The 52575-nt window shown below is 61.4% G+C and carries 47 protein-coding genes and 1 pseudogene; 21 read left to right on the plus strand and 27 right to left on the minus strand.

Annotated elements, in window-relative coordinates:
* The 3 genes from AC1D35_RS19290 to AC1D35_RS19300 all read left to right on the plus strand — a co-directional run.
* Positions 1-360 (plus strand): ABC transporter permease subunit (locus AC1D35_RS19290; RefSeq protein WP_477939564.1); only part of this gene is annotated, 360 nt, incomplete at its 5' end.
* Positions 361-370: 10 nt separating this feature from the next.
* Positions 371-1558 (plus strand): ABC transporter permease, encoded by a 1188-nt coding sequence (locus AC1D35_RS19295; protein ID WP_113299003.1) that lies wholly within the window; start codon positions 371-373, stop codon positions 1556-1558.
* 9 nt (positions 1559-1567) lie between these two features.
* Positions 1568-3307 (plus strand): ABC transporter ATP-binding protein, encoded by a 1740-nt coding sequence (locus AC1D35_RS19300; RefSeq protein WP_477939567.1) that lies wholly within the window; start codon positions 1568-1570, stop codon positions 3305-3307.
* A gap of 13 nt (positions 3308-3320) precedes the next feature.
* On the opposite strand, the gene AC1D35_RS19305 is transcribed toward AC1D35_RS19300, so the two are convergent.
* Genes AC1D35_RS19305 through AC1D35_RS19315 form a run of 3 tightly spaced genes read right to left on the minus strand, consistent with a single transcriptional unit; the run spans position 3321 to position 6316 of the window.
* Positions 3321-4349, minus strand: coding sequence for a LacI family DNA-binding transcriptional regulator (locus AC1D35_RS19305; protein WP_477853772.1), 1029 nt, complete (start codon positions 4347-4349; stop codon positions 3321-3323).
* 38 nt (positions 4350-4387) lie between these two features.
* The gene (locus AC1D35_RS19310) at positions 4388-5266 is read right to left on the minus strand and encodes a 2-hydroxy-3-oxopropionate reductase (protein ID WP_477853774.1); all 879 of its coding nucleotides are present in this window, start codon (positions 5264-5266) and stop codon (positions 4388-4390) included.
* 30 nt (positions 5267-5296) lie between these two features.
* Positions 5297-6316, minus strand: a complete 1020-nt coding sequence (locus AC1D35_RS19315; protein ID WP_477853776.1) for a LacI family DNA-binding transcriptional regulator — start codon at positions 6314-6316, stop codon at positions 5297-5299.
* Positions 6317-6722: 406 nt separating this feature from the next.
* Here AC1D35_RS19315 and AC1D35_RS19320 point away from each other — a divergent pair, with 406 nt between their 5' ends.
* The 6 genes from AC1D35_RS19320 (at position 6723) to AC1D35_RS19345 (ending at position 15129) form a co-directional block, all read left to right on the plus strand.
* Positions 6723-7865, plus strand: coding sequence for an ABC transporter permease (locus AC1D35_RS19320; RefSeq protein WP_477853778.1), 1143 nt, complete (start codon positions 6723-6725; stop codon positions 7863-7865).
* A complete protein-coding gene (locus AC1D35_RS19325; RefSeq protein ID WP_113298997.1) occupies positions 7862-8908 on the plus strand; it encodes an ABC transporter ATP-binding protein in 1047 nt (348 codons plus the stop codon). Before AC1D35_RS19320 ends, AC1D35_RS19325 begins: the two co-directional genes overlap by 4 nt.
* Before the next feature lie 2 nt (positions 8909-8910).
* Positions 8911-9972 carry an ABC transporter ATP-binding protein gene (locus tag AC1D35_RS19330; RefSeq protein ID WP_477853780.1) on the plus strand — a complete coding sequence of 354 codons (1062 nt, stop codon included), beginning with the start codon at positions 8911-8913 and terminating at the stop codon, positions 9970-9972.
* A complete protein-coding gene (locus tag AC1D35_RS19335) occupies positions 9962-12046 on the plus strand; it encodes an alpha-amylase family protein (protein ID WP_477939572.1) in 2085 nt (694 codons plus the stop codon). The genes AC1D35_RS19330 and AC1D35_RS19335 overlap by 11 nt, the downstream gene beginning before the upstream one ends.
* Before the next feature lie 64 nt (positions 12047-12110).
* Positions 12111-14069 (plus strand): ABC transporter substrate-binding protein, encoded by a 1959-nt coding sequence (locus tag AC1D35_RS19340; protein ID WP_477853783.1) that lies wholly within the window; start codon positions 12111-12113, stop codon positions 14067-14069.
* Positions 14070-14142: 73 nt separating this feature from the next.
* Entirely contained in the window at positions 14143-15129 is a 987-nt protein-coding gene (locus AC1D35_RS19345) for an ABC transporter permease (protein WP_477853785.1), read from the plus strand.
* A gap of 35 nt (positions 15130-15164) precedes the next feature.
* Here the strand turns inward: AC1D35_RS19345 and AC1D35_RS19350 are convergent, their stop codons facing one another.
* From AC1D35_RS19350 to AC1D35_RS19360, 3 genes are all read right to left on the minus strand, one after another.
* Positions 15165-15827, minus strand: coding sequence for an NADPH-dependent F420 reductase (locus tag AC1D35_RS19350; protein ID WP_477853786.1), 663 nt, complete (start codon positions 15825-15827; stop codon positions 15165-15167).
* Between the two features lie 84 nt (positions 15828-15911).
* Entirely contained in the window at positions 15912-16853 is a 942-nt protein-coding gene (locus tag AC1D35_RS19355; protein WP_477853788.1) for an SDR family oxidoreductase, read from the minus strand.
* A gap of 52 nt (positions 16854-16905) precedes the next feature.
* Positions 16906-17541: an NADPH-dependent F420 reductase gene (locus AC1D35_RS19360; protein ID WP_477853790.1), complete on the minus strand. Its 636-nt coding sequence runs from the start codon at positions 17539-17541 to the stop codon at positions 16906-16908.
* 140 nt (positions 17542-17681) lie between these two features.
* On the opposite strand from AC1D35_RS19360, the gene AC1D35_RS19365 reads away from it, so the two are divergent.
* Positions 17682-18260, plus strand: a complete 579-nt coding sequence (locus AC1D35_RS19365) for a TetR/AcrR family transcriptional regulator (protein ID WP_477939576.1) — start codon at positions 17682-17684, stop codon at positions 18258-18260.
* A gap of 51 nt (positions 18261-18311) precedes the next feature.
* Here the strand turns inward: AC1D35_RS19365 and AC1D35_RS19370 are convergent.
* The 8 genes and pseudogenes from AC1D35_RS19370 to AC1D35_RS19405 all read right to left on the minus strand — a co-directional run.
* Positions 18312-18835, minus strand: a pseudogene (locus AC1D35_RS19370) (transposase family protein); the annotation flags it as partial.
* Positions 18836-18918: 83 nt separating this feature from the next.
* Positions 18919-20802, minus strand: a complete 1884-nt coding sequence (locus tag AC1D35_RS19375; protein ID WP_477853793.1) for a methyl-accepting chemotaxis protein — start codon at positions 20800-20802, stop codon at positions 18919-18921.
* Positions 20803-21253: 451 nt separating this feature from the next.
* Positions 21254-22384 carry an N-methyl-L-tryptophan oxidase gene (solA, locus tag AC1D35_RS19380; RefSeq protein ID WP_477939578.1) on the minus strand — a complete coding sequence of 377 codons (1131 nt, stop codon included), beginning with the start codon at positions 22382-22384 and terminating at the stop codon, positions 21254-21256.
* A 10-nt stretch (positions 22385-22394) separates the two neighbouring features.
* Positions 22395-23888 carry an HAL/PAL/TAL family ammonia-lyase gene (locus AC1D35_RS19385; protein ID WP_477853796.1) on the minus strand — a complete coding sequence of 498 codons (1494 nt, stop codon included), beginning with the start codon at positions 23886-23888 and terminating at the stop codon, positions 22395-22397.
* On the minus strand, positions 23885-24661 hold the full coding sequence (locus tag AC1D35_RS19390) for an ABC transporter ATP-binding protein (RefSeq protein ID WP_477853798.1): 777 nt from the start codon (positions 24659-24661) through the stop codon (positions 23885-23887). Before AC1D35_RS19390 ends, AC1D35_RS19385 begins: the two co-directional genes overlap by 4 nt.
* A 27-nt stretch (positions 24662-24688) precedes the next feature.
* Positions 24689-25393, minus strand: a complete 705-nt coding sequence (locus AC1D35_RS19395) for an ABC transporter permease subunit (protein WP_113509000.1) — start codon at positions 25391-25393, stop codon at positions 24689-24691.
* Between the two features lie 10 nt (positions 25394-25403).
* Positions 25404-26129, minus strand: a complete 726-nt coding sequence (locus AC1D35_RS19400) for an ABC transporter permease (RefSeq protein WP_477853800.1) — start codon at positions 26127-26129, stop codon at positions 25404-25406.
* Positions 26130-26233: 104 nt separating this feature from the next.
* A complete protein-coding gene (locus AC1D35_RS19405; protein WP_113509002.1) occupies positions 26234-27076 on the minus strand; it encodes a transporter substrate-binding domain-containing protein in 843 nt (280 codons plus the stop codon).
* Between the two features lie 191 nt (positions 27077-27267).
* Here AC1D35_RS19405 and hutC (AC1D35_RS19410) point away from each other — a divergent pair, with 191 nt between their 5' ends.
* Positions 27268-28023 (plus strand): histidine utilization repressor, encoded by a 756-nt coding sequence (gene hutC, locus AC1D35_RS19410; protein ID WP_113298982.1) that lies wholly within the window; start codon positions 27268-27270, stop codon positions 28021-28023.
* A gap of 50 nt (positions 28024-28073) precedes the next feature.
* On the opposite strand, the gene AC1D35_RS19415 is transcribed toward hutC (AC1D35_RS19410), so the two are convergent.
* The 5 genes from AC1D35_RS19415 to hutI are packed head-to-tail and all read right to left on the minus strand — an operon-like array spanning position 28074 to position 33960.
* Positions 28074-28658: a HutD/Ves family protein gene (locus tag AC1D35_RS19415; protein WP_477853802.1), complete on the minus strand. Its 585-nt coding sequence runs from the start codon at positions 28656-28658 to the stop codon at positions 28074-28076.
* 3 nt (positions 28659-28661) lie between these two features.
* Complete coding sequence (gene hutU / locus AC1D35_RS19420; protein WP_477939583.1) at positions 28662-30350, minus strand: urocanate hydratase; 1689 nt, start codon at positions 30348-30350, stop codon at positions 28662-28664.
* 16 nt (positions 30351-30366) lie between these two features.
* Complete coding sequence (gene hutG, locus AC1D35_RS19425; RefSeq protein ID WP_477853805.1) at positions 30367-31167, minus strand: N-formylglutamate deformylase; 801 nt, start codon at positions 31165-31167, stop codon at positions 30367-30369.
* A 1-nt stretch (position 31168) separates the two neighbouring features.
* Positions 31169-32704 carry a histidine ammonia-lyase gene (hutH, locus tag AC1D35_RS19430; RefSeq protein ID WP_477939585.1) on the minus strand — a complete coding sequence of 512 codons (1536 nt, stop codon included), beginning with the start codon at positions 32702-32704 and terminating at the stop codon, positions 31169-31171.
* Entirely contained in the window at positions 32701-33960 is a 1260-nt protein-coding gene (gene hutI, locus AC1D35_RS19435) for an imidazolonepropionase (RefSeq protein WP_477853809.1), read from the minus strand. Before hutI ends, hutH begins: the two co-directional genes overlap by 4 nt.
* Positions 33961-34084: 124 nt before the next feature.
* Between hutI and AC1D35_RS19440 the strand changes: the two genes are divergently transcribed.
* A complete protein-coding gene (locus tag AC1D35_RS19440; protein WP_477853811.1) occupies positions 34085-35431 on the plus strand; it encodes a formimidoylglutamate deiminase in 1347 nt (448 codons plus the stop codon).
* A 57-nt stretch (positions 35432-35488) separates the two neighbouring features.
* Entirely contained in the window at positions 35489-36214 is a 726-nt protein-coding gene (hutC, locus tag AC1D35_RS19445) for a histidine utilization repressor (RefSeq protein WP_477853912.1), read from the plus strand.
* A 152-nt stretch (positions 36215-36366) separates the two neighbouring features.
* Here the strand turns inward: hutC (AC1D35_RS19445) and AC1D35_RS19450 are convergent, their stop codons facing one another.
* The 5 genes from AC1D35_RS19450 to AC1D35_RS19470 form a co-directional block, all read right to left on the minus strand.
* Entirely contained in the window at positions 36367-37092 is a 726-nt protein-coding gene (locus AC1D35_RS19450; protein ID WP_477853813.1) for an NAD-dependent epimerase/dehydratase family protein, read from the minus strand.
* Positions 37093-37198: 106 nt separating this feature from the next.
* A complete protein-coding gene (pdxR, locus tag AC1D35_RS19455; RefSeq protein ID WP_477853814.1) occupies positions 37199-38641 on the minus strand; it encodes a MocR-like pyridoxine biosynthesis transcription factor PdxR in 1443 nt (480 codons plus the stop codon).
* A gap of 40 nt (positions 38642-38681) precedes the next feature.
* On the minus strand, positions 38682-39308 hold the full coding sequence (locus tag AC1D35_RS19460; protein WP_477853816.1) for an FMN-dependent NADH-azoreductase: 627 nt from the start codon (positions 39306-39308) through the stop codon (positions 38682-38684).
* The gene (locus AC1D35_RS19465; RefSeq protein ID WP_477853818.1) at positions 39305-39742 is read right to left on the minus strand and encodes a GNAT family N-acetyltransferase; all 438 of its coding nucleotides are present in this window, start codon (positions 39740-39742) and stop codon (positions 39305-39307) included. The genes AC1D35_RS19460 and AC1D35_RS19465 overlap by 4 nt, the downstream gene beginning before the upstream one ends.
* 100 nt (positions 39743-39842) lie before the next feature.
* Positions 39843-40868 carry a LacI family DNA-binding transcriptional regulator gene (locus AC1D35_RS19470; RefSeq protein ID WP_477853820.1) on the minus strand — a complete coding sequence of 342 codons (1026 nt, stop codon included), beginning with the start codon at positions 40866-40868 and terminating at the stop codon, positions 39843-39845.
* A gap of 272 nt (positions 40869-41140) precedes the next feature.
* Between AC1D35_RS19470 and AC1D35_RS19475 the strand changes: the two genes are divergently transcribed.
* The 5 genes from AC1D35_RS19475 (at position 41141) to AC1D35_RS19495 (ending at position 46789) form a co-directional block, all read left to right on the plus strand.
* Positions 41141-42187 (plus strand): ABC transporter substrate-binding protein, encoded by a 1047-nt coding sequence (locus tag AC1D35_RS19475; RefSeq protein ID WP_477939591.1) that lies wholly within the window; start codon positions 41141-41143, stop codon positions 42185-42187.
* Between the two features lie 69 nt (positions 42188-42256).
* Positions 42257-43078 (plus strand): ATP-binding cassette domain-containing protein, encoded by an 822-nt coding sequence (locus AC1D35_RS19480; protein WP_477853822.1) that lies wholly within the window; start codon positions 42257-42259, stop codon positions 43076-43078.
* Complete coding sequence (locus tag AC1D35_RS19485) at positions 43075-44337, plus strand: sugar ABC transporter permease (RefSeq protein WP_477853824.1); 1263 nt, start codon at positions 43075-43077, stop codon at positions 44335-44337. Before AC1D35_RS19480 ends, AC1D35_RS19485 begins: the two co-directional genes overlap by 4 nt.
* A gap of 24 nt (positions 44338-44361) precedes the next feature.
* Complete coding sequence (locus AC1D35_RS19490; protein WP_477939594.1) at positions 44362-45090, plus strand: SDR family oxidoreductase; 729 nt, start codon at positions 44362-44364, stop codon at positions 45088-45090.
* A 64-nt stretch (positions 45091-45154) separates the two neighbouring features.
* A complete protein-coding gene (locus AC1D35_RS19495) occupies positions 45155-46789 on the plus strand; it encodes an FGGY-family carbohydrate kinase (RefSeq protein ID WP_477853826.1) in 1635 nt (544 codons plus the stop codon).
* A gap of 25 nt (positions 46790-46814) precedes the next feature.
* Here the strand turns inward: AC1D35_RS19495 and AC1D35_RS19500 are convergent, their stop codons facing one another.
* Entirely contained in the window at positions 46815-47711 is an 897-nt protein-coding gene (locus AC1D35_RS19500) for a helix-turn-helix domain-containing protein (protein WP_477939596.1), read from the minus strand.
* A 296-nt stretch (positions 47712-48007) separates the two neighbouring features.
* On the opposite strand from AC1D35_RS19500, the gene AC1D35_RS19505 reads away from it, so the two are divergent.
* Complete coding sequence (locus AC1D35_RS19505) at positions 48008-49459, plus strand: aldehyde dehydrogenase (protein WP_113298964.1); 1452 nt, start codon at positions 48008-48010, stop codon at positions 49457-49459.
* Between the two features lie 31 nt (positions 49460-49490).
* On the opposite strand, the gene AC1D35_RS19510 is transcribed toward AC1D35_RS19505, so the two are convergent.
* Both AC1D35_RS19510 and AC1D35_RS19515 read right to left on the minus strand, forming a co-directional pair.
* Complete coding sequence (locus tag AC1D35_RS19510) at positions 49491-49727, minus strand: hypothetical protein (protein WP_477853829.1); 237 nt, start codon at positions 49725-49727, stop codon at positions 49491-49493.
* A 58-nt stretch (positions 49728-49785) separates the two neighbouring features.
* A complete protein-coding gene (locus AC1D35_RS19515; RefSeq protein WP_113298962.1) occupies positions 49786-50028 on the minus strand; it encodes a DUF982 domain-containing protein in 243 nt (80 codons plus the stop codon).
* Positions 50029-50285: 257 nt separating this feature from the next.
* Between AC1D35_RS19515 and arfA the strand changes: the two genes are divergently transcribed.
* Together arfA and AC1D35_RS19525 are read left to right on the plus strand one after the other, a co-directional pair.
* On the plus strand, positions 50286-51806 hold the full coding sequence (gene arfA / locus AC1D35_RS19520; protein WP_477939599.1) for an arabinosylfuranosidase ArfA: 1521 nt from the start codon (positions 50286-50288) through the stop codon (positions 51804-51806).
* A gap of 62 nt (positions 51807-51868) precedes the next feature.
* The coding region (locus AC1D35_RS19525; RefSeq protein ID WP_477939601.1) for an ABC transporter ATP-binding protein at positions 51869-52575 on the plus strand (707 nt) is incomplete at its 3' end.

Here is a 52575-nt window from a genome sequence, read left to right on the forward strand (position 1 = left end):
CTGGTGCGCATCATGCGCGCCAACCTGCTCGACGAGCTTTACAAGCCCTATGTGACGACCGCGAGGGCCAAGGGCCTGTCGGAATGGCGGCTGATCCTGAAATATCCGGTGCGCGCCGCCCTCAACCCCTTTGTCTCGACGCTCGGCTGGACGCTGCCGGAGCTCGTCTCCGGCGCAACCGTCACCGCGATCGTCCTCAACCTGCCAACGACAGGCCCGCTGCTGTTGCGAGCGCTGATTTCGCAAGACGTCTATCTCGCGGGGGCCATGATCCTGATGCTCTCGGTGCTGACGGTCATCGGCACGCTGATCTCGGACCTGCTGCTCGCATGGCTCGATCCTCGCATTCGCTACAAGTGAGGAACGGGTGATGGCACGAACTGACGGAGTAAGGCCTTTGTTCACCTGGAACAGGAACAGGACCGGCAAGACCGCGGCTGCGGATGGCGCAGGCGCGCCAGAAGAAGTGGCCCACATCAAGGACGCCGAGCATGCCGGCGCCTGGCAGCTGGCCTGGTGGAAATTCAGGAAGCACCGGCTTGCAGTTGCAAGCGGCATTATAGTGATCTGCATCTATCTGGTGGCGGCCTTCGCTGAGTTTCTGGCGCCGCAGGGCGCCGGCGACTATTCGGCTCGCTACACCTACGCGCCGCCGCAGCGGCTGCACATGTGGGACAATGGCGGGTTCGGCCTCTACGTCCATGGCTACAAGGTCCGCGTCAATCCCGAGAGTTTCGCGCGCGAATTCGTCATCGACCCGGAGAGCAAGATCCCGGTCGGCCTGTTCGTGCGCGGGGCGCCCTACAAGCTCTGGAACCTCATCCCTTCCAATATTCACCTGATCGGGCCTGTGAAGGCCGGCCAGCCCATGTATCTCTGGGGCGCCGACCGCCTCGGCCGTGACATGCTGAGCCGCGTCATCTACGGCACGCGCGTATCCATGACCGTCGGTCTCGTCGGTGTCTCGCTGAGCCTTGTCTTCGGCATCATTCTCGGCGGCCTGTCAGGCTATTACGGCGGCGGCATCGACACCGCAATCCAGCGTGTCATCGAGTTCCTGCTCGCCATCCCGACCATCCCGCTCTGGATGGGGCTTGCCGCGGCGATCCCGCCGACGCTGCCGCCCCTTCAGGTCTATTTCATGATCACCATCATCCTCTCCCTCGTCGGCTGGACGGGCCTTGCACGCGTCGTGCGCGGACGTTTCCTGGCGATGAAGAATGAGGATTTCGTGACGGCGGCGCGCCTTGATGGCGCACGGGAGATGAGCGTCATCTTCCGCCATATGCTGCCCTCCTTCGCCAGCCACATCATCGCGGCGGTGACGCTGGCGATCCCGGTGATGATCCTCAGCGAAACCGCGCTTTCCTTCCTCGGCGTCGGTCTGCGTCCACCCGTCGTCAGCTGGGGCGTGCTTTTGCAGGAGGCGCAGAACATCCGCACTGTCGCGACCGCGCCCTGGCTGCTGCTGCCTGGCGTCGCCGTCATTGCGACAGTCCTGGCTCTCAATTTTCTCGGCGACGGCCTGCGCGACGCGGCCGACCCCTATTCCGACTAGGAGACAGCGATGAGCGAGCCCGTGGCCATGGACGTTCTCAAGGTGGAGAGGCTCTCGATCGAGTTCCAGCTGCGGACCTCAGTGTTCAAGGCAGTCAAGGATGTCAGCTTTTCGATCAAGCGAGGCAGCACGCTCTGCCTCGTCGGTGAAAGCGGCTCTGGCAAGTCGGTGACGGCGCGCTCGCTGCTGCAGATCGTTGACAAGCCCGGCCGCATCACATCGGGCAGGATCGTTCTGATGCGCGATGCCGAGGTCATCGATATCACCGCGCTCAAGGCGAACGGCCCGCAGATCAGAGCGGTGCGCGGCGGCAAGGTCGGGCTGATCTTCCAGGAGCCGATGGCGGCGCTATCGCCCTTCCACACGATCGGCGACCAGATCGACGAGGTTATGCAGATCCATCTTCACCTCGAAAAATCGGAGGCGCGCAAGCGCACGATCGAGCTGCTGCGCCAGGTCGAGATCAACAACCCGGCGGAGATGGCCAACCGCTATGCGTTCGAATATTCCGGCGGCATGCGCCAGCGCGTCTGTATCGCCATGGCGCTCGCCTGCAATCCCGATGTGCTGATCGCCGACGAGCCGACGACGGCGCTCGACGTGACGACGCAGGCCGAGATCCTCGATCTCATCAAGCGGCTGCAGCAGAGCCGCGGCATGGCGGTGCTGCTCATCACCCATGACATGGGCGTGGTGGCCGAAGTCGCCGACGAAGTGGCTGTGATGCGCAATGGCGAGATCGTCGAGATGGGGCCGGTCGAGGCGATATTCCACGATCCGCAGCACCCCTATACCCGCCATCTGCTGGAGGYGACCCGCAAGCTTGAACATAATTCGCGCCAGCGAAGTAATCTTTCCGACGGTGCCGCGGCCGCAATCGAACCGGTGCTTTCGGTTCGCAACCTCAGCAAATATTATGGATCGAGGCAGGCGGTCGACGGCACTTGGAGCGGCGGCCTGCGCGCCGTCGACGATGTCAGCCTTGATCTCTATCCAGGTGAAAACCTCGGTATCGTCGGCGAGAGCGGCTCCGGCAAGACGACGCTCGGCCGGCTCATCATGCAGATTGCCGAGCCCACAGCGGGCTCCGTCCGCTATCGCGACGCCAACGGCGTGGAGAGCGACGTCCTTGCGATGCGCGGTGCGGCGCTTCGCGCCTACCATGCCCAGGTACGGTTGATCTTCCAGGATCCTTTCGCATCGCTCAACCCTCGCATGACGGTGAAACAGATCGTCGGTGATCCGCTGCGGATCAATGGCATGGCTCGCGGCAAGGCCCGCGACGACCGGGTCTCAGAGCTGTTGCGCATGGTCGGCCTGTCGCCCGACATGATGGACCGTTATCCGCATGCCTTCTCGGGTGGTCAGCGGCAGCGCATCGGCATTGCCAGGGCGCTGGCGCTCGATCCGAGGGTCATCGTGGCGGACGAGGCGACCTCGGCGCTGGACGTCTCGATCCGCTCTCAGATCCTCGATCTGCTGCTCGACATCCAGACGCGTCTCGACCTGAGCTTCATCTTCATTTCCCACGACATATCGGTCATCCGCTATTTCTGCGACCGCGTGGCGGTGATGTACAAGGGCAGGGTCGTGGAGGTCGGGTCGTCGGAAAAGATATGCACAAGTCCCGACGAGCCCTATACCAAAGCGCTGATTTCGGCCRTGCCAAGTCCCGATCCACGCCAGAAGCGCATGATGCATCGCGTCCGCTTCGCACCGGAGGCGGCCATCGCACCCGCCGGCCCCTGATCGGTGTCAGGGATCAGCGCTGAAGCCGCGCCTGCCAGGATCCAGGCCCCGGCGGCCCGGATGTCTGTCGCGCCACGAGGTGCGGCACAAGGCTGATGCGCATGGGAGTCGGATCGGCAACCGGCAGGGTCAGCCCGGCCCGCGAAAGGAGCAGGCGTACCGCCGTCAATCCCATCTGCCGGTGCGGCATGTGCAGCGTGGTGAGCTTGGGCGATATCTGCGAGGCGATCGCATAGTCGGCATGGCCGATGACGCTTGCGTCCTCCGGCACCCGCAGCCCCATCCGGACGAGTTCGGAAACGACGGTGACGGCCACACCATCGCTGCCGCAGAAGAACGCCGTCGGCACGAAGCCCTCATCGACCATGGCAATGAGCAATGACCGGAAGGTCGAGGCCTCATCGTCATATTCGAAAATCATCTCGCGCGCAGTCGCATCGCCGCGGCAGGCGATCGTCCGGGCAAAGCCGTACAGTCGTGCTTCGCGGCCGGGATAGCCGGCACGCCCGTGTACATACACCATTCTGCGATGGCCGAGGCCGATCAGGAAATCCGCGACGAATTCGCCGGCCTCGACATCGGTGGCAGTGACCTGGTCCATGCCGTCGAGCGGTGGAACGCGGTGATTGACGGTGACGGCGGGTCGATGGCTGTCACGCACCGCCTTGTGCATATCGGTGTCGTGTGGGCCGACGAGGATGAAGCCGACCGTCGATCTCTCGACACGAGAAACAATACGGCAGTCCTTCGTCCAGCGCACCGCCATGGAAAGACCCCAGCGGCTTGCTTCCGCCTCTATCCCGTGCTGAACGTCGCCCCAGAGCTCGCGGTTGGCGACGTTGCGATCATGGAAGATAACCTCGATCGACCGCCCGTCGCAGCCTTTCATGCGCGGGATGCGATAGCCGAGCTCTTCGGCGACCTCGATGATGCTGCGCCGCGTCTTTTCGCTGACGCCAGGTTTTCCAGAGAGGGCGCGTGACACTGCGAACTTCGAGATGCCGAGGCGCGTGGCGATCATGTCGAGTGTGACGTTGCTCATCGTGCTGCGGCTTCCCGCCCTTTCCCTGAATGCCGCCGCTAGGCGTACGGGACGCCGGCAAGCGTCTCCAACGTGCGGATCAGTGCCGAATGGTCCTTGTCGCCGTCGCCGAGCGCTACGGCGGCGTTCATCATCTGCTGCACCATGGCGACATTGGGCAGCGCGAGCTCTAGGGCACGGGCGCTTTCGACCGCAAGGGCTATGTCCTTGCGATGCAGCGCGATGCGGAAGCCCGGATCGAAGGTGCTGTTGATCATGCGTTCGCCATGCAGCTCGAGGATCCGAGACGAAGCAAAACCGCCCATCAGCGCCTGGCGGACCTTGGCCGGATCGGCACCAGCCTTCCTGGCGAAGAGCAGCGCCTCCGCAACCGCCTCGATGGTCAGACCGACGATGATCTGGTTGGCAACCTTGGCTGTCTGGCCGTCACCGGCGCCACCCACCAGCGTGATGTTCTTGCCCATCTTTTCAAACAGCGGCAGGGCACGCCTGTAGGCTTCTTCCTCTCCGCCGACCATGATTGTCAGCGCCGCGTTGCGGGCGCCGACCTCGCCGCCGGAAACGGGCGCGTCGAGATAGGAGCAGCCGCGCTCTTTGATCTTCCGGGCGAAATCCTTGGTGGCGATCGGCGAGATCGAGCTCATGTCGATCACCAGCTTGCCCGGGGAAAGCCCTTCGGCAACGCCGCCGGCGCCGAAGAGCACCGTTTCCACGTCGGGCGTATCAGGCAGCATCAAGATCACCACATCGGACTGCGCTGCCGCCTGCGCCGCGCTCGGGGCCTGGCTGGCGCCCCTGTCGACGAGAGGACGAGAGACCTCCTTGACGCGATGGAGCGACAGCGTGTGACCGGCATCGATCAGATGCCCCGCCATCGGCCTGCCCATGACGCCGAGCCCGATAAATCCGATCTTCATGCATGCCTCCCTACGCGTTTCACCTTGTCATCAAAGCTTGGATTTCCAGGAGCCTGCCGGCGCCCGCGCCGTCGACTGGCGCTCGACCAGATGCGGCACGAGGCTGAGGCGCTGCGGCGGCAGGTCGTTCAGCTGGCCGTTGAGGCCAATACGCGACAGCAGCTGGCGCACTGCGGCGATCCCCATCTGCTTGTGCGGCATATGGATCGTCGTGAGGTTCGGCGAGACCTGGGTGGCGATCGGATAGTCCGCATGGCCGACCACGGAAACGTCCTCCGGCACAGAAATGCCCATCCGCATCAATTCCGAGACCACGGTTACAGCAACGCCGTCGCTGCCGCAGAAAACTGCCGTCGGTTCGAAGCCATCATTCGCCATCTTCAGCACCGCCTCGCGAAGGTCGGCGGCCATATAGTCCTCCTTGAAGGCGATCTCCCGAAGCTCGGCACCCTCGAGCTCGGCGATCGCCTCGGAGAAGCCCCTCAGGCGCGCATAGCGGCCGGGATAGCCGAGCTGGCCATGTGCATAGACCATGCGCCGGTGCCCGAGGCCATAGAGGAACTTCGCCACGAAGACGCCGGCCTCGACGTCGGTCGCGGTGATCTGGTCCATCGTGTAGAGTTCCGGCACGATATGGGCGACGACGACGGCCGGCACGGAGCTGTCGCGGGCAGCATCGAACATCTTCTGTTCCTGCGGCCCGACCAGTACGAAGCCGAGCGAGGCGTCCTCCAGCCGCTCGATGATGCGGTGGTCACTGGTCCAGCGCACCGCCATCGAGCAGCCGAAGCGCGTCGCCTCCATTTCGATGCCGTGCTGAACGTCAATCCAGAGCTCGCGGTTGGAGACCGATCGGTCGTGGAAGATGACCTCGATCGATTGTGACGTCACCTTCGTGCGCCGTGCGATGTAGCCGAACTGCTCGGCAACGGACAGGACGTTACGCCGCGTATCCTCGCTCACTCCGGGCTTGCCTGTCAGCGCCCTCGAGACTGCAAATTTTGAAATTCCCAGATGATCAGCGATTTCCTGAAGTGTGACACGGCTCATCGGTGTTTTCTTTTCCAAGATGAAATTGCGGCAACACGGGAAGCGCAACTTTACACTTGTTAGGTTAATGTTGCGGTTCCTGTCAATCAAATCTCATTGTGCGTCGCACCACTTTTGCCCGGATTTCGCGTAAGTCCGGTCGAGCGTGGCAGCATGTGACTGTATTTTTTGCTTTACTCGCCTTTTCGCACACGCAGCAAGCCAGATTCCAGCGGTTTTTTGATCGCTCGAAGCAAACAATCTGCTTGACGCGTAGTTTCTTTGCCGCCAGTTTAGGCTAACAACAAGCAAACAACATTCCCATTTCGGTGTGAAGTTGCGGCTAAGGGAGGAAGCCTGTGGCCTTGTCTGCGTTGCCTAGAAATGAAATCAACGGGTTGGTCGCCCCCACCGGGAGTACACCGGCATGGCGGCGATAGCTGAAGCCTCGACGCCGCCGCAGACCGTTGCCGCGGCGGCGGCCATCGGTCTCGCCAGCCAGCGCCAGCTGATATGGCTTAAGTTCAAGGAGCACAAGCTCGCCTATTGGAGCGGGATCGTCATCCTCCTGATCTATCTCGTCGCCGTCTTTGCGGAATTCCTGGCACCGCGCACGCCCGATTACTATGATTCCGCCTATACGATGCTGGCGCCGCAGGGGATCAAGCTGTTTTCCGTGGACGAGGCCGGCTCCTATCGTTTCGAGCCGCATGTGACGGGATTCAGCTCGAAACGCGACCCGAAGACGCTGCGCAAGGTCTTCGCGGTCGATCCCAATGTCCGCATACCGGTTGGTCTGTTCGTGCGCGGCGAGACCTATAATTTCTGGGGTCTGTTTCCCTCCAGCATTCATCTGATCGGGCCGAAGGATCCGAAGCAGCCCTTCTACCTTCTCGGTTCGGACAGGCTTGGGCGCGACGTGCTCAGCCGTCTCATCTACGGCACGCGCGTGTCGACCTCCGTCGGCCTGATCGGCGTGGCGATCAGCCTCGTGCTGGGCGTCTTTCTCGGCGGCATCTCCGGCTACGTCGGCGGCATGGTCGACAATGCCATCCAGCGCGTCATCGAGTTCATCATGTCGGTGCCGACGATCCCGCTCTGGATGGGCCTCGCCGCCGCAATCCCAGTGACCTGGTCGCCCATCCTCGTCTATTTCATCATCACCATGATCATCTCGCTGATCGGCTGGACCTCGCTCGCTCGCGAGGTGAGAGGACGCTTCATGTCCTGGCGCAACGAAGTCTTCGTTGTCGCCGCCCGGTTGGACGGCACGTCGGAGATGAGGATCATTACCCGCCATCTCGTGCCTGGCTTCATCAGCCATATCATCGCGGCAACCACCCTCGCCATTCCGGCAATGATTATTGCCGAGACGTCGCTTTCCTTCCTTGGCATAGGCCTGCGTCCGCCGGTCGTCAGCTGGGGCGTGTTGTTGCAAGAGGCGCAGAACATCCGTTCGCTCGCCGAGGCGCCATGGCTTCTGGCGCCGGGCGTTCTCGTCATCGTGACCGTACTATCCTTGAACTTCCTCGGAGACGGGCTCCGTGATGCAGCGGATCCATACTCATGAGCACCATGTCCGAAACATCCATCCTCTCCGTTCGCGGGCTGAAGACTCATTTCAACCTTCGTGAGGGATTGATCAAGGCGGTCGACGGCGTCGATCTCGACGTCCGCCGTGGCAGGACGCTCTGCATCGTCGGCGAATCCGGTTCGGGAAAGTCGATGATGGCGCGCTCAGTGCTGCAGATCGTCACGCCACCCGGGCGCGTCGTCGGCGGCAGCATGGTCTTCAGCCGCGATGGCAAGACGAGCGTCGACATCGCCAGGCTCGATCCGGCCAGCAAGGAGATCCGTTCGATCCGCGGCCGCGACATCGCGATGATCTTCCAGGAGCCGATGAACTCGCTGAGCCCTGTGCATACGGTCGGCGATCAGCTGGTGGAAAAGATCCTGTTGCACCACAAGATCGGCACCAAGGCCGCAATCGAGCGAACGGTCGAGGCACTCGATCGGGTGGGCATCCCCGATCCGCGCCGGCGGCTCGGCTCCTATCCCTTCGAGTTGTCGGGGGGCATGCGGCAGCGTGTTATGATTGCCATGGCGCTCGCCTGCCGACCGGCCATGCTGATTGCCGACGAACCGACAACGGCGCTCGACGTCACCACGCAGGCGAACATCCTCGAGCTCATGCGCGCACTGCAGGACGAAACTGGCATGGCCGTCATGTTCATCACCCACGATCTCGGCGTCGTCGCCGAGATCGCCGACGAGGTGGCGGTGATGTATCTCGGCCAGGTCGTCGAGCGCGGCAGCGTCGACGACATCTTCTACGATCCGCAGCATCCTTACACCTTGGCGCTGCTCGCCTCCATTCCCAAGCTCGGTGCCAGGCATGCGGCCGGCAAGCGGCTGAAGGCGATCGAGGGCATGGTGCCGCATCCGCTCGACAGGCCGGCGGGCTGTCCGTTCAACACGCGCTGCCCGGAAGCCATTGCCGGGCTCTGCGACCGGACAGGTCCGGCGCTGAAGGAACTGCGGCCCAATCATTTCGGCGCCTGTCATCTGCGCGATCCGCAGTATCTCAAGACCCAAAATCCGGTGGAGGCATGAGTATGAACATGATGCATGCCGGCCAACCCCGACTGGATCTCTCCGCCGACGAACCGCTGATCCGGGCCGAGAATGTCAAGGTGCATTTTCCTGTTACGTCGGGCTTCTTCAAGCGCACGGTCCGCCACATCAAGGCGGTCGACGGCGTAACGCTCTCGATCAACCCCGGTGAAACCCTGAGCCTCGTCGGGGAATCGGGTTGCGGCAAGACGACCTTCGGACAGGCGCTGGTGCGGGTGCTGGAGCCGACGGATGGCCGGATCCTTTACAAGAAGGGCGGCGAGGCCGTTGACCTCTCTCATCTGACGCCCGCCGAGATGCGGCCCTATCGTTCCGACATCCGGATGATCTTCCAGGATCCCTTCGCTTCGCTCAATGCGCGCCGCCGGGTCATCGACATCATCGCCGAACCGCTGCGCAATTTCGGCGTGACCGACAAGGCGGAGGTGGAGAGCCGGGTCGCCGACCTGATGCGGCGCGTCGGCCTCCGGCCGGAGTATATGGCGCGTTACCCCTATGCCTTTTCGGGCGGCGAGCGCCAGCGCATCGGCATCGCCCGCGCATTGTCGGTCCGCCCGAAGATCGTCGTCGCCGACGAATGCGTCTCGGCCCTCGACGTCTCCATCCAGGCGCAGACGCTCAACCTGCTGCAGGACCTGCAGGAGGAGTTCGACCTGACCTATCTCTTCATCTCGCACGATCTCGGCGTCGTCGAATACATCTCCGACCGTGTGGCTGTGATGTATGCGGGCAGGGTGGTGGAACTGGCGACGACGGACCGGCTTTTCTCGCGTCCGCGCCACCCCTACACGGCGGCCCTATTGGCATCGGTGCCGCGCCCGGATCCGCGCCTTGCGCGCAGCCAGAAGCGCATGCGGCTGAAGGGCGAGGTCGCCGACCCCGCCAACCGTCCGCTCGGCTGCGCTTTCCATCCGCGGTGTCCGTTTGCGACCGACCTCTGCCGGACAGTGGATCCCGCCACGAGGGATGTGAACGGAACGCAGGTTGCCTGCCACCACGCTGAAAGTCTCGATTTAAAGGGAGTAAACGAGAATGCTGCTTGACGCCGTTGAAAATAAGGCCGCCGCCGCGACGCAGCCGGTCTGGTGGAAACGTCCCTACCGCATGGTGCAGACCAATCTGCGCCAGCCCGATGCTCTCTATGACCAGAAGCGGCTGGCGAAGGAAATACGCGAGTTCGGTGCCGACGTATTGCTCTACAATATCGGCGGCATCTTCGCCTTCTACCCGACCAAGCTGCCTCTCCACGCCGTCAACCCCTACATGAAGGGCGATGCTCTTGGCGACGCGATCGAGGCGGCGCATGCGGAGGGCCTCTCGCTGGTCGGCCGCTTCGACATGTCGAAGGCGACCCGCATCGCCTACGAGGCCCATCCCGACTGGTTCGTGCACAACATTAAGGGTGACGCGCTCGAATACAACGGGACCTACCAGGCCTGCGTCAATGGCGGCTGGTATCAGGATTACGCGCTGGAGATCATCTCGGAATCGCTTGGCAAGTATGAGGTCGACGGCGTGTTCTTCAATATGTTCGGCTATACGAACTTCACCTATTCCGGCGACTACTTCGGCATCTGCGTCTGTGACAATTGCCGCCGACGCTTCCGCGCGATGTACAAGAAGGAACTGCCGCTCAAGGAGGATTTCTCTGATCCGGCCTATGCCGATTACCTGAGCTTCAAGGAGAAGACCTCGCTCGACCTGCGCAGCAAGGTCTACAAGCATATCAAGCAGGTCAATCCGAAGGTGGCGATGACCGGCCATCGTGGCGATTCCGACCTGATCCGCATGGAGGTGCAGCGCGCCGTAGACCGCCCGCAGCCCGAATGGCCCTATCAGGCTGGCGAACAAGCCCGCTGGGCCGCCGCCTACGGCCAGGGCAAGACCTTCTCGTCGACCTCGACCAATTTCGTCGACTTCGCCTGGCGCTTCCATTCGGAGAGCGGCGGCTACCACATGCTGCGCTTTGCCCAGCAGCTCGCCAGCGGCGCGACGCTCGACTACTACCTGCTCGGCGTCATGGATCAGGACGACAAGACGCCCTTCGCCGACATTTCGAAACTCTTCCGCTGGCACCGTGACCACGAGGCGCATTATACCGGGCTGCGCTCCGGCGCGCGCATCGGGCTCTACCACTCCCATAGCAACGGCACCTTCCGCAAATGCACAGGCAGCGCGGCCCTCGGCGACACCGCCTTCCGCGGCGCCTATCGCGCCCTCGTCGAGGCACGGCTTGCCTTCGATTTCGTCAGCGATGATCTGGTCAAAGGAGACAACGGCAAGGAGATCCTCGCCGGCTATGACGCCATCGTGCTTGCCAACGTCTCTTGCCTCGGCGACCAGGAGGCGAAGCGTCTCGACGCCTATGTCAAGGGCGGCGGCGTGCTCCTCGTGACCGGCGATACCGGCTTTTACGACGAGCGTGGCAGCGCGCGCGAGACGCCGGCGCTTGAAAGCCTGCCGGTCAAGGACAAGCCTTCTGCGCGCATGCACATGCGGGGATCGTATTTCCGGATAGCCGACGGCGAACTGCCAACGCCACTCACCACCCTGCTGATGCTCGACGGACGTTATTTCGTCTCCCATCCGAAGGACGGGGCCAAGACGCTGCTGACGCTGCTGCCCCCCCAGCGCTTCGGACCTCCCGAACTCTGCTTCCCGGATATTGAGAGCGAATTGCCGGGCGTCATCACCGGCGATTACGGCAAGGGCAAGGTGGTCTACATCCCGTGGAATCCGGAATGGCAATATTTMCGCGACAGCCTGCCCAACCATCGCCTGCTCATTTCGGAACTGCTGGAACGCAATGTCGCGCCGGCCCCGGTGAAGCTAGAAGGCCGTGGTTCGCTGGAAGTGACGATCCAGCATCAGCAGTCGAGCGGCCGCATGCTCGTGCATGTCGTCAATTTCGGCGGCCAGCGCAACAATCTCTATGAGGATGCGCCTGCCGTGCACGGGCTTCGGCTTGGCATCCGCAACGCCGCGGACAAGGCACAGGCGCTCGTCGCCGGTCAGCCGCTGACGGCTGCGGCCGGTCCTGATGGTGAGGGTTACACTTGGTTCGACCTGCCACCGGTAGAAGCATTCGAAGTGCTTTCCGTGGAGGGGAAGCACTGACGCACAAGGGATGGAGAAGCAGGGCGGACGGCAACGACCGTTCTCCCTCGAGGAGGAAGAGATCATGGACCTGAATACCGGAATGAAACTGCTGCGGCGGCTTTCAACTGCTGCCGCTTTGCTGGCGCTGACGGCGGGGACTGCCCTCGCTCAGGACTATAAGGACGCGCCGATGCTGACCCAGGAGGTCGACGCAGGCAAGCTACCACCAGTGGCCGAACGGTTGCCGAAGGAGCCGCTCGTCGTCAAGCCCTTCGAAAGCGTTGGGCAGTATGGAGGAACCTGGCGGCTGACCATGGCATCGGCAAGCGACATTTCCTCGCTGGTGCGCACGATCGGATACGAAAACTTCACGCGCTGGGAGACGTGGCAACCCGGCATGGAGCAGAAGGACATCGTGCCGGGCGTCGTCATGAACGTGGCCAGATCTGTCGACGTCAACGCCGACGGTACGGAATATACCTTCAAGCTGCGCGAAGGCATGAAGTGGTCGGACGGTCAGCCCTACACGGCTGACGACGTGATGTTCTGGTATGAGGACGTCTACTCCAACACCGAGGTCATGCCGACAAAGCCGACATGGTCTGTCCGCGGCGGCAAGCCGCTGGTCGTCGAGAAGATCGACGACTATACGGTGAAGTTCAAATTTGCCGCGCCGAACGGCCTGCTGCTGCAGGCGCTCGCAACACCGGCAAACGATCCCGAGCCGAATGTGCCCACGGCCTATCCGAAGCATTACCTCGAGAAATTCCACACCAAATATAACAAGGATGCCGATGCCGAGGCGAAGGCCTCCGGCGGCCAGAACTGGGTGTCGAATTTCAACGCCAAGGCGGATGCCTGGCGCAATCCCGACCTGCCGCGCCTCAACCCGTGGATCGTGTCTTCCGGCATCGGCCAGGGCAATGGCAGCCAGGTCGTGGCAAAGCGCAACCCCTACTATTTCAAGGTCGATACCGCGGGCAATCAGCTGCCCTACATGGATCAGTCGACGATCGATATCATATCCGATCCGCAGGTGACGCTGCTCAAGGCCGCCAATGGCGACTTCGACATGGTCGACAGCTATATCGGCTTCGTCACCACGCCTGAGAACAAGGGGACCTTCTTCGACAACCAGGAACGTGGCAACTACGACTTCTACGAGGTCCTGCCGAACCGCGCCAACCTGATGATCGTGTCGCTGAACCTGACCGACAAGAACCCGGTCAAGCGCGAGATCTTCGGCAACAAGGCCTTCCGGGAAGCGCTGTCGACGGCGATCAACCGCGATGAGATCATCGAGGTGATCTGGCTCGGCCAGGGCCTGCCCTACCAGACCGTCGAACGACCCGAGTCACCTCTCTTCGATGAGGAGATGGCGACCCAGTTCACCAAGTTCGATCCCGGCCAGGCCAATAAGATGCTCGATGATGCCGGTTTCGCCAAGAAGGACGGTAACGGTACCAGGCTCGGTCCGGATGGCAAGCCGATCCAGTTCACCATCGACGTCTCCGTGCTGCGCCAGCCGTGGATCGATACCGCCGAGCTGATTAAGAAATACTGGCGCAATGTCGGTATCGACCTGCTGATCAACACGACCGACACGACGGCGCTCAACCAGCGTGTCGAATCCAACGATCACGATGCGGCCGTCTGGTCCGCCTCTGGAGGCGCCGATACGCTGTTCGATCCGAAATACTTTCTGCCCTCGTCCTGGGCATCCTTCTACGCGACCACCTGGGGCCAGTGGTACGCCAAGGACAGCAATGCAGAGGAGCCGCCGGAGGCCGTCAAGAAGCAGATGGCGCTCTATGACGAGATCTTCGCCACTGTCGATGCCGGCAAGCGTCTCGATCTGATGAAGCAGGTGATGCAGATCGCTAAGGAACAGTTCTACACGATCGGCATCATGCAGCCGACCACGGACTACGGCATCATCAACAAGCAGCTGCACAACGTGCCGAAAACGCTGCTCGCCAGCACCGAATATACCCATCCCGGTGCCGCCAATCCCGAGCAATTCTACTTCGCGCCGAAATAGCGCGGGAAGATAAGCCTCCGCTCTCCCGAGCGGGGGTCTTGGCCCTGGGCCAGAATCAATTTCGGAGAGTTCCATGGCAGCTTTCATCGCACGCCGCTTTTTGTATATGCTGGTGACCCTGTTTGCGATCTCGGTGATGACCTTCGTCATCATCCAGCTCCCGCCGGGTGATTTCGTCACCTCGATGGTCGCGCAGCTGAACCTGCAGGGCACCACCGTCGATGCCGGCGCCATGGCCGTGATGCGTGAGCGCTACGGTCTCGATGACCCGATGTATGTGCAATACTGGAAATGGATGTCCGGCATCCTGCTGCGCGGCGATTTCGGCTATTCGCTTGAATGGCGCCGCCCGGTCTCCGATCTGCTCTGGAACCGCCTCAGCCTGACTTTTGTGCTGGCGCTGTGCAGCCTGCTGTTCATCTGGGCAGTATCGCTGCCGATCGGTATCTATACAGCAGTGCGCCGCAAGACGGTGGGCGACTATGTCGCCACTTTCTTCGGCGTCATCGGTCTCGCAATACCGAATTTCCTCTTCGCGCTCGTGCTGATGTATGTTGCCTTTCGCTATTTCGGCACTGGCATCGGCGGCTTGTTCTCGCCAGAATACGAAACAGCGCCMTGGAGCCTTGCCAAGGTCGGCGACCTCCTGATGCACCTGATTATTCCGACCATCGTGCTGGGGCTTCACGGCACCGCGGCGCTGATCAGGCTTCTACGCGCCAACCTGCTCGACGAGCTCAACAAGCCTTATGTCGTCACCGCCCGCGCCTACGGCCTTTCGGAACGCAGATTGCTTTTGAAATATCCGGTGCGCATAGCGCTCAACCCCTTCGTCTCCACCGTCGGCTGGGTGTTGCCGACGCTGGTGTCAGGTGCGACGATCACTGCGGTTGTGCTCAACCTGCCGATGACCGGACCGCTATTGCTTCAGGCCCTGATCTCCCAGGACATGTATCTCGCCGGCAGCTTTATCATGATGCTCAGCGCACTCACGGTCATTGGAACGCTTCTTTCGGACCTGTTGCTGGCCTGGCTCGACCCTCGCATCCGCTATACCTGACGCGAGCTCAATCAAGCAATGTACCGCTGGAAATGTCATCGACGGTGTGAACCGGCCGGTGAGGACGTGTCGGTGATTAAGCCGATATCGACGTTCATGGCAAAGTCCCAGGTACCGGCACCGTTTTTGGCCAGACCGATCATCATCAGGCCGAGCGCCTCGAGCGTCTGGGCCATGTGCAGGCCGCCGACATCGAGCGGACGAAGCTCGAGGCTTTCGAGGAAAGTCGAGACGCGCGCTTTTGCGTCCGTGTCGTCCGCGGCGAAGAACGCGTCGAGGCGTCCTCCTCGAGCAAGCACGTGGCCGAAGATGGTGTTGAATGCCTTCACGACGTGCGCGCCAGACATAACGCCCTTGGCGATCTCCTGCGCACCAGAACTGCCGTCAGGCGTGACGAGGCCCGAGAGGTCTGGCGCAATCGGGTTGGTGATGTCAATGATCACCTTGCCGTCGAGGGCATCCCCGTACTCAGCTACCACCGCCGCCGCATGGGCATATGGCACGGCGAGGATGACGATGTCGCCGGCCGGCGCGGCGCCGTACATGCCTGTAATCGCTCCGGCTGCGATTTGGTCGGCCCGCGCCCGCGCCTTGGCGGGGTCGCGGCTTACCACCTCGACGATGTGTCCAGCCGTGGCGATACGGCCGCCGATGGCCGCTGCCATCTTTCCAGAGCCAATGATGCTGATAGTGCTCATGTGCGTTCTCCTGATGAGTTGGGGTATCGTTGGTGTTCTCAAGCTAGGCATTCCCGGTTTGAGAACTTCATGTGCAGCTCGACTTCAGACGGCAGGGAAGTAGTGGCCGTTGTCCAAATCCTCGATCAGGCCGGGCTGAACGCATTTCCAGCCGAGCGTCTGGCGGGTGACGAGATTGGACGCCGGGACATCCAGCGTGACCAGATTCGCGAGGAACCCGAAGTATCCCGGCAGCATCAGGACGTCCGCTGGAATGCTGACGGCGGGCAGGCCAAGACGGGTCCCGAGGGCCTCCGCTATCTCGCGGAACGAGATGCCCTCGTCGCCGATCGCATGCCAGTTCCGGCCAGCAGGCCCCTTCTCCAACGCCAGGCGGAACAGGGAGGCGACGTCGCGGGCGTGCACGGCCGACCACAGGTTCGCGCCGCCACCGGCGTAGCCGACGACGCCCTTCTCCTTCGCGAGAGCGATCAGCAGCGGGAGGAAGCCGGCATTGTCGGTAGTGCTGTGCATGATCGTAGGAATCCGCACGATCGATGAGCGCACGCCCCGCTCCGCGAGGCCGACGACCGTGGTTTCCACGATGTTACGAACCCGCAGAGTACCCTTGTACGCTTCGCCGCCTGGTAGCGCCGGATCCTCCTCGGTGGCCGGCCGGCCCAGATTTTCCCAACCGGGCGAGCCAATGCTCCCCGACACGACCAGCGGCTTTCCGGTTCCGGCCAGTGCCTCGCCGTAGGCGAGCATGATCTGAACTTCTGCAGCGGCCACGGCGTCGATCCCGCCAGAGGGAAGCAGGTCCTGCCTGTGCGCGACGTGGATGACGCCGTCGGATGCTGCGGCGGCTTTCTTGAGTCCGTCGAGATCATCAAGGTTGCCGCGAAGCACCTTCGCGCCGAGCGCCGACACCGCCGACGCGGCCTTGTCCGACCTGGCCAGGGCGGTGACCTCGTGACCGGCTGTTACGAGGTCGGAGATGATGTACGGACCGGAATGGCCGGTCCCGCCAGTGACGAGAACGTGCATGCTGCTTTTCCTTGTAGGTGAGGTGGTGCGAGAGGTGGTGGTACCAGTGCGGTCAGCCTTGGAGGCTGACGCCGATCGAGAAGTAGGCATGCTTGACGGAGTGGGTCATGAGGCCAAGCCACAGCATACAGGCGTGCTCCAGCGACCGCGCCATGGTGAGCGGCCCGGTATCCATCGGGCGCAACCCGAGGCTCTGGATGAACGCCGAGATCCGTGCTTTCGCCTGCGCGTCATCCCCCGCGATGAACACGTCCAATGGGTGACCCCCGACTGGACCGGTAGCCAGGACGCTGGAGTTCTGGGTGTTGAACGCCTTGACGATATCGGCCCTGTCCGGAGCGGCCTTGGCGATCTCAAGCGTGCCGAAACTGTCGTCAGGGGTCAAGAAGCCCGAGAAGTCGGCCTTGATGGGGTTTGTGATGTCGACAAGGAGCTTGCCTGCCAGTCCATCGCCGTACAGCTTCACCACATCGACAACGACCGAGTAGGGAACCGCCAGAACGACGATGTCCCCAGCAGGGGCTGCGCCGAACGTCCCTGTTGTCGTGCCAGGTCCGACCTGCTCAGCCCGCGCCCGCGCCTTCCCGGCGTCGCGGCCCATTAGCTCCACAGCATGACCGGCCCTGGCGGCAAGGCTGCCGATCGCTGCGGCCATTCCGCCTGTTCCGATAATGCTGATTGTGGTCATGTTCAAATTCCTGGGGGTCTGGTGATTGAGGGCACTATTGTCATTTGCTCGGATGCAGCCTATCTGGTGGACCGCTGATCCATTTAATTGGAGCGGTGATCCGAATATATGGTTCAGTGATCCGTTTATCAAGGCAGTCCATGCGAGCCGACGCGAAAAAAAATTACAGCCAGATCCTCACGGTGGCGCGGGAGGCCGTCACCGAGCATGGGGCGGACGTGTCAATGCGAGATATCGCCCGCCGGGCTGACGTCGGGTTAGCCACGCTGCTTCGTCATTTCCCGACGCGAGAGGGATTGTTCGAAGCGCTGCTGTGTACGAATCTGGATGCACTGACGCAGAAGGCTGCCGAACTCGAAATCTCGAATTCTTCCGGCGAAGCACTTGTGTCCTGGGTGCGCGATTGGGTGGTTTTCGCCCAAAGCTACAGGGGCGTTGTCGCCATGATGGCGGCGGCTCACGCGAACCCGGCCTCCGCTCTTTATGCTTCATGCGCAGCGGTGCACTCCGCGAGCGCGCGACTGCTGCTCCGTGCCCAGGGGGAAGGTGCGGCGCGAGCCGATATGAACGGGGACGACCTTTTCGCCTTGATGACGGCCCTCGGCTGGGCGGTCGACCAACCGTCGTTCGCGCCACGGGCGGATCATCTCGTCCGCCTTATGACGAGCGCCATCTTGAGAGATTCGCCTAACAACGATGTCAAGAAGTCAAAGTGTTGAGCAAGGCGCCTGCTGAAAAGTCCGGATGATTGAATGGATTATCCGATGCCCGGCCGCCTTGAGGAACGCGACGGCGCTGACTGCCTTTTCGTTCGTGAAGATGTCGGCGAAAGCAACACGGGAGGCGTCGTCGATGCAGACATGGACGGATTCGCAGCCGATACCGCGTGAGTTGCTCTGGCCCGTCCTGTCACCGGTGATGCGGTGACAGACCCGATCGAGGCGGCCGAGGCGTTTGATGTCGAGATGGATCAAGCCGTCTGCTTTGCAAGCTCGTAGCGGATGACGGGCTCGGCTGAAGCAATGTCTTTCGTCCGGGACAGACCGGCTCGCCTGAGCACGCGGCTGACGGCGGCGGGAGACAGGTCTGTTTCCATGGCGATGTGCTTGCCGGTCAGGCACTGGCGACGAAGAGAGACAATGCGCTCGCTCAAAACCTGATCTGTTCCGTCGCGGGCTTGTTTTGGGCCGCGAAGAGCGATCGGCCATCCTGGCGCGGCCATCCTGGCGCGCCCATCCTGTTTGAAGCGTTCGACCCAGCGCGACACGATCTTGGGCGAAACGCGATACCTGCGCCAGTGCAAACAATGTGGTCTGAGGTCCAGTTCCTATCAAGACCGCCGGTGATTTCAGTTGGTTGGTATCCGACCCTAAAGTGTCAGCGGCGCACCGAAGCGAGCTGAACGGTTCTACCGGCGGTAGATTGAGACATTGCTCTCGCCGTCGGGCGAGGGGCTGCAGACTGCTTGGAAACGGCATCGTCGAGCTTGAACTGCCTGACAAGCTCGCGAAGCTTCTGGGCTTCCTGAGCGAGCGAGGCGGAGGCGGCAGTCGATTGTTCCACCATAGCCGCATTCTGTTGTGTCGTCTGGTCCATTTGATTGACTGCCACGTTGACTTCGCTAAGGCCGACTGATTGCTCTTTGGCAGAGGTTGCGATCGCATCCATGTGCTGATTGATCTGCGCGATGAAGCTGCCGATGGTCTTGAGAGCCTGGCCGGTATCACGCACGAGCTTCACTCCGCTCTCCACCTCCTTGGAGGAGTTTTGGATGAGGCCCTTGATCTCCTTGGCCGCGCTCGCTGAACGCTGAGCAAGTTCTCGCACCTCCTGGGCGACGACTGCGAAGCCCTTGCCTGCCTCTCCTGCTCTGGCGGCTTCCACGCCGGCGTTCAGGGCAAGAAGGTTGGTCTGGAATGCAATTTCATCGATTACGCCGATGATATTGGAAATCTGTTGCGACGAAGTCTCGATGCGTCCCATCGCCTCTTCGGCATGGGAAACGACCTCCGCAGACATCGCGGCGCTTCGGTTTGCCTCCGTGGCTACTGCCCGGGTCTCTTCAGTCCGCTTGCTGGAATTCGACACGTTTGCAGTGATCTCTTCCAGTGCTGCAGCCGTCTCTTCAAGCGAGGCCGCCTGCTGTTCAGTACGCTTTGAAAGATCGCCCGCTCCCGAGGAAATTTCCCGGGTCCCATCGTCGATCGTGGTGATGCTGCTGGAAATCGACATCAGCGCGCCACCAAGCTGAGTGACGGACTGATTGAAGTCGTGGCGCAAAGCCTCGAAGTCAGGAGCGAACGGGTCATCGAGCTGGAAGGCAAGATCGCCTGCCGCCAGCCGCCTCAAGCCGGCTGCGAGACCTAATGTGGCAACGCGTAGACGCTCGGCAGCATCGGATTCCGCTTGCTGTTGGGCGGCGATCCGATCGGCCTCCGACTGCTTCCGGCTCTCCACTGCTTCCATCTCCATTCGCTTGTTTGCTATGGCGGCTTGGCGGAAGACCTCCACCGCCCCAGCCATGGAACCGATTTCGTCGGCGCGGCCGGCAAACGGAATTTTAGAACCGGTGTCGCCCTCGGCCAGTCGCCTCATGGAGGCTGTAATCTGGGTAATGGGATTGGCAATGCCGGTCAGCACGAAGGCAACTGCGCCGACAACCAGCAACGCTGCAAGACCAATCGCGACAAAGAGGTAGAATTCGACTGACGCGTAGGTCGTCCTACTCACCTTGGCAGCCTCTTGGCTGCCAATGACATTCAATTCCACCAGGCCCGTCGTCAGTTCTTTCAGCTTGTCTGAATAAGTACGCATCTCTCCGCCGAGGTATAGTCCGGCTTCTTCGGTCTTGTTCTCGCGGGAAAGGGCGAGAAGCTGCGGTTTGCTGGCGATATAACCCTCAACGTTCTCCTTTATACCGCTGATCAACTGGCGCTCGCGGTCCGACGATGCCAACGCAACATAGGCATCTATCGATTTGCGAACCGTATCCTCGGCGGCTGCAATGGCCTCTTCGCGTGTTTTCTTTTCCGCGTCTGACTGCGCGATGATGTGATCGCGGTAAGCGAGGCGCAAATTCGCCATGTTGAGATTGATCGTCCGCGATGCCTGTACGCTCGGCAACCAGTTCGTCGCGATCTCTTCCGTGGAGCCGTTTGTCTTGCTCAGGCCATCGATCGCGAGATACGCTACGATCCCGAAAAGAAGCGCAACACTGCTGAAAATCAGGAGCAGGCTCGACTTTATGCTTGGACGACGCATTGAAGGACCCCTTGAGAACGTCGACCCTTAGGTCGACTGGCAAAGAGTTTTTAACAAAAATAATTTAATGTTTTACTCATATGTAAAATGCCGTTTACCGAAGAATTCGGACCGTTGATGCGTAATGTTCGAGATCTGGCATCGGCAAGAGGGTTCGTCGCGATGGCGCAAGGCATTCGTCAAATGGATGGATGGCCACGAAGCACTCGTTAGATGTTTGATCCTAGGCTCGCAATGTCAGGCAGTACGTTGCTCTTCCTCCGGCCCTTCCGATCTCCTTAGCGGTACTGTCCGTTCGAACAAGAGACAGATCAGTGAATTTGGCGTTCTGCGTTTCGGCGAGATCGACGCGAGCGATGATCTTAAGATCGTTCACGAGTTTCGCTCGCAGGCGGCTCGCCGAGCCGCAGATGCTCTCCGGGCTGCCGTTCGCGAGCCGCCGCCCGCCGTTCTAGACCTTGGCGAAGGAGAAGGCGTCGATGGGCAGATCGGTCTGCCCATGAACGGCAAGGTCCGCCAGGATTTCACCGACGACGCTGGTGAACTTGAAGCCATGGCCGGAGCAGGGAGAGGCGACGACAATGTTCCTTTCGCCAGGCACGTGGTCGAGCAGGAAATCCTCGCTCGGCAGCATCGTATAGCGGCAGGTCGCTGCCTTCATGCGAAGACCTGTTGCGCCCGGAAMGCGCTTCCTGATGAAGCTGTCAAGCAAATCCCGATCGGCATCGTTGACCGGCGGGTTTGGCTTGTTGGGATCGATCGGCTCGCGGAAATGTGCGTGTTTGCCGACCTTCACCCCATCGACGCCGATGGCGGGAAAACCGAAATAGGTGCCTTCTGCGCCTTCGTCCCGCAGGAAACAGGGCATGCGCTGCGGTTGCGCCGCGAAATCATCCTGCGGCTGGTACCAGGCAACGACCTGGCGGATTGGCACGGCGGCCTGCTTCAGTTGGGGTATCAGTTCGGCAATCCACGATCCGGTTGCCACAATGATTTTCCCTGCACGATACCGCCCGGTTTCAGAGATGATCGTCACACCGGCATCATCGGGCTCGATTGTCGTTACCTTCTCGCCGAAATGCAGGACGGCACCGTCCTCAACGGCAAGCCTCAGGTAGCCCATGACTGCCGCCTCGGGGCGAAGATAGCCGCCCTGCGGGTCGAGCAACGCCATCTCGTGGTCGTCGAGCTGGAAGGCCGGAAAGCGGCGCGCCATCTCCGCCTTGTCCAGCGCCTCATAGGCAAGTCCGTGCAGTTCGGAAGAGGCGCGCGTGCCGGCAACGATCTTGCTGTCGGGTGCGCCGATCTGCAGGACGCCTGTGATCGTCAGAATGTCCGTCTGCAGGCGGTCTTCCAGCGACCGCCAGTTCAGGTAGGCGCGCTTGAGCAGTGGAACATAGGACGGGTCCTCGAAATAGCCGAGCCGGATCAGGCGGCTGTCGCCATGTGAAGAACTCAACGCATGGGCGGGAAAATAGGCATCGAAACCGATCGCCTTGACGCCGCGGGCCGCGAGAAAGGCGAGCGCAGCACTTCCCATGGCACCGAGGCCGATCACGGCGACGTCGAAGTGAGCGGTCATGAACGTCTCCTCAGGATATTGCCGGCGCTGCAGCCTTGCTGACCAGTCTGCGCAGAGTCTCGATGTCGTGCGAAAGCGGCCGATCATCGGCGTAGGGGGGAACTATCGCGCGAACGGCTTTGTAGACAGCATCGGTGCCCGGCGCTCTCGAGCCGGTACCAACAAGGAATTCGTGGGCCTGTGCAGCTGCCATCAGTTCGATCGCAAGGATATATTCGGCATTTTCGATCAGCGCCAGAAGCTTGTTGGCGGCCGGGGTCGGATGCGCCAGGAAATCTTCCTGCAGGCCGGATGTTATGCCGCCATCAGTGGAGGCCGGTGCTGAAAGCCGCCGGTTCTCGTTGGCGAGGGCGGCTGCCGTATATTGCGCGATCATGAAGCCCGAATTGCTGCCGGCATCGCTCGCCAGGAATGGCGGCAGGCCGCTCACGAGCGGATTGACAAGGCGGTCCATGCGCCGCTCGCTCATGGCAGAGACCTGTGCAAGCGCCGTTGCCAGACTGTCGGCTGCCAGCGCAAGCGCCGGTGCGACGGCATGTGCTTCCGACGAGACGATTGGCTGTTCCGGCGTGCCTGACACGGCGGGATTGTCGGTGACGGAGGCAAGCTCTTGATTAACGACGAATGCCGAGGCATCGAAGACATCACGCGCGCCACCATGGGCATGTGGCACCGCACGCAGGCTGAGCGCATCCTGCGTGCGCCTGCCATGGGCTGCAACGATGAGCTCGCTACCGGCAAGCCGGGCACGCAACGACGCGCCGACATGGCCGATGCCCTTCGAATGGCGGAGCGCCAGTACGGCGGCGTCGAAAGCCGCGATCTGGCAACCGGCCGCTTCAAGCGTGAGTGCCGCGATCGCATCGGCCCAGTCGAGAAGCCGCTCGGCGCGCGCCAGGGCAACACTTGCAAGCCCGGTCGCGCAGGCCGTGCCGTTGACGAGGCTTAAGCCCTCCTTCGCACCAAGCACCAGCGGTTCGAGGCCGATGGCGGTAAGCGCTTCCCGGCCGCTCATGCGCGTGCCCGCAACACTGGCGCTGCCTTCGCCGATAAGAACCAGCGCATTGTGGGCGTTGTGGGTGAGGTAACCGGCCGACCCTTTCGAGGGAACGTCGGGAATGCAATTCTTTTCGAGAAAAGCGATGAGATGTTGAACGATCTCGGCGCGCACACCGGAATGCCCGTGGGCAAAATTGGCGATCTGCGCTGCGATGATGGCGCGTACTTCGCGCGGCGCCAGCAGCGCGCCGATGCCGCAGGCATGGCTGAGGATGATGTTGCGCGACAGCCTGCTCTGCGAGGCGCGATCGACCACGGTGTCGGACAGCGCGCCAACGCCGGTATTGATGCCATAAGCCCGCACGCCGGTCTCGACGATGCGCTCGACGATCCGGCTTGCATTGATGATGCGATCCCAGGCCGGCTGCGACAGCGCCAATGTCCCGCCCTCGGCCATGCGCGCGATATCGCGCCAGCCAAGCACCGTCTCGATGGTGATGGTCATTGGCCGCTTCCGAAATGGCCGATGAACTGGCGGAAGGCCGGCGATGCGCCGCCGCCGAACATTTCGTTCGGCGTGCCGCTGCTTTCGACCAGCCCTTCGCGCATGAAGACGACGCGGTTCGACACATTGCGGGCAAAGCTCATTTCGTGGGTGACGACGAGCATGGTCATGCCCTCTTCGGCGAGCGCGCGCATGACGCGCAGCACTTCGCCGACCAGTTCCGGATCGAGCGCCGACGTCGGCTCGTCGAACAACATGACCTTCGGCTTCATGGCGAGCGAACGGGCAATGGCCGCCCGCTGCTGCTGGCCGCCCGAAAGATGCGCCGGGTAGGCATGGCGCTTGTCGGCAATGCCGACCTTCTCGAGCAGCGCTTCGGCTTCGGCGATGCATTCAGCCCGTGGCCGCTTCAGCACATGGACCGGTCCTTCGATGACATTCTGCAGGATGGTCATATGCGACCACAGATTGAAGGACTGGAAGACCATGCCGAGTTCGGAGCGGATGTGATCGACCTGCTTCTGGCTCGCCGGTTTCGTCCGGCCGTTCTTGTGGACCATCTGGATATGTTCACCGTCGACCCAGATTTCACCGTCGCTCGCCACTTCAAGCAGATTGATGCAGCGCAGGAAGGTGGACTTGCCCGAGCCGGAGGCGCCGAGCAGCGAGATGACGTCGCCATCTTCGGCATCGAGCGATATGCCGCGCAACACCTCATGGGTGCCGAAGCTCTTTCTGATATTGCGGACCGAAAGTCGGGTTACGCCGGGCATGGAAGCTCCAATCACGTTCAGTCGGGTTCAAGCCTTCAGCGCCGGCGGAATGGCGCGGCGATGTCGGGACAGCCAATATTCCAGGAGGGACATGCCCTGCAGGATGATGAAGTTCAAAACGAGGTAGATGATGGCGGCACAGAGGAAGACCTCCATCGTCCGGTAGGTCTGAGAGATCAACCGCTGCGCCACCCCCGTCACTTCCCAGACCGTAACCAGGCTCGCAAGTGCCGTCGATTTCATCATCAGCACGATCTCGGTCGAATAGGCCGGCAGCGCATGCCGGAAGGCGATCGGCGCCAGGATCCGGCGCACCATCAGGAAGCCGGACATGCCGATGGCGCGCGCTGCCTCGATTTCCTTCGGCGAGACGGCGCGAATGCCGCCGCGGAAGATCTCGGCCGAGTAGCCGGCAGTGCAGAGTGCGAGCGAGAGAACCGCGCAGACCATCGGCTCGCGCAGGAAGGGCCAGAGGAAAGAATAGCGGATGACGCCGAACTGGCCGAGCCCGTAAAAGACCAGGAACATCTGGATCAGGAGCGGCGAGCCGCGGAAGACGAAGATGTAGCCCTTGGCGAAGCCGGAGAGGATCGGATTGCCGCTGACGCGCATGGCGACGATGACGAGCGCCAGCAATCCGCCAAAGAAGATCGACAGAAAGAACAGGATCAGCGTCGTCGGCACCGCTTTCAGGAGTGTGATCATGGCGCTGGAGAGGAAAGCGATATCCATCTGACTCTCCCTATGCCTGGCCCATAGCCGAGGCGGGCATGCTGCGATTGGCCTTGCGCTCGGCGCCGTTGAAGACACGGTCCGACAGGCTGGTGAGGATCAGGTAGAGCGCGCCGCCGACGATATAGAAGAAGAAATATTGTCGGGTAGAACCGGCGGCGACCTGGCTCGATCGCATCAGTTCGGCAAGGCCCGTCACCGAAATCAGCGCCGAATCCTTCAAGCTGAGCTGCCAGACATTGCCGAGGCCAGGGATGGCAAGGCGCAGGACTTGGGGAATGATGATACGGCGAAACCTGAGGCCGCGATGCATGCCGATCGCCGAGGCGGCCTCGAGTTCGCCCTTGGAAATTGAGTTATAGGCGCCTCGATAGACCTCGGCCTGATAAGCGCCGGAGATGATGCCGACCGCAAGCGCACCGGCAGCGAAGGACGGCAGGCCGAGAAAGCCCTCATAGCCCATCGACTGGCCGATCGCGGTAATGGCTGAGGAGCCACCGAAATAGATCAGATAGATGATCAACAGCTCCGGCACGCCGCGAAAGACTGTGGTGTAGATATGGCCGATCGTGGCGAGCGCGAAATTACCGGAGAGTTTAGCCGCCGCGATGATCGCGCCGAGCACCGCACCGATCGCCAGCGCGGTGGCGGTGACGCTGAGTGTCAACAGCGTGCCGAGAAGCAGAAATGCTCCCCATCCTGTTGAGCCGAAACCAATGAGTTCGATTGTCGCCATGGGCCTTCCCAGCGCTTTCGTCGTCGTTATGACGGGCGGTCAGAATAGCACGTGGTCTCCGATCACAAAGCGGAGACCACGGGACGCGGCATTCTGTCGAAAGCTTAGTTCTGCGGGCTGACGTCGACCTTGAACCACTTCATGGAGAGGTTTTTGACCGTGCCGTCGGCAAGTGTCGACTTGATGGCTTCGCTGAGCTTGTCCCGCAGGTCCGTGTCGGCCTTGCGGATGCCGAGGCCTTCACCTTCACCCCAGATCGAGCCGACGATTTCCGGGCCGGTAAAGGCGAGCGTATCGTTAGCGGATGCAAAGGCGTTGGCGAAGTAGACGGCATCGTCGAAGCCGAGGTCGATACGGCCGTTCTGAAGGTCGAGATCGCGGTCGGCGCCCGTCTTGTATTCGCGGATTTCGGCGATGCTGCCGAAATTGTCATAGACGAACTTGGCGTAGACGGTTGCCGCCTGGATGCCGATCGTCTTGCCCTTGAAGACTTCCTTGAGTGCGTCGATTTCCTTTACGCCGGTCTGGCCGGGCGTCATCTTAATCGTAGCACCTGTGCCGGCGGCATTGGCAAGCGGGCTGTCCTTGGCGGTGGCAAAGGCTGCCGGCGTCGCGGCATAGGGAATGGTGAAGTCGATGACCTGCTTGCGCTCATCTGTGATCGACAGTGCATCCATGATGACGTCGAACTTGCCGGCATTCAGCGCCGGGATCATGCCGTCCCAGTCGGATGCGACCAGGGTGCATTCGATCTTGGCGCGTTCGCACAGGATCTTGGCAAGCTCCGGTTCGAAGCCGCCGAGCGAGCCGTCGGCATTGGTGAGGTTCCAGGGAGCGTAGGCGCCTTCGAGCGTGATGGTCGCCTTCGTCCAGTCCTTGGCGGCGGCAGGAGCCGCAAAGGCGGCTGCCGTCATCGCGCAGGAAAGAAGTATCGTGCTCAGCTTCATTGATGTGATCTCCTCTGAGATTGGACAGACCTTGCGGTATGAATGCCGATCTTTGCCGGCTTGCCCGTCCTGATCCTTCGTTTCATTCTAGGATCGGCAGGTTGTATAGGGTACCATATGAAATATTTTATGATATGCAAGTGGAAAGTCGATTTAAAAGGCAGATTCCACTCATGCAAAGGGAATAGGCAATGAAGCGTTCCGGCGAGATGAAACGCGAACTGGCGGAGAATGACGGTGGCCCGCTTTATGCTGGCGTCAAGCAGGTCATTCTCGACCGGATCCGCAGCGGCGAATGGCCGCCGCGCCACCGCGTGCCCTCCGAAAACGAGCTGGTGGTGGAGCTCGGCGTCAGCAAGATGACCGCCAACCGGGCGCTCCGCGAATTGGCGAACGAGGGCGAACTCCTCCGCATCCAGGGCGTCGGTTCCTTCGTTGCGGAACGCAAGGGGTATTCGGCGCTCTTCGAGGTGCGCAATATCGCCGACGAGATCGCTGAGCGCGGCCACGTGCATGAGGCTGATGTCATCGTTCTGGCTGAGGAGACGGCCTCCCCGGAGGTTGCTGATGCGCTGGAGCTTGAGATTGGTGCCCCTGTTTTCCACTCGCTCATCGTCCATAGCGAGAATGGCGTACCTGTTCAGATCGAGGATCGCTTCGTCAATCCGGGGGCGGTGCCGGACTATCTGGCGCAGGACTTTTCGACGCTGACGCCCAATGCCTATCTGACGGCAGCGGCACCCCTCAGCGCGTCGGAGCATATCGTCGAGGCGGTGGTGCCGCGCGCCTGGGAATGCAAGCTGCTGACAATCCTGCAGAATGAACCATGCCTTGCCATCCGCCGCCGCACCTGGTCGGCCCGCCAGGTGGTTTCCACAGCCCGTCTCGTCTATCCCGGACACCGCTACAGGCTGGAAACGCGCAGCGGCAAGATCTTCGAGGAATGATCCAGTTGTATATGGAACTTGCTCCGAAAAAGCTGTGTTTCCAGCAGCGTTCATGGCTTTTCCGCCCTGTCGATTGAAATGGCGTAGAAAAGCGCCCGACCGTCGAGGCTCAGCCTGTCCCCTTTGCTGTCTTCGAACAGCAGCGCATCACCGGCGCTAAGCTCGATCCTCTCCGTGCCTGCGTGCACCGTTAGGTTTCCGTTGGCGCAGAAGAGCATGGAGGTTGCCTGCGCAAACTCCTCACTTCTCCCGCCATCGATCTTGAGCCGCGCGACAGTGTGCCTGACGGCACTGCGCCGGGTCATGACGTTCAGGTCGGTGATCGCTCCATCAGGCAGCGTTGCCGAGACCGCAATGTCGGCAGCAAAGGCGAGTGGATCGCTTTCCTGCGTCAACAGCACCGGATCGCGCCCCTCGATGAGGAGCCGCATGCCATTGCCTTCCAGGATCGACAGCGTGCGGTCGATCCCGGGAAAGACGGAAAAAGGCCCGTCGGAGGCGACGCTTGCCATGCTGACCCGCCAGTCGAAATCGGCAAGCCCGGCACCTTCAGGCGAAATGGCGATTTCCACCGTTTCGCCGCCGCCGTTCTTCCACGGCATGCGCTTGTGATCGGCAGCCCGCAAGACCTTCATGGCTCAGTTTCCAAGGATACCGGGCAGGCGAAGGCCCTTTTCCTTGGCGCAATCGATGGCGATGTCATAGCCGGCATCGGCATGGCGCATGACACCGGTCGCCGGATCGTTCCAAAGTACGCGTTCCAGGCGGCGGGCCGCATYGTCAGTGCCGTCGGCGCAGATGACCATGCCGGAATGCTGCGAGAAGCCCATGCCGACGCCGCCGCCATGATGCAGCGAAACCCAGGTGGCGCCTGAGGCAGTGTTGAGCAGAGCGTTCAGGAGCGGCCAGTCGGAGACGGCGTCCGAACCGTCCTTCATCGCTTCCGTCTCGCGGTTCGGCGAGGCGACGGAGCCGGAATCGAGGTGATCGCGGCCGATGACGACGGGCGCTTTCAGTTCGCCGTTCCTGACCATCTCGTTGAAGGCAAGGCCGAGCCGGTGGCGATCACCGAGGCCGACCCAGCAGATGCGTGCGGGCAGGCCCTGGAAGGCGATGCGCTCGCGCGCCATGTCGAGCCAGTTATGCAGGTGCTTGTTGTCGGGCAGCAGCTCCTTCACCTTGGCATCGGTCTTGTAGATATCTTCCGGATCGCCCGAGAGCGCTGCCCAACGGAACGGACCGATGCCGCGGCAGAAGAGCGGCCGGATATAGGCGGGCACGAAGCCGGGGAAGGCGAACGCGTTTTCCAGGCCCTCGTCCTTGGCGACCTGGCGGATATTGTTGCCGTAATCGAGTGTGGGAACACCGGCATCCCAGAAGGCGACCATCGCCTCCACATGCGCCTTCATCGAGGCGCGGGCAGCAACTTCGACGGCCTTCGGATCGCTCTCGCGCTTGGCCTTGGCTTCGGCAACGGTCCAGCCGACCGGCAGGTAGCCGTTGCGCGGATCATGCGCCGAGGTCTGGTCGGTGACGATGTCGGGGCGCGGGCCGCCTGCCTTCATGCGACGAACGAGTTCCGGGAAGATTTCGGCGGCATTGCCGACGAGACCAACCGACTTTGCTTCGCCGGTCTTGGTCCATTTGTCGATCATGGCAAGCGCTTCGTCCAGTGTATGGGCCTTTTCGTCGACATAGCGGGTACGGAGGCGAAAATCGATGCGGGTTTCATCGCATTCAACGGCAAGGCAGCAGGCGCCGGCCATGACGGCGGCCAGAGGCTGTGCGCCGCCCATGCCGCCAAGTCCGCCGGTCAGGATCCACTTGCCCGTGAGATTGCCGTCATAGTGCTGACGACCGGCTTCGACGAAGGTCTCGTAAGTGCCCTGGACGATGCCTTGCGTACCGATATAGATCCATGAGCCGGCCGTCATCTGGCCGTACATGGCAAGGCCCTTCTTATCCAGCTCGTTGAAATGATCCCAGGTCGCCCAATGCGGCACGAGATTGGAATTGGCGATCAGCACGCGCGGCGCATCCTTGTGCGTGCGGAAAACGCCGACCGGCTTGCCGGACTGTACGAGCAGCGTCTCGTCCTCGTTCAGCGTCTTCAGCGTTGCGACGATGCGGTCGAAATCGTCCCAGGTGCGGGCGGCGCGGCCGATGCCGCCATAGACGACGAGCTCATGCGGATTTTCGGCGACATCGGGGTCGAGATTGTTCATGAGCATGCGCAGCGGTGCTTCGGTCATCCAGCTCTTGGCGTTCAGCTGATCGCCGCGCGGCGCACGGACGTCGCGGATATTGTGGCGCGGGTTTACGGTCATGATGATGTTCCCTTGTTTAGCGTTTCAGACCGAGCGCGATCTCTTCGATCCGCGTCAGGATGGATTTGAGATGGATGCGCAGATTGTCGGCCTCCTCCTCGTCATAGGCGAAGGGCGGTGCCTCGGTTGCAAGATGCGTGGATTGGGCAAGCTCCATCTGGATGGCGTGTACGCCGGTTTCCGGCCTGCCGTAATGACGCGTGGTCCACCCACCCTTGAAGCGGCCGTTCAGGATGCTGTCGTAACCCGCCGCGGCCGCGGCAATGGCGACGGTCGCCTGCTCGATTGCCGGATCGCAGGTCTTGCCCATATCCGTGCCTATATTGAAATCCGGCAGCTTGCCCTCGAAGAGGAAGGGGATGTGGGAGCGGATCGAGTGGCAGTCGTAAAGGACGACGACGCCGTGAATGGCTTTCACCCGCTCGATCTCGGCTGCAAGGGCGGCGTGGTAGGGCGCATGGTAGTCGCGTAGCCTGATGGCGATATCGGCTTCGGTCGGCTCCGCTCCCTTCTTCCAGATCGCCTTGCCGTCGAAATCCGTCTCGGGGATCAGCCCGGTCGTGTTCTGGCCCGGATAGAGGCTGGTGCCAGAGGGATCGCGGTTGGCGTCAAGCACGTAGCGGTGGAAGGTGGCGCGTACGCTGGTCTGGTTTTCGAGCAAACCGTCATAGAGATGGTGGATGTGCCAGTCGGTATCAGCGAGCAGGCGGCCATTGTCATCAAGGCGCTCCCAGATATCAGCGGGAACATCGGTGCCCGTATGGGGAAAGCCGAGGATGACGGGGGAGGTGCCTTGCTTGACCTCGAAAACGGACATGTCAGATCTCCAGAACGGGCAAAATGCCGCTTGAAACGGATGCGTTGAGACCGCCATTTGCAACAAGCGTCGTTGCAGCCTTCAGGTCATTGGCCATGTACCGGTCCTCCTCCAGAGATGGCACCACGGTGCGGATGGCAGCGATGGCATTGCGAAGCTCGGGACTGGTCGCAAGCGGTGCGCGAAGCTCCACGCCCTGTGCGGCGGTCAGCGCCTCGATGCCGATGATGCTGAAGAGGTTTTCGGTCATTGGCAGAAGCCGTCGCGCACCGTGGCAGGCCATGGAGACATGGTCCTCCTGATTGGCCGATGTCGGCGTCGAATCGACAGAAGCCGGATGCGACATCTGCTTGTTCTCGCTCATCAGTGCGGCAGACGTGACCTCGGCGATCATCAGGCCGGAATTGAGCCCAGGCTTCTTGGCGAGGAAGGCCGGCAAGCCGTAGGAAAGGGCTGGATCGACCAGCAGTGCGATACGGCGCTGCGCGATCGCCCCGATCTCGCAGACCGCAAGGGCGATCTGGTCGGCGGCGAAGGCCACGGGCTCGGCGTGGAAATTGCCTCCGGAGACGACCGAATTGTCTGACAGGACCAGTGGATTGTCGGTCACCGCATTGGCTTCGATTTCCAGCGTGCGGGCGACCGAGCGCAGGAGATCGAGGCAGGCGCCGTCGACCTGCGGCTGGCAGCGGATGCAATAGGGATCCTGAACGCGCTCATCACCCTCGATATGGCTCTGGCGGATCGGCGAGTTTTCAAGCAGCGCCCGCAGGGCCGCCGCCGTATCGATCTGGCCGCGATGGCCTCGCAGCGTATGGATATCGGGATGGAACGGTGCCGATGAGCCCATGGCGGCATCGGTCGACATGGCGCCGGTGATCAGCGCCGATTGCGCTGCCCGGTGCGCCCGGAAAAGACCGGCCAGCGCCAGGGCCGTCGAAGTCTGCGTGCCGTTGATGAGCGCCAGCCCTTCCTTCGCGGCCAATACGACTGGCTGAAGCCCGGCTTTGACAAGCGCGGTTGCGCCATGCAGCCTTTCGCCACCGAAGAAGGCTTCGCCGTGACCCATCATCACTGCCGTCATGTGGGCAAGCGGCGCAAGATCGCCGGAAGCGCCGACAGAACCCTTTTCCGGGATCACCGGGATGACGCCCCGCGCCATCATCGCTTCGATCAGCCGCACGATGTCGAGCCGCACGCCGGAGGCGCCGCGGCCGAGAGAAACGAGCTTCAGCGCCATGATCAGGCGAACCACATTTTCCGGCAGCGGCTCGCCGACGCCACAGCAATGGGACAGGATGAGATTGCGCTGGAGTGTGGCCACATCGGCGCTGTCGATCTTGATCGAAGCGAGTTTACCGAAGCCGGTATTGATGCCGTAGACCGGCGCATTGCCGGCGGCGATCTCGGCAATACGTTTCGCCGCCTTGAGGATCCMCGCATTAAATGACGGGTCGAGCTTTGCCGGAATGCCCGTCCAGTAGATGGTTGCGAGGTCCTGAAGTGAAACGGAACCCGGATGGAGGGTGATGGTCATCGGTTGATCCTCTGGCCCTTGAAGATGTGCGCATAGAGTGGGTTGAAGCCGATGCGGTAGACGAGCTCGGCCGGGCTCTCGATGTTCCAGATCGCCAGATCGGCGGACTTGCCGGCTTCGATCGTGCCGGTCTCAGCAAGCAAGCCAAGAGCGCGAGCGCCTTCGCGCGTCGCTCCGGCAATGCATTCTTCCACGGTCAGCCCGAAGAGTGTGGCCGACATATTCATGGTCAGGAGCAGCGAGGTAAGCGGCGAGGTGCCGGGGTTGCAGTCGGTGGCGACTGCGATGTGCACGCCGGCCTGGCGCAGGGCCTGAACCGGCGGCTTCTGCTTTTCGTTGATCGCATAGAAGGCACCCGGAAGCAGAACGGCAACAGTGCCGGCCGCAGCCATTGCCCGTGCGCCATCCTCATCCAGATATTCCAGATGATCGGCCGAAAGCGCGCCATAGGAAGCAGCGAGTTTTGCGCCGCCGAGATTGGAAAGCTGTTCGGCATGAAGCTTGACGGGAATAGCAAGCGAGCGGGCCTTGTCGAAGACTCGGCTAATCTCATTCACCGAGAAGGCAATGCCTTCGCAGAAGCCGTCGACCGCGTCGACGAGGCCTTCCGCGTGTGCCTGTTCCAGTCCGGGCAGGACGACATCGGAAATGTAATCCTGGTTTCGTCCCTTATATTCGACGGGCGTCGCGTGAGCGCCGAGATAGGAGGTGACGACGCGTACCGGGCGGACCGTTCCAAGGGTTCGCGCGGCCCGAAGCATCCTCAGTTCCGCCTCGATATTGAGGCCATAGCCGGATTTGATTTCGATCGTGGTGACACCTTCCGACAGCAGCGTATCCAGCCGCGGCAGCGCCGCCTCGACCAGTCCCTCGACGGACAGCGCATTGGTTGCCTTCACCGAGGAGACGATGCCGCCGCCGGTCCGGGCAATTTCTTCATAGGTGGCGCCCTCAAGGCGCATCTCGAATTCGCGGGCGCGATTGCCGCCATAGACGATGTGCGTATGGCAGTCGACAAGGCCCGGCGTGACCCAGCGGCCCTCAAGGTCGATGATCTCTGCTGTCTCGATCAGAGCGGAGGGGAGTTCGCCTTCCGACCCGGCAAACAGGATGCGCCCGCCCTCGGAAACGATGGCACCTTTTTCGACAATGCCGAGGCCCGAAATATCCTCCCGCAGCGTCGCTAGGCGCGCATTGCGCCAAAGCGAACGGGTGCTCGAACCGCGGCTCGATCCAGAAAATTTGTTCCCACTCATCAGCTTTACGCCTTTCTTTATGGGTGAATATGTATATACATAATAACAGTGGTGACAAGTGGAATTTATGGCCCTGTGCACAAAGGCAAGCGGACGGGCTTCATAAGAAGGAAGGGGAGCAATCATGACGAAACTTCATGCGACGACTGCCTTGCTGGCCGAAGGCTGGCGCAAGAATGTGCGCCTGACGCTTTCAGGCGGGCGGATTGCTGCAATCGAGACAGATGTCGCGCCTGATGTCGGTGACGAGCGCCACGCCGTTCTCCTTCCCGCGATGCCAAATCTCCATAGCCACGCCTTTCAGCGGGCCATGGCCGGCCTTGCGGAAGTCCGTGGTCCGGCCAATGACAGCTTCTGGAGCTGGCGCACAGTCATGTACAAATTCGCGCTGTCGATGACGCCCGAGCATGTCGAGGCGGTGGCCGCCAAGCTTTATATGGAAATGCTGGAAGCCGGCTTCTGCCGTGTCGGCGAATTCCACTATCTGCATCATGACAAGGACGGCGGTGCCTATGCCAATATCGCCGAGATGGCCGAACGGATTGGTGCCGCAAGTGCGGAGACCGGAATCGGATTGACGCTGTTGCCGGTGCTTTATGCCCATTCCGGTTTCGGCGGGGCAGCACCCATCGAGGGGCAGCGCCGCTTCATCAATTCCGCCGAAAGTTTTGTGCGGCTGATGGAAGCCTGCAGGCAGATTACCGGCAAGCTTGAAGGCGCCGAACTCGGCGTCGCGCCGCATAGCCTCAGGGCCGTCACGCCGGAGGAACTCTCGGTCGCCATCGAGCTCGCGGCCGATGGCCCGATCCACGTTCATGTCGCCGAACAGGTCAAGGAAGTTGAGGATTGCCTTGCCTGGTCCGGCGCCAGACCGGTGCAATGGCTGCTCGACCATGCACCGGTCGATCAGCGCTGGTGTCTCATCCATGCAACCCATATGACCGAGGACGAAACCCGCCGCATGGCAAAAAGCGGCGCCATTGCCGGGCTCTGCCCGATCACCGAAGCCAATCTCGGCGATGGCACCTTTTCCGCGCCGTTTTTCCTCTCCGAAGGCGGGCGCTTCGGCATCGGCTCGGATTCCAACATTCTGATTTCTATTTCCGAAGAGCTGCGCCAACTCGAATATTCCGAGCGCCTAGCGCTCCGCGCCCGCAATGTCATTGCATCGAGTGGCGGCTCCACCGGTCAGGCCCTGTTCGAGCAGGCGCTTACCGGCGGCGGTGCGGCGCTGAAGGCGCCGGCCGGTCTTTTGGCCGGCAACTATGCCGACATGCTGTCGCTTGATGCTGGCGCCGTTCCTTATCTCTCCGAAAACCAGCTGTTGGATCACTGGATCTTTGCCGGCGGTGTCACGGTCGATAGTGTCTGGGCACTCGGCCGCAAGCAGGTCGAAAACGGCCGCCATCGGCGTCGGGACCAGATTGACCGCCGCTTCATTGCCGCCATGAACGAGCTCTTGGCGGCATGACGATCTTTCCTCCCCGCTGCTTCGGCATTACAGCGAGAAAAGAGCCGGAGCGCAATGATGAATGAACCCAAGGAAACGACCTTACACCAGCGCATCCTCACGGATATCGAAGGTCGCATCGTCTCGGGCGAATGGCCGCCGGGTTATCGCATTCCATTCGAAATAGAGCTGACGAAGCAATACGACTGCTCCCGGATGACGGTGAACAAGGCTCTGACTCAGCTTGTGAAAGCCGGTCTCATCGAGCGCCGCAAGAAATCCGGCAGCTTCGTCATGCAGCCTCAGGCGCAGTCCGCGGTGCTCGAAATCCACGATATCAAGGCAGAGGTTCAGTCCCTCAACCTCGCCTATTCCTTCAAGGTCGCAAAGCGTGTCCGCAGGAAGGCGCAGGCCCTGGACCGGCAGATGCTCGATCTGCAGCAGAATTCCAGCCTCGTCGAAATCGTCTGCACGCATTATGCCGGAGCGAAGCCCTTTTGCCTGGAAAAGCGGCTCATCAACCTGCAAACGGTGCCCGAAGCAGCCGGCGAGGAATTCGAGGAAACGGCCCCCGGTCCCTGGTTGCTGAGCCAGGTTCCGTGGAGTACGGCCGAGCACAAGATCTTTGCGATCGGCGTCGATGAGGAGGAAGGCGCCATGCTCTCCATTCCGGCGTCAACCGCGTGTCTGGTTGTCGAACGACGCACCTGGAACAAGTCCGGCCCGGTTACGCATGTGCGCTTCGTTTACCCCGGCAATCGCCACGCGCTCTATGCGCGTTTTACGCCGGAAGCGGTGAAATAGGCCGGAACCATAAACTAAAAAGCGTCCGGTCACCTCGTATGACCGGACGCCCGTTATTGCCGCCGCACTGGGTCAACAGCTTCCCATAGAAAGCGGTTTCAGCGCCGTCAACATCCCCAAATTCAGGGTATTGCGAAAGTCGACGCTTACGATCAAACCGTAGATGCTGGACCGTTCCCAATTCCGTTTTTCGGAACCCAGCCCAGCACCGATCCGGCCTTGGCATTGGAAACCGGCCCGCCTGAATCGACAATGTTGAAGGCGCCGCCCACAGCTGTCTGGACGGCCAGCAGGGCAGCGCGCGCAGCGTCCTCGACATGCACGGTCACAGGCCCGTTCGGAGCGTCGGAGCCGGTTGCAGGCCCATAGAGCAGGCCATATCGCAGCACCGTCCCGGCAATGCCGGTAGTGCCGAGCGTAAGCGCTTCAAGCGTCCTGATTGCCACCGCGCTCTCCTGAAGCGGCGTCTCCTCGGTGAGCGGCGTGGCACCTGTCTGATAAGCCCAGGCGATGCTTTGCGAGATCAGCCGCTTCACCCCGGCCTTAACAGCGGCGTCGACAAGATTCTTGGTTCCCACTTCGCGCAGGTGGGCATTGCGGATGCGCCCCTCCTCGATCAGCGCCGGCTCCAGGCCATAGGGAAGGTCGGTTAGTTGATGGACGACGATGTCAGGTTTTGCCTGCCGTAGGGCTTCGGTGAGTGCCGCAGCATCGAAGACATCGATGACGACAGGTATGGCACCCGCCTGGCGCAGATGGTCCTGACGCTCGGGCTTTCGGGTGGTGCCGTAAACCTGAAAACCGGCCTCTTTGAGCATGGGGACAAGCCTGCGTCCGATCGCTCCAGTCGCACCGGCAAGAAAGATGGTTTCAGCCATTGGGTATTCCTCGAAATTCTATCACGATTAGATAAGGCGCTATCCCATACGCTTGGCCCGCGAAACAGAGACAAAAAGCCTCAATTGGACTAGACCAAGGCCAGCTTCATCCGTGATCGGCAACCGCTGTGCAGATAGCCTTGAGCCTGATGCAAAGCGATCGGGCCGTCTGCCGGCTTGCTACATTGGTGAACCCGAGGAGCAGGCCGCCGATGGAGGGCGATCCCATCTGCCACGACGACAGCGGCTGCAGGCCCAAACCTTCAGCGTGGGCCAGCTCCCCGATCTTGCTGTAGAGTGACCCCACTCCCCTGATCTGCACGACGAGATGCAGCCCGGCAGGCGGCGAGACAATCGCGATCCCGTCGCCGAAAACCTCGCGCAGGGCATCGGCCAGAAACTCTCGGCGCTCGGCATAGAGCGAGCGCATTTTCTTCAGATGGCGGATGAAATAACCCTGCTCCATGAATTCGGCGACGACGGCCTGATGGAATTCCGGGCAACCGGCGCTCATAAACCGGCTGGCGCGTTCGAAATTGCCGACCTCCGACAGCGGCGCGACGAGATAGGCGAGCCGGAGCGCCGGAAAGAGAACCTTGCTGAACGAGCCGGTAAACAACACACGTTCGTTCCGGTCCATGGCTTTCAGCGATAGCGGCGGCCGGCGATTGTAGCGATACTCGCTGTCGTAATCGTCCTCGACGATCCAGCGCTGCCCTTCCTCCGCCCATTTGAGCAGCTCGGCGCGGCGCTCCATCGACATCATCACGCAAAGCGGGCTCTGATTGGCAGGCGTGACGACGGCGAAACGTGCGTCGGGCGCACGCCGTCGGCCTTCTTCCACCACCATGCCGTCCTGATCGACAGGCACCGGATGAAGCCTCGTCTTCAGCGACAGCAGGAATTCCCGAACGATGGGATAGCCTGGATCTTCGAACCAGATGCCGTCGCCCGGTTGGTAGAGTGTGCGCATGATGAGATCGAGGCTGGCGCGATGGCCTGATGTCACGAAGACCTGTTCCGGCCGGCAGGCAATGCCGCGTGAGAAGGTGAGGTAGGCCGCAATATGCTCACGCAGTGCCATGAGGCCGGCAGGCCCTGGATAGGCGAGCTTTTCTGCCCCCACCTTCCGCGCCTCCCGATTGACGAGCCTGCTCCAGGTCTTTAGCGGAAAGGCGTCGAGTGCGGGAAGGCCGAGCTGCAGGGGTCGGACTTCGGGCCACTGTTTGAGCCCTTCGCTGCTTGCAATCGATATTGGCGCGGATGGCGCACTCGCTTTAGGCCGTCGCGCATCGACGAAGGTACCGGCGGTGCCGCGAAACTCGAAATAGCCTTCCTCGGCCAGAATCTGATAGGCGAGGTTGACCGTTCCGCGCGACAGCCCGAGTTCGCTCGCCAGCGCCCGAACCGAGGGCACCCTGTCTCCGGGCGCCAGCCTGCCTTCGGCGATGGCCGCTTTGAAGCGGGCTGTCACCTGCAGGTAGATCGGCCTGATATCTTCGGACGAAAGCGTGATGCTGGTGGCGTCTTCCGGTTTTTGCTTCGCCATGACAGCCGTTCTTTTCAAGACAGCGCGTGTGCTGCCGGCGCTACGATCCCATGAGGGCAGACGTTAGACCGAAGACTGGATCGGCAGCAAGTTGGCGATCGGCCTGCGCCAGGGCTTGCTCGGCAACATCCGGTCTCACCAAACCCTGCAGGCGGATGAAGCGCACATCCTCAAGGCCGATCGTCGCCAGAACATGGGTGAGATAAGCAGAGAGATAGTCGGGTTGGCGGGCCTGCGGACCGTGATAGACTCCACCCGAACCGACGACGATGAGCGTCGGGCGATCGGCGAGCAGGCCGACCTTATAGCCATCCCGATAGGTAAAGCTGCGCCCGCCGCGCAGCACATAGTCGATCCAGAGTTTCAGCGATGCCGGCACCGAAAAATTATGCATGGGTGTGGCGACGATCAGGTAATCGCAGACTTCGACCTCACGGATCAGCATTTCCGAATCGGCAAAATCGGGCGCGTCATGTTCAGCCTGGCCGATGATCGCGTCGGCATAGGCTGCCCTGATCGGCGAAGCATGGAGGCGCGAAAGGTCGCGTTCGACGAGTGCAGTGTCGGAGTAGGCGCTGAGCAGATTACTGGCTGCCTTTTTCGCCAGCGTATAGGCGCGCGATGCCGTGCCCATGGGGCTCGCATTGAGAAGCAGGATGGTCTTCATGCGCCGGTCTCCTCCAGAGCCTGACTGAAATGCAGGCCGCGGGAAAGAAGCCCGTTGCGGAAGTAGAAGCGCTGGGCGAGGGAATTAGCAAGCCCGGTGTCGAGCACCAGAAAGACGCGGCGATCGGCTTTTGCCAGCCTTCGCACCTCGACAATCAGGCCCGCGCCGAGTTGAGAGCGTTGGCTCGCCTGGCTGACCACAAGGTCGTCTATATAGGTGAAGCGGCCATAGATGAGGTTTTCAAGATGGCGATAGCCCGCCAGTCCCGAGAGCTTGCCATCCTGCCATATGCCGAGAAGCTTATAGCCCTCGCGCTGCTGCCGCTCGATGCGCTCGCGATAGATGTCGGCATCGTGGAGTTGCTGTCGCAACTCGCGCATGACAGGAAAGCTCTCGGCGATATCCTCTCTGGTTTCGATATGCTTGAAGATCATGTTCTGCTCTTGCTGAATTGAGATCGGCAAGAGCTAAGCCGTCCTTGGCCCGCTCAACAGAACCAAGAATCGAGAGATCGACTGGGCCAACAAAAGGCCATCAAGCGTCCTGTGCTTCCGGAATGAGCGGCGGAACCTGGATGACGACAGGCTTGTTCGCTCCGGATTCGATGAGCTCGAAGACCTTGTTCAACATGCCTGGCACATCCTGGCGCACCATCTCGATGCCATTTCCGAGTAAGGTGACAAAGGGGTCCCAGTCGAAGCAGCCGAGCACCAGACTGCGGTCGTCGAGATGACCGGAGCGGCGGATCCAGCGCATGACGCCTTCAAGCGAGATCGTCGAATTGATGAACATGCCCTTGGGCAGCGCGTTGGCCCCAAGGGCGCGCTCGTCCAATGCCTTTTCAGCCTTTTCCGGCGCATAGCCGCAGGCAAGGATATTCTCTTCATGAACGGAAACGCCGAGGTCGGCATGGGCCGCGCGGAAGCCGCGGATACGTTCGGCCGTGTTGTGGTCGCTGCCGCGGCCGCCGATGAAGAGCAGCGGCTCCATCTTGCCGAGCCGCTGCTCGCTGTTTTTCAGAATGCGGCGCGTCAGCTCGCGGGCACCGGCAAAGTTGTCCGATATGACCGACGGGGCGAGCGCGCCGGGCAGGTCGAGATTGAGGCTGCGCACGCCTGCGGCCGCGCACATTTCGGTGATCCGGTCGGGATCGGTCGCGCCCGTCGCGATCAGGCATTCGACCTGGTAGGACAGCATGGTGCGCGCGGCCTCGACCTCGAGCTCCGGGTCGCGGCGTGTGCAGGTGATGATCGGGAAAAGGCCGCGCGCACGCGCCATGTCTTCGAACAGTTCGACGATCGAGCCGAAGTAGCGGTTATCGTATTTCGGCACGATCATGCCGATAATGTGGGACTTTTCACGCCTTAGCAGGCTCGCCTGCATGTTCAGCGCATAACCCTGTTCCTCGGCGATCCGCATGATCTTTTCGGCAAGTTGGCTGCTGATCCTGCGTTTCTTCCAGTTGCCGTTGAGCACGGCGCTGACGGCGCTGGCCGATGTGCCGGCAAGGGCCGCCAGATCATAGATCGTCGTCCTCTTCGTCTGCTTGACGTGATTCAAAATGTCTTTCTCCATTTGGCCTAACTTGACATCAATCGGCAGAAGTGGCAATTCTTGCTTCATCGATTGAGCAAGCTTGCGCAATCGATGATACAAACCGGTCAACGGACCGGTACAGGGAGGTATTTCTAAGAAGCTACGGAGAGGTTGTCCTTTTGCGGGGACGCTTTGCTCGTCGTTTTCATGGCGGCGACGGCGGCGGCGAGCGGGCGAACCGTGGTGACTTCCAGCAATGCCTGGGCCTGTCTATCGATCACACCAAGGAGGAGAAAATGAATTATCGCAATTTGCTTATGGCCTCGGCGACCGTTTTCATCGGTTTTGCCGGCATGGCCTCGGCTCAGGAAGCGGCGACCGTCGCCTTCCTAATGCCCGACCAGGCATCCACCCGCTATGAGCAGCACGACTTCCCCGGCTTCAAGGCCGAGATGGAGAAGCTTTGCCCGAAGTGCACGGTGATCTATCAGAACGCCAATGCCGACGCCTCGCTGCAACAGCAGCAGTTCAACTCGGTCATCGCCCAGGGCGCTAAAGTGGTCGTTCTCGACCCTGTGGATTCTGCCGCTGCGGCCGGTCTCGTCGAAATCGCCCAGTCCCAGGACGTCAAGGTCATCGCCTATGACAGACCGATCCCGGACAAGCCGGCCGATTATTACGTCTCCTTCGACAATGAAGGCATCGGCTATGCGATCGCCAAGTCGCTCGTCGAGCATTTGAAGGCTTCAGGTGTTGCCGATGGCGCCGGCGTGCTCGAAATCAACGGCTCGCCAACCGATGCGGCTGCCGGCCTTATCCGCGACGGCATTCATCGCGGCCTCAAGGAATCCGCCTATAAGACGCTGGCCGAATATGACACGCCGGAATGGGCGCCGCCGAAGGCACAGGAATGGGCTGCAGGCCAGATCACCCGTTTTGGCGCCGACATCAAGGGCGTCGTCGCCGCCAATGACGGCACGGCAGGTGGTGCGATCGCCGCCTTCAAGGCCGCCGGCGTGAAGCCGGTTCCGCCGGTCACCGGCAATGATGCGACGATCGCAGCCCTTCAGCTCGTCATTTCCGGCGACCAGTACAACACGATTTCCAAGCCGTCGGAGATCGTTGCTGCTGCTGCCGCCAATGTGGCAGTGCAGATGATCAAGGGCGAAAAGCCTGAGGCCAAGACGACGCTCTACAATACGCCGTCGCAGCTTTTCGTTCCCGCCGTCGTGACTGCGGAGAACATCAAGGCGGAAATCTTCGACAAGAAGATCCAGACCGCCGAGCAGATCTTCACCGGCGAATATGCCGAAGGCTGCAAGAAGCTTGGTATTACCAACTAAACGCGCTTGAGTGAGCTCCGGCCGCGTTCGTCGCGGCCGGATGCCCCTATTGGCAGGAAAGGCTGCACGATGAGCAGGGATGTGAAGGATATGCCGGAGAGAGGAGAGACGATCCTCCGGTTGAGCAATATTTCCAAAAATTTTGGCGCGGTTTCGGCGCTGACCGATATCGAGCTCGAAGTGAAAGCCGGTGAGGTTGTGGCGCTGGTCGGCGATAACGGTGCCGGCAAATCGACACTTATCAAGGTCCTTGCTGGCGTGCACCAGCCGTCCTCCGGAACGATCGAATTCTGCGGCAGCAATGTCACGCTCGAGAGCCCCGGCAAGGCGTTGGAGCTCGGCATCGCCACCGTCTTCCAGGATCTTGCGCTCTGCGAGAACCTCGATGTGGTCGCCAATCTCTTTCTTGGCCACGAAATGTCCCCCTGGAGCCTCGATGAGGTGGCCATGGAGGTGCGCGCCTGGACGTTGCTCAGAGAACTCGCCGCCCGTATCCCCTCAGTGCGCGAGCCGATTGCCTCCCTTTCGGGCGGCCAGCGCCAGACGGTTGCCATCGCCCGCTCGTTGCTGCTCGATCCGAAGATCATCATGCTCGACGAGCCGACAGCAGCCCTTGGCGTTGCCCAGACCGCGGAAGTGCTCAACCTCATCGAGCGCGTTCGCGAGCGCGGCCTCGGCGTCATCATTATCAGCCACAACATGGAAGACGTGCGCGCCGTGGCGGACCGCATCGTGGTATTGCGCCTCGGGCGCAACAACGGTGTCTTTACGCCCGACTCTTCCAACCAGGAGCTCGTCGCTTCCATCACCGGCGCTACCGAAAACGCTGTGTCCCGCCGGATCGAGCGCAAGACCGGCGCGCCCCATGAAACCAGCGGGAGGCCTGCATGAGCCAGAAGATATCAAATCCCATCAGCAAGCCGGCCGCTGCTCTCGATCGCAGTGACGAACGCGTCCGCCACGACGACAACGTTCGCGGTATGATCAAGGCCTTCTTCGACCGCGTACGGTCGGGCGATCTTGGCATGCTGCCAGTCTTCGTCGGCCTCGTCGTCATCTCGACGGTCTTTTCATTGCTCAATCCGGTGTTTCTGGCACCGAACAATCTCGTCAACCTGCTGTTCGACTGTGCCACTGTCGGCGTGATCTCGCTCGGCATCGTCTGCGTTTTGATGCTCGGTGAAATCGATCTCTCGGTCGGCTCGATGAGCGGTCTTTCCTCCGCCATCCTCGGCGTGCTCTGGGTCAATATGGGCTGGCCGATCCCGCTGGCGATCCTGGTGGCGATCATCGCCGGTATCGTCGTCGGTACGCTTTACGCGGTTTTTTATAACAGGCTCGGCATGCCGAGCTTCGTTGCCACACTTGCCGGCCTCCTGGCACTGCTTGGCATGCAGCTTTATATCCTCGGGCCGACGGGCAGCATCAATCTGCCCTTTGCCTCGCCGCTCGTGCGCTTCGGCCAGATCCTCGTCATGCCCGACTGGCTTTCCTATATGCTGGCGCTGCTGCCGGGTCTGGTGATGGTCATCAATGAGATGCGCAAACGCCATCAGCGGCTGGCCTCCAACCTGTCTTCGCCGCCCGTCGGTACGCTTGCGGTCAAGGCCATCGTTCTGACGGCTGCTCTGGAATTTGCCGTCTACTATCTCAATCTCGGCCGTGGCGTGCCGTGGATGTTCGGCCTTTTCGTCGTAATTGCCGTTATCCTGAACTATGCGCTGACCCGCACCAAATGGGGCCGCTCCATGTTTGCCGTCGGCGGTAATCGCGAGGCCGCACGCCGCGCCGGCATCAATGTGCGCCGCATCTATCTCAGTGCCTTCGTTCTCTGCTCGACGCTCGCCACCATCGGCGGCATCCTGTCGGCCTCACGGCTCGCGTCGTCCAGCCAGCAGGCGGGCACGGGCGACGTGAACCTCAATGCCATTGCGGCGGCGGTCATTGGCGGCACCAGCCTGTTCGGCGGACGCGGCAGCGCCTATTCGGCCCTGCTCGGCATCATCGTCATTCAGGCGATTTCCAACGGGCTTACGCTTCTCAATCTCAGCTCGTCGCTGCGCTACATGATCACGGGCGCCGTCCTGGCAATCGCCGTCATCGTCGATTCGCTTGCGCGCCGGTCCCGTGTCAGCCATGGCCGCGCCTGAACCGCATTCTCAAGGAGTATTCGCATGACTGATCTCATGAAGGGCAAGGTCGCCGCCATCACCGGCGCGGCTTCGGGTATCGGGCTGGAATGCGCCCGCACCCTGCATGCCGAAGKCGCTACCGTGGTGCTCATCGACCGTGCCAAGGACAGGCTCGAGGCTCTCTGCAGGGAGATTGGTGAGGGCGCCCTGCCGCTCGTCGTCGATCTGCTCGACGGCCCGCAGGTTTCCGGAATGCTGCCGCGCATTCTGGAAGCGGCCGGCCGGCTCGATATCTTCCACGCCAATGCCGGCGCCTATATTGGCGGGCCGGTTGCCGAAGGTGATCCGGATGCCTGGGACCGTATGCTGAACCTCAACATCAATGCCGCCTTCCGTTCTGTCCATGCGGTGCTGCCGCATATGATCGCCCAGAAGTCCGGGGATATCCTCTTTACCAGCTCGATCGCCGGCGTCGTGCCCGTCGTCTGGGAGCCGATCTATACGGCTTCGAAATTCGCCGTTCAGGCCTTCGTCCACTCCACCCGCCGGCAGGTCGCCCCGCATGGCGTTCGCGTCGGCGCGGTGCTGCCTGGACCGGTCGTTACCGCGCTCCTGGATGACTGGCCGAAAGCCAAGATGGAAGAGGCGCTTGCCAATGGCAGCCTGATGCAGCCGAAGGAAGTGGCCGATGCCGTGCTGTTCATGTTGTCCAGACCGCGCAACGTCACTGTCCGCGATCTCGTAATCCTGCCGAACAGCGTCGACCTCTGAGGTTGACAGGTGCGGCTCTGGATTGCTCTAGAAACCTGATATTGCCGATTTGAATCGAGAGATCATGAGCGACACTTCACACGCGTCAGGAGCGGGTGCCAAACATGTCATCGGCGTCGATGTCGGCACCGGCAGCGCCCGTGCGGGCCTGTTCGACCTTAATGGCCGGATGCTTGCCTCCGCCAAGCGGGACATCACGCTCTTTCATGAGGCCGGCTCGATCGTCGAGCAGTCGAGCACCGAGATCTGGGCAGCCGTCTGTGCCTCCGTCCGCGAGGTCGTTGCCGCAAGTGGTATCGATCCGGCATCCGTGGCGGGTCTCGGTTTCGACGCGACCTGCTCGCTTGTCGTGCTAGGCGAGGGGGGCAAGCCGCTTCCCGTCGGTCCCTCCGAAGATCCGGACCGCAACATCATCGTCTGGATGGACCACCGCGCCGTTCCCCAGGCGGAGCGTATCAACGCACTCGGCCATGACGTGCTGCGTTACGTCGGCGGCCGTATCTCGCCGGAAATGGAAACGCCGAAGATCCTCTGGCTGAAGGAGAACCGCCCACAGATCTTCGATACCACTTGGCAGTTTTTCGATCTCGCAGACTTTCTCACCTGGCAGGCGACAGGTGATCTGTCGCGTTCCACCTGCACAGTCACCTGCAAATGGACTTATCTTGCCCATGAGAAGCGGTGGGATGCGTCCTATTTCCACCAGATCGGTCTCGGCGCGCTGGCCGAGGAGGGCTTCGCCCGCATCGGCCAGACCATCGTCGAGCCAGGCTCGGCGGTCGGTCAGGGCCTGACTGCAGCTGCAGCCGAGGAACTTGGCCTCACTGCGGGAACGGCGGTTGCTGCCGGCCTGATCGATGCCCATGCGGGCGGGATCGGAACCGTTGGTATTGGCGACGGCCCACAGGCCAATCTCGGCTATGTCTTCGGCACCTCGTCCTGCACCATGACCTCGACATCAAAGCCCGCCTTCGTGCCCGGCGTCTGGGGTCCCTACTACTCGGCCATGGTGCCGGGTATGTGGTTGAACGAAGGCGGCCAGAGCGCGGCAGGTGCGGCCATCGATCACCTGCTTTCCTTCCATCCGGCTGCCGCCGAGGCGCGGGAGCTGTCGAAGCGCATTGGTCTTCCGTTGCCGGTACTGCTGGCGGATAGGGCTGCGCAAAAGGCGGGTCAGCCCTCGGATGCCGTCAAACTCGTCGCAGGCATGCATGTCGTTCCCGAATTCCTCGGTAATCGTGCCCCCTTTGCCGATCCGCATGCCCGTGCCGTCATTGCCGGGCTTGATATGGAAAGAGATATCGACAGCCTGGTTGCGCTCTACGTCGCCAGCCTTTGCGGGATCGGCTATGGCCTGAGGCAGATCATCGATACGCAGGCCGATGCCGGCGTTACTATCGATAACATCGTCATCAGCGGCGGCGCCGGCCAGCATGATTTCGTGCGCCAGATGCTTGCCGATGCGAGTGGCAAGCCGGTGGTCGCAACGAAGGCTGAAGAGCCTGTCCTGCTGGGCGCTGCGATCCTCGGCGCCGTCGCCGGCGGGCTGTTTGCCGATATGCGTGAAGCCATGACGAAACTGTCGTCAGCCGAAGAGACCTATAAGCCGACGCAAGGCGCGATCGCCGATCTTCACGCAAAGCGTTACGAGGGCTTCAGGCAGCTTCAGACGCTGACGCGCGAGTTGCGGACGTTCTGAACCCGTCGCCTCAATCGCTCGTGCCTTACGGCCAGGCGGCAAAGGATGGGGCGGCGCCTTTGGCCGACTGCGCGGCGATCTTGCGCCGGTAGGCGCCAGGTGGCTCGCCAACGCGGCTTTTGAAGAAGCGGCTGAAATAGCCGGGATCGCGAAAGCCGAGCCCGAAGCCGATCTGCTCGACGGATTGTTCCGATTGCCCAAGCCGCAGCTTTGCCTCGGCGATCAGCCTTTCATGGATCAGCTCCATCGGGCTTCGTCCGGCGCCGGAAATGCAGACCCGATGCAGATGGTCATAGGTGATGCCCATCGTTCGGGCGATATCGGTAATTGCCGGCTGTTCGCGGTAACGCAATTCGACGATCTGCCTGAACCGTTGCAAGGTGGTCGCCCCGGTGCCTGACGTCTTCGTCGGTGACGATGCCCCTGAGGCCCGCCATATCAACAGGAGCAGCACGGAAAAATAGGCGCTGACAAGCGCTGTCCCGCCGGGTCGGCGGTCCCGTGCCTCCTGCATCATGACCTCGAAGGCGCGACCGATATCGCCCGCATGCCCCGCCAGATTTTCGTTTTGAGCCACGACAACGCGTTCGATCATGTCGTGCAACTGCACGGCGGCCGGGCTATCGCCGACCGTTCTGTGGACAAAGTCTTCAGCCGCCGAGAGCATCCCTCCCTCGCTGCCGGCTGCAAGAACGAAAGTTCCCAAAATCCGTCGCGGCAGCCAAAGTGCCGCAGGTGCCGAGAGCGTAAGCCCCGCCTGTCCGTCGATGGATAGGCTCGCGCTGCCTCGCGAGACGAAGAAGGCCTGATAGAAGGGACGGCTGCCGGGGGCGTCAAGGCTCCAGGTCTGACTTCCGAGGCCAGCGGAAATCATCGATGCGGTGACCGACAAGGCCGGCATGTCGAGCAACTTTTCCGCCATCATGAACTCCGGGCACGCGACTGGCTGGGCGATCACAGGCCAAGCGGGAATTTGAAGAATTCGCGGAAAAGTACAATAAACTGCCAGGAGAATCCATTCATTTCGCCGATGGATTGGTTCCTACTGGACCCCGAGGAGAGCTTGAATATCAGGCGATAGGGGTGAGGACCTTCCAATGAAAGACATCGGTCTATCGGTGTGACCGATTCGCATGCCCCGGCGGAGCCGGAAACCAGCAAACATCATCGCGCCGGGCCCTTGGCGGGTTTTACAGCGCATATCTGAAAGGCAAAGAGATGGTTGATCTGATGCTTCTCATTGGCGGTCGTGCCATCCCGGCTTCGAACGGCGCAACCTTCGAACGATTAAACCCGATTACCGGTCAGCTGGCGACGAAGGCCGCCGCGGCGACGCTGGAAGATGCACACGCTGCGGCTGCCGCTGCGGCTGCAGCCTTTCCGGCCTGGTCGGCGCTGGCGCCGACCGAGCGGCGCAAGCGCCTTTCGAAGGCCGCCGACATCCTGGATTCCCGCACCGGCGAATTCATCGCTGCGATGGCCGAGGAAACGGGGGCTACGGCCGCCTGGGCGGGCTTCAACGTCTATCTCGCCGCCAATATGCTGCGCGAAGCGGCCGCGATGTGCACGCAGATCACCGGCGAAGTGATCCCCTCGGACAAGCCCGGCCTGTTAGCGATGGCCGTGCGCCAGCCGGCCGGTGTCGTCCTCGGTATTGCGCCGTGGAACGCCCCTGTCATTCTCGGCGTGCGCGCTGTCGCCCTGCCGCTTGCCTGCGGCAATACCGTTATCCTCAAGGCATCCGAGCTTTGCCCGAAGACGCATCATCTGATCGGCGAGACATTGCGCGAGGCGGGCCTCGGCGACGGTGTCGTCAATGTGCTCAGCAATGCGCCGGCCGATGCTGCATCCATCGTCGAAAAGTTAATCGCCCACCCGGCGGTGCGCCGTGTCAATTTCACCGGCTCGACCCGCGTCGGCCGCGTTATCGCCGAGGTCTGCGCCCGCCATCTGAAGCCCGTACTGCTGGAGCTTGGCGGCAAGGCGCCCTTCGTCGTGCTCGATGATGCCGATATCGGCGAAGCCGTGAAAGCCGCGGCCTTCGGTGCCTTCATGAACCAGGGGCAGATCTGCATGTCGACCGAAAGGATTGTCGTCGACGAAGCGGTAGCCGACGAGTTTGCCGATCAGTTCGCCCGCAAGGCCGCGACGCTGGTGGCCGGCGATCCGCGCCAGAGCAATTCGCCGCTCGGCTCGATGATCGGTCTGGATGCGGTGGAACGTGTCAACGGCCTGATCGAGGATGCGGTGTCCAAGGGCGCCCGCCTGCTCGCGGGTGGCCGCGCGGTCGGAACGCTGATGGATGCCGCGGTGCTCGACCACGTGACCCCATCAATGCGTATCTACGGAGAGGAAAGCTTCGGTCCGGTTGCCTGTATGGTGCGCGCGCGCGGTATCGATGAGGCGGTCCGGATTGCCAATGATACGGAATACGGCCTGTCTGCCGCCGTCTTCGGTAGGGATGCCGCCCGCGCCATGGAGGTTGCGAGACGGATTGAAAGCGGCATCTGCCACGTGAACGGCCCGACCGTGCATGACGAGGCACAGATGCCTTTCGGCGGCGTGAAAGCCTCCGGTTACGGCCGCTTCGGCGGCAAGGCCGGCATCAACGAGTTCACCGATCTCAGGTGGATTACGGTGGCATCGCAGCCCGGACACTATCCGATCTGACACGAGACTTGGCGAGCCGGCCTGGCACGCTTCAGAGACGGTGGCACACCGTCACGAATTCCGTGCGCGGAATGTAGCGGTATTCGACGATCATATCGGTGCAATCGAGATGCCGGCGCTGCACGTAGTGTGCACGAATGACTGGCTTCGGCCGATGCTTGACGACATGGGGTCGTTCATAACCTTGAATCATGTCGGCAGATATGGCCGGGCCTGTCGAAATGGTGGCCACGGCCAACGTCAACAACGATACCAGCAAGGCGCGCATGCAGTCTCCCTCCTTATAAATATGGGTGGACGCCGCATGTGCGCGTCCGCCCCTGGGCTCAATGTGTGGTTAGTTTCGCTTCTGCTGCTGCAGCGAGAAAATCTTCCCTTGCCGTTTCCAGGCTCACACGTCCTTCCACGGCGCCCTTGCAGGCGTTGCTTGCTTTGACGAATTTTGCCCCCGTGCGCCGTGGCCACCCGTCGTGAAGATAGATGAGTGCGTCGAACGGGCCCATGACCGTCCTGGATCCGGAATTGTCGAACTTGATTTCGATCGGTTCGCTCCATTGGGCATTCGGCATCTTTTCCTCCTCCTGTTGCGAGCGCCCAAACGCCTGGAGAAGGAATTTGTTCCCGCCCTTGAGATTGGTTGGTTAATCGCGGCTTTATCGACCCGGCGGAGAACCACGACCGGGACCGAAACGCCTGATTTCTCGCAGATTTCGCTGGTCCGGCACCATACTGAAACTGTTTTTTTGATATGAAACAAAATACTTGATTAAAAAAACCTCTCAGATTAGCTTGCTCAAAAATTAAATTCAATAAACGAGGAACATCAATGCGGGCTAAAGCGACCCTGAATAGGGAATTTACCATCTCGACCGTCGACAAGCGCGTCTATGGCTCCTTTCTGGAGCATATGGGCCGTGCCGTTTACACCGGTATTTATGAGCCGGGTCACGAAAAAGCTGATAAGGAAGGTTTCCGTACCGACGTTCTTGATATGGTGCGCGATCTCGATATGCCGATCGTCCGGTATCCGGGCGGCAATTTCGTTTCGGCCTATCATTGGGAAGACGGCATCGGCCCGCGCGATCAGCGTCCGACGCGTCTTGATCTTGCCTGGCGGACCCGCGAGACCAACCAGATGGGCGTCAACGAATTCGCCGACTGGTCGAAGCTCGCCAAGACCGAGATGATGCTCGCCATGAACCTCGGTTCGCGCGGCCTGAATGATGCCCGCAATTTCCTCGAATATTGCAACCATCCTGGTGGTACCTACTGGAGTGACCTGCGCGCCAAGCACGGATACAAGGACCCGCACAATGTCCGCATCTGGTGCCTCGGCAACGAGATCGATGGTCCCTGGCAGGTCGGTCATAAGACCGCAACCGAATATGGTCTGCTTGCCAATGACGTCAGCAAGGCCTTCAAATATTTCGACAAGACGCTCGAGACCGTGGTCTGCGGTTCGTCTAACGACAAGATGAAGACCTATCCCGAGTGGGAGGCACAGGTTCTCGATGCGAGCTATGACAGCGTCGACTATATCTCGCTGCACAAATATTTCGGCAACGAAGAAAACGACACGCTCAACTACTATGCCAAGGCGATCGAGCTCGATCGCTACATCGTCACGATCGGCGGCGTCATCGACTACATCAAGGCAAAGAAGCGCTCGAAGCGCGACGTGAAGATCTGCTTCGACGAATGGAACGTCTGGTATCACGACCGGAAGGAAGACGATCAGCGCTACAAGAACTGGGATTGGCCGGAAGCGCCGCCGCTGCTCGAGGAACTCTACAATCTCGAGGACRCGATCTTCGTCGCCTCGCTGATCAACGTCTTCATCCGCCGTTCCGACCGCGTCAAGATCGCCTGCATGGCGCAGCTCGTCAACGTCATCGCCCCGATCCTGACCAAGGCGGGTGGACCGGCCTGGCGCCAGTCGATCTACTACCCGCTGCAGTTTGCTTCGAAGTATGGCCGCGGCACAGCTCTCAACATTTCCGCGTCAGGCCCGACCTATGATTGCGAGGTGGCACAGGACGTGCCCTATCTCGATCTTTCGGCGGTGTTGCAGGAGGATGGCAAGAGCATCGCGCTCTTTGCGATCAACCGTAGCCTTGACGAGGCGATCGATCTCGATGTCGCCCTGCAGGGCTTCAAGGGCGCGAAGATCGTCCAGCATCATACGATGGTGGGCGACGATCTGAAGGCGCGCAACTCTGTCGAAGACCAGAACCGCATCGTGCCGAAGGCAGGGTCCGGCCTCCAGGTCACCGACGAGGGTAGGCTCACCGGATCGCTGCCGGCGAAATCCTATCATTTCATCCTGCTGTCCGTCGCCTCGGCGTGAGCTGAATGCCATCGGGGCAGCGGAGGAGGCTGCCCCGTCCGGAGTGCCCATCGGGAGGATATATGTCTGGGATAAAACTGACTGACGTCAGGAAGTCGTTCGGGTCCTTCGCTGTCATTCACGGCGTCGATATCGAGATCGAGCAGGGTGAGTTCGCCGTTTTCGTCGGCCCTTCCGGCTGCGGGAAATCGACGCTGCTGAGGATGATTGCGGGGCTCGAGGAAACGAGCGGCGGGCAGATCAGCATCGAGAATGAAGACGTAACGCACAGGGAGGCGTCAAAACGCGGCGTCGCCATGGTCTTCCAGTCCTACGCGCTCTATCCGCATCTTTCCGTCTTCGAAAACATGGCCTTCAGCCTGTCGATCGCCAAGCGGCCGAAGGCAGAGATCCAGCAGAAGGTGAAGGCGGCCGCCGATATCCTTCGCCTCGGCGACTACCTGCAACACAAACCGAGCCAGCTTTCCGGCGGCCAGCGCCAGCGGGTGGCGATCGGCCGCGCCATCGTGCGCGAGCCGCGGGTCTTCCTGTTCGACGAGCCGCTCTCCAACCTCGATGCCGAATTGCGCGTGAAAATGCGCATGGAGATCGCCCGCCTGCACCGGCAGATCGGTGCGACGATGGTCTATGTCACCCATGACCAGGTCGAGGCGATGACGCTTGCAGACAAGATCGTCGTGCTGAAGGAGGGCATCGTCCAGCAGGTCGGCGCACCCCTGGAGCTCTATCGCGATCCACAGAACATGTTCGTCGCTGGGTTCATCGGTTC

Source organism: Rhizobium sp. P1_E6, assembly GCF_056405875.1.

Bases quoted from the DNA above. Each gene is read 5' to 3' on its own strand.
- AC1D35_RS19295 (WP_113299003.1), top strand. From the start codon at position 371: ATGGCACGAACTGACGGAGTAAGGCCTTTGTTCACCTGGAACAGGAAC.
- AC1D35_RS19305 (WP_477853772.1), bottom strand. From the start codon at position 4,349: ATGAGCAACGTCACACTCGACATGATCGCCACGCGCCTCGGCATCTCG.
- AC1D35_RS19310 (WP_477853774.1), bottom strand. From the start codon at position 5,266: ATGAAGATCGGATTTATCGGGCTCGGCGTCATGGGCAGGCCGATGGCG.
- AC1D35_RS19315 (WP_477853776.1), bottom strand. From the start codon at position 6,316: ATGAGCCGTGTCACACTTCAGGAAATCGCTGATCATCTGGGAATTTCA.
- AC1D35_RS19320 (WP_477853778.1), top strand. From the start codon at position 6,723: ATGGCGGCGATAGCTGAAGCCTCGACGCCGCCGCAGACCGTTGCCGCG.
- AC1D35_RS19325 (WP_113298997.1), top strand. From the start codon at position 7,862: ATGAGCACCATGTCCGAAACATCCATCCTCTCCGTTCGCGGGCTGAAG.
- AC1D35_RS19330 (WP_477853780.1), top strand. From the start codon at position 8,911: ATGAACATGATGCATGCCGGCCAACCCCGACTGGATCTCTCCGCCGAC.
- AC1D35_RS19340 (WP_477853783.1), top strand. From the start codon at position 12,111: ATGGACCTGAATACCGGAATGAAACTGCTGCGGCGGCTTTCAACTGCT.
- AC1D35_RS19350 (WP_477853786.1), bottom strand. From the start codon at position 15,827: ATGAGCACTATCAGCATCATTGGCTCTGGAAAGATGGCAGCGGCCATC.
- AC1D35_RS19355 (WP_477853788.1), bottom strand. From the start codon at position 16,853: ATGCACGTTCTCGTCACTGGCGGGACCGGCCATTCCGGTCCGTACATC.
- AC1D35_RS19360 (WP_477853790.1), bottom strand. From the start codon at position 17,541: ATGACCACAATCAGCATTATCGGAACAGGCGGAATGGCCGCAGCGATC.
- AC1D35_RS19365 (WP_477939576.1), top strand. From the start codon at position 17,682: ATGCGAGCCGACGCGAAAAAAAATTACAGCCAGATCCTCACGGTGGCG.
- AC1D35_RS19375 (WP_477853793.1), bottom strand. From the start codon at position 20,802: ATGCGTCGTCCAAGCATAAAGTCGAGCCTGCTCCTGATTTTCAGCAGT.
- AC1D35_RS19385 (WP_477853796.1), bottom strand. From the start codon at position 23,888: ATGACCATCACCATCGAGACGGTGCTTGGCTGGCGCGATATCGCGCGC.
- AC1D35_RS19390 (WP_477853798.1), bottom strand. From the start codon at position 24,661: ATGCCCGGCGTAACCCGACTTTCGGTCCGCAATATCAGAAAGAGCTTC.
- AC1D35_RS19395 (WP_113509000.1), bottom strand. From the start codon at position 25,393: ATGGATATCGCTTTCCTCTCCAGCGCCATGATCACACTCCTGAAAGCG.
- AC1D35_RS19400 (WP_477853800.1), bottom strand. From the start codon at position 26,129: ATGGCGACAATCGAACTCATTGGTTTCGGCTCAACAGGATGGGGAGCA.
- AC1D35_RS19405 (WP_113509002.1), bottom strand. From the start codon at position 27,076: ATGAAGCTGAGCACGATACTTCTTTCCTGCGCGATGACGGCAGCCGCC.
- hutC (WP_113298982.1), top strand. From the start codon at position 27,268: ATGAAGCGTTCCGGCGAGATGAAACGCGAACTGGCGGAGAATGACGGT.
- AC1D35_RS19415 (WP_477853802.1), bottom strand. From the start codon at position 28,658: ATGAAGGTCTTGCGGGCTGCCGATCACAAGCGCATGCCGTGGAAGAAC.
- hutG (WP_477853805.1), bottom strand. From the start codon at position 31,167: ATGTCCGTTTTCGAGGTCAAGCAAGGCACCTCCCCCGTCATCCTCGGC.
- hutI (WP_477853809.1), bottom strand. From the start codon at position 33,960: ATGAGTGGGAACAAATTTTCTGGATCGAGCCGCGGTTCGAGCACCCGT.
- AC1D35_RS19440 (WP_477853811.1), top strand. From the start codon at position 34,085: ATGACGAAACTTCATGCGACGACTGCCTTGCTGGCCGAAGGCTGGCGC.
- hutC (WP_477853912.1), top strand. From the start codon at position 35,489: ATGAATGAACCCAAGGAAACGACCTTACACCAGCGCATCCTCACGGAT.
- AC1D35_RS19450 (WP_477853813.1), bottom strand. From the start codon at position 37,092: ATGGCTGAAACCATCTTTCTTGCCGGTGCGACTGGAGCGATCGGACGC.
- pdxR (WP_477853814.1), bottom strand. From the start codon at position 38,641: ATGGCGAAGCAAAAACCGGAAGACGCCACCAGCATCACGCTTTCGTCC.
- AC1D35_RS19460 (WP_477853816.1), bottom strand. From the start codon at position 39,308: ATGAAGACCATCCTGCTTCTCAATGCGAGCCCCATGGGCACGGCATCG.
- AC1D35_RS19465 (WP_477853818.1), bottom strand. From the start codon at position 39,742: ATGATCTTCAAGCATATCGAAACCAGAGAGGATATCGCCGAGAGCTTT.
- AC1D35_RS19475 (WP_477939591.1), top strand. From the start codon at position 41,141: ATGAATTATCGCAATTTGCTTATGGCCTCGGCGACCGTTTTCATCGGT.
- AC1D35_RS19480 (WP_477853822.1), top strand. From the start codon at position 42,257: ATGAGCAGGGATGTGAAGGATATGCCGGAGAGAGGAGAGACGATCCTC.
- AC1D35_RS19485 (WP_477853824.1), top strand. From the start codon at position 43,075: ATGAGCCAGAAGATATCAAATCCCATCAGCAAGCCGGCCGCTGCTCTC.
- AC1D35_RS19495 (WP_477853826.1), top strand. From the start codon at position 45,155: ATGAGCGACACTTCACACGCGTCAGGAGCGGGTGCCAAACATGTCATC.
- AC1D35_RS19500 (WP_477939596.1), bottom strand. From the start codon at position 47,711: ATGGCGGAAAAGTTGCTCGACATGCCGGCCTTGTCGGTCACCGCATCG.
- AC1D35_RS19505 (WP_113298964.1), top strand. From the start codon at position 48,008: ATGGTTGATCTGATGCTTCTCATTGGCGGTCGTGCCATCCCGGCTTCG.
- AC1D35_RS19510 (WP_477853829.1), bottom strand. From the start codon at position 49,727: ATGCGCGCCTTGCTGGTATCGTTGTTGACGTTGGCCGTGGCCACCATT.
- AC1D35_RS19515 (WP_113298962.1), bottom strand. From the start codon at position 50,028: ATGCCGAATGCCCAATGGAGCGAACCGATCGAAATCAAGTTCGACAAT.